This window comes from Streptomyces sp. LUP30, assembly GCF_001746365.1.
Lineage (GTDB): Bacteria > Actinomycetota > Actinomycetes > Streptomycetales > Streptomycetaceae > Streptomyces.
Map to the genome: position 1 here is coordinate 169351 of NZ_MJAJ01000005.1, position 57671 is coordinate 227021.

Here is a 57671-nt window from a genome sequence, read left to right on the forward strand (position 1 = left end):
CGGGTAGGGCACGTGGGCCTGGCCGCCGTAGTGGAACTCGGCCTCGTCGCGGGGCCCGCACCACGGGCAGGGGATGAGCAGCATGGTTCGGCTCCCTAGTGGGCCACCGCGGCCGCGCCGTGCTCGTCGACGAGCGCGCCGGTGGTGAAACGATCGAGCGAGAAGGGGGCGTTGAGGGGGTGGGGGGTGTCGTGGGCGATCGTGTGGGCGTAGACCCAGCCGACGCCCGGGGTGGCCTTGAAACCGCCCGTGCCCCAGCCGCAGTTGAGGTAGAGGTTGTCGACGGGGCTGAGCCCGACGATCGGCGAGGCGTCCGGGCTGACGTCGACGATGCCGCCCCAGGTGCGCAGGACGTGGGCACGGGCGAAGACCGGGAAGAGCTCCAGGGCGGCCGACATCTGCTCCTCGATGATGTGGAACGCGCCGCGTTGGGTGTAGGAGTTGTAGGAGTCGATGCCCGCGCCCATCACCAGCTCGCCCTTGTGCGCCTGGCTGACGTACACATGGACGGCGTTGGACATCACCACCGTGGGATGCACCGGTTCCAGCAGTTCGGACACCAGCGCCTGCAACGGGTGGCTCTGCAGAGGGAGTTCGATGCCGGCCATGGCCGCGAGGACCGAGGTGTGCCCGGCCGAGCAGAGCGCCACCTTGCCCGCCGCGATCGGGCCGAGGCTCGTCTGGACGCCGACCACCCGGCCGCCGACCACGTCGACTCCCGTGACCTCGCAGTTCTGGATGATGTCGATGCCCGCGGCGTCGGCGGAGCGTGCCAGGCCCCAGGCCACGTGGTCGTGTTTGGCGATGCCGGCCCGGGGTTGGTAGGTGCCGCCGAGGACCGGGTAGCGCACGTCCGGGGAGGTGTTGACGATCGGGCAGACCTCCCGCACCTGCTCGGCGTCGAGCCATTCCGCGTCCACGCCGTTCAGACGGTTCGCCTCCACGCGGCGGACGCTGTCGCGGACGTCCTGGAGGCTGTGGGCGAGGTTCAGCACGCCTCGCTGGGAGAAGAGGATGGGGTAGTCGAGCTCCTCCGCCAGGCCCTCCCACAGTTTGAGCGCGTGCTCGTAGATGCCGGCGCTCTCGTCCCACAGGTAGTTGGAGCGGATGATCGTGGTGTTGCGGGCCATGTTGCCGCCCGCCAGCCAGCCCTTCTCCAGCACCGCCACGTCGGTGATGCCGTGGTTCTTCGCCAGGTAGTGGGCGGTGGCCAGGCCGTGTCCGCCGCCGCCCACCACGATCACGTCGTAGCTGCGCCTGGGCTCGGGGGTGCGCCAGAGCCAGTCGGGGTGTTCGGGGAGGTCTGCGCCGGGGGTGCGGGGGCTCATCGGGCGTCTCCGGCTTCTGCCGCGGCCTGTGAGCGGCGGCGCGGTTCGGCGCGGAGCGCGGCGTGGACCTCGGGGTCCCGCTCCACCAGGGGCGTGTTCGGCGCGTTCATACGGCGTTCGCGTTCCTCTCGGCGGCCTCTGCGGCAGGGTCGGGCGGCGTCGCCCGGGTCTTGGGTCCCGCTCCTGCGGCGCCCGGTTGCAAGCGCTCAGCCACGGAGCCGGGACATCGTCGGGTCGAACAACGGCTCCTCGGCGACGACCGCCTCGACGCGCCGGTCGAAGTAACCGATGTGCAAGGTGGCGCCCGGGACGGCGAGTTCGGCCGGGAGCCAGGCATAGGCGATGCCCTTGCCGATCGTGTGGCCGTAGGCCGCGCTGGTGACGTAGCCGACGGCGCGCTCGCCGTCGTACACCGGTTCCTTGCCCATCACCACGGACCGGGGGTCCTCGATGGTGAGGCAGGTCAGTTTCCGCCGCACGTCGGCCTTGCGGCGCTCCAGGGCGGCCTTTCCGATGAAGTCGTCCTTGTCGAGCTTGACGGCGAAGCCGACGCCGGCCTCGTAAGGGTCGTGCTCGTAGGTCATGTCGGCGCCGAAGGAGCGGTAACCCTTCTCCAGCCGGAGGCTGTTGAAGGCGCCGCGGCCGGCGAGGATCCCGCCGAGCGGCCGGGCCGCCCGCCACAGCGTGTCCCACAGTTTCCGGCCCTGGTCGGCGGTGGTGTAGAGCTCCCAGCCCAGTTCGCCGACGTAGGACAGCCGCATGGCGGTGACGGGCACCGAGCCGACGTAGGTGCGCCTGGCCCGGAAGTACTTCAGGCCCGCGTCGGAGAAGTCGTCGTCGGTCAGGGGCTGCAGAACCTTGCGGGCGAGCGGGCCCCACAGGCCGATGCAGCAGGTGCCGGGGGTGATGTCGCGCACCTGGACCGAGCCGTCGGCCGGGAGGTGACGGGCGAACCAGTCGAGGTCCAGGTTGCCGTTGGCGCCGACCTGGAAGAGGTCGCGGGCCAGCCGGGCGACGGTGATGTCGCTGCGGATGCGGCCGTCGTGGTCCAGGAGCAGCGTGTAGGTCACCGAGCCGACGGACTTGGCGACCTTGCCGGTGACCAGCCGCTCCAGGAAGGCGGCGGCGCCGGGTCCGGCGACCTCGAGCCGTTTGAGGGCCGTCATGTCGTACATCGCGACGGTCTCGCGGGTGACCTGCGCCTCGGCCGCGACGATGGGCGACCAGTACCGCGCCGCCCAGTCGTCGGGGAGGGCGAGGGAACGGCCCTCCACGAGGGGGGCGTTGGCCTCGTACCACTGCGGGCGCTCCCAGCCGTTCGCCTCCAGGAAGACGGCGCCGTGTTCCTGCTGGCGGGTGTGGAAGGGGCTGGTGCGGATCGGGCGCGGGTCGCCGGAGGGCTGGAGGGGGTGGAGGATGTCGTAGACCTCGACGAAGTTCTGGCAGTCGCGGGCCAGGACGTACTCCGGGGAGAGCTGATGCGGCTCGAAGCGGTTGACGTCGCACTCGTGCAGGTCGAAGGACGAGCAGAAGCCGTCGACGAGCCACTCGGCCATCGCCCGGCCGACGCCCGCGGAGTGGGTCACCCATACCGCCTCGGCGACCCAGAAGCCCTTGACGTCGGGGGACTCGCCGAGGAGCGGGAAATTGTCGGTGGTGAAGGAGAACAGACCGTTGATGCCCTCCTCGATCTTCGCCTCCTTCGTCGCGGGCAGCAGGGACCGCGTCTCGGTCCAGGCGTCCTCGAAGTCGTCCGCCGTGAACGTCATGACCGAGGGCATGGCCTCGGCCTCGTCGAAGGAGAGGATGTCGTCGGCGGAGATCGGCATGGGCCGGTGGCCGTAGTAGCCGATGCCGATGCCGTCGAAGCGGTCGCGGTAGTAGAGGTCGCCGTCCTGGTGGCGCAGTATCGGGCGGACGGCCTCCTCGGTCTGGCCGGCCAGTGCCGGGACCGGGCCGGTCCAGGCGAGCTGGTGGGCGAGCGGCGTGAGCGGGAGGTTCATGCCGACCATGCGGGCGATTTTCGGGCCCCAGATGCCGGCGCAGCACACCACGATGTCGGCGGGGATCTCGCCCTGTTCGGTGAGGACTCCGGTCACCTCGCCGCCAGCCTGCCGGACGTCGAGCACCTCGTGGCGGGACAGGAAGGTCACGCCTCGCTCGGTGGCCCGGCGGATCTGCGCCTCGACGGCGAGGACGGCCTTGGCGAGGCCGTCGGTGGGGACGAGGAGGCCGCCCAGGACCCGGTCGCGGTTGACGAGCGGGTGCTGTGCGACGCACTCGTCGACGGTGAGCAGGCGGGCCTCGACGCCCCAGGCGGTGATCCAGCCGTGGCGTCGGTGCAGTTCGGTGAGGCGCTCGGGGGTGGTGGCCACTTCCAGGCCGCCGACCTGGAGGAAACAGGGCTCGCCGTCGACGTCGAGGGAGCAGAGCTTCTCGACCGTGTAGCGGGCCAGCTCGGTCATGGTCTTGGAGGAGTTCGTCTGGAAGACCAGGCCCGGGGCGTGCGACGAGGATCCCCCGGTGGCGGGCAGCGGGCCCTGGTCGACCACGGTCACTTCGGTCCAGCCTCGTGCGGAGATCTCGTCGGCGAGGGCTGCTCCCACGACGCCCGCTCCGATGATCACCACTCGGGGTCCCGCCATCGCCGCACCTCCGAATCACACCGGCTCAGCCGGTTCAGTTGCTGTCTGCGCAACATGCTTCAGGTTGCGCAACTCAATGTGCCCGTCGCGGGGAGGGGGTGTCAAGGGGTCCGTGACGTCGGGGAACGCGCCGGCCCGCAGCCGCGCGGACGGGCCGGACACGACGATGCCCGGCGGGCGGTGCGCACAGGTGCGCACCGCCCGCCGGGCTGGGCCGGCCGTCCGGAAACCGGTGAGGCAGGGGTTACTTGGGGCAGGCGACGTTCTGGTCGTCGTTCGTCCAGTGGAAGTTCTTCACCAGGCCGTAGGCCGGACTGCCGGACTTGGCGAACTTCGCGCTGACGATCTTGTCCAGGTCGTAGACGGGATAGTCACAGGCGACCTTCGCCGCGTCGGCGTCACAACCCGCCTTGTACGCGGGCAGGTTCACCTTCACCAGCGGCACCTCGGACAGGAACCACTGCGGCTCGTAGAAGTAGCCGATCACCCATTCCTTGTTCTTCTCGGCCTTGCGGTAGGCCTGGATGAGCGCCGTCTCGCTGCCCGCGTACACCACCTTGAAGTCGAGCTTGAGGTTCTTCACCAGGGCCTCGTCGTTGGTGACGTAGGACGGGTCGCCGTCCAGGAGCTGGCCCTTGCCGCCCGACTCGGAGGTCTTGAAGTTCGCCGCGTACTTGTCGAGGTTCTTCCAGTCCGCGATGTCCGGATGGGCCTTCGCCAGCCACGGCGGCACGTACCAGCCGATAATGCCCTTGTTGCCGGTCGAACCGGCCGACACGGCCGTCTTCTGCCCGGCGATGTACTTCTTCTTCAGGTCGTCGTGGCCCCAGTTCTCCAGGACGGCGTCCACCTCACCCGTCCCGAACCCCTGCCAGGCGATCTCCTCCTTGAGGTCCTTCTTGGTGACCTTGCAGCCGAGGTCGTGCTGCGCGACGTACGCGACGACCGCCGCGTCCGCCTCGTAGCCCACCCACGGGTTGACGGCGAGGTTGAAGGCGCCGCACTTGCCGGAGCCGCTCGAACTGCCCGCACCCGAGGAGTCGCTCCCGACCTTCGCCCCTCCGCACGCGGTGAGGGTGAGGCCGAGGACAGCCACGCCGGCCGCGCCGGCTCGCCAGTGTCTTGCCATGTGTCGTGCTCCTTAAGCGCTCGCGCGGCGCGCGGCTGCCTGAGTGATCCGGTCGAACATGACTCCGAGCAGTACGATGGCGAGCCCTGCCGCCAGCCCCTTGCCGTACAGCTCACCCTGCGAGAACCCGGCCACGACGTCGTAGCCGAGGGCGCCTGCCCCCACCAGGCCGCCCACCACAACCATCGACAGCACGTAGATCAGGCCCTGGTTGGTGGCGAGCGTCAGGGCGCTGCGTGCCATCGGCAGCTGAACCTTGGTGATGATCTGCCAGGTGTTGCACCCGGCAGCGGTGGCCGCCTCGACGGTGGTCTCGGGCACGGCCCGCACACCATCCGCGATGATCTTGATGGCGACCGGCGCCGCGTAGACGACGGCGGCGACGATCGCGGTGAAGCGCGTCGCGCCGAACAGCGCGAGGAACGGCACCAGATAGACGAACGGCGGCATGACCTGCGCCGCGTCCAGGCTGGGTCGCAGCATCCGGTCCACGAGCGGGCTGCGCCCCATCCAGACCCCGAAGACCATGCCCAGCGCCATCACCAGCACCGTCGCCACGAGGGTCGACGCCAGCGTCGTCATGGCGTCCGACCACAGCCCCGTGCCGACCAGCAGACCCACGCACACGGCCGTGGTGACCCCGGCCCTCCAGCCGCCGAGCACCACGCCGAGCGCGATCAGCACTCCGCCGACCAGCCACCAGGGAGAGTCGGTGAGCAGCGACTGGAAAGGGTTGAGCAGACCGTTGGTGAGAGCGTCGCGGAAGGCGTTGGTGAGGCCCGACAGGTTGTCCTGCGCCCACGTCGTCACGTCGTCCGCCGCGCCGGCGATGCCGCTGCCCGCGCTGCCCTCGCCGGGGAACTCGGCCGCCCACAGGTAGGTGTGCGACAGATAGACCAGGACCGCCGTCACGACCGCGCCCGCGCCCAGGAGCGGCCTGCGCCATGCGAGGAAGCGGTTCTTCGAACGCCGGGCGGCCTCCGCGCGGGCGCTGGCCGCCGTCGTGACCCGGTCGAGGACGATCGCCATCACGACGATGGCCAGGCCGGCGTTGAAGGCCGTGCCGACATCGAGCGACTGCAGCGCCTGCACCACCGTCTTGCCGAGGCCGGGCGCGTCGATCAGGGCGGCGATGGTCACCATGGCGAGGGCCGCCATGATCGACTGGTTGACGCCCATCACCACGGTCCGCTTCGACATCGGCAGCAGCACTTTCACCAGGGCCTGCCGGCGCGTCGCACCCAGCGAGTCGGCCGCCTCGGCGGTGGTCTCGGGCACGGAGCGGATGGCGTGTGCGGTGATGCGGATCGCCGGCGGGGCCGCGTAGATCACGGTGGCGACCGTGGCGGAGGCCCCGCCGATGAGGAAGAACAGGGTCAGCGGGGCCAGGTAGACGAAGGTCGGCATCGTCTGCATCAGGTCCAGCAACGGTGTCACGACCCGGTTGAACCGGTCGGACAAGCCCGCCCACACGCCCAGCGGGATCGCGAACAGCAGTGCCACGAACACCGCGGAGAGGGTGAGGGCCAGGGTGTCCATGCTCTCCTGCCACAGTCCCTGCAGCCCGAAGAAGGTGAACCCGGCCACCGCCAGCAGCGCCACCCGCCAGTTGCCCACGGCCCACGAGACGTACCCGGCGATGCCGACGACGCCGAGCCAGCCGATCTGCGGAACGGGGCGGCCGGCGGACGGCTGGGAGATCAGGTCCTGGACGAAGGTGACCAGGTTGTCGATGACCAGCCGGATCTCGTTGAAGAAGTAGAGGAAGAGCGGGTTGGAGTTGCGGTTCGCGCCGATGGAGTCGTTGACGTCGTTGAACCAGCGGTGCAGACCGGTGAGGTCGGCCGCGGCCAGGGACAGGGTCTGCTTTCCGCGCAGGACGGCGAAGAGCACCAGCCAGCCGACCAGGATCGCGGCCACGGCGGCGGACCGGCCGGCCCGGCGCCGGCCCGCGACGGGCGCGGACTGCGGTGCGGCCGCGGCGGGGTCCGCCTTCTCGGGCTTCTCCATGGCGACGGTCATCACATGCCGCCTTCCCGTCCGGCGACCACCGCGAGGATCTCCTCGTCGCCGACGATGCCGAGCAGCTTGCCGTTCTCGACGACCTTGACCGGCCTGTCGGCCGCCAGCACCGCCCGGGTGGCCTCGCGCACCACGACGTCCGGGCCCAGCTCGGGGCCGTCCAGGGCGTCGCCGTCCGCGGGCGGGCGCATGATCCACCGCAGGGTGAGGACGTCGCCGCGCGGCACGTCCTTCACGAACTCGCGGACGTAGTCGTCGGCCGGCGCGCCCACCAGTTCGTCGCCGGTGCCGCACTGCACGGTTCTGCCGTCGCGCATGATGAGGATGCGGTCGCCCAGTTTCAGGGCCTCGGAGAGGTCGTGGGTGATGAACACCATCGTCTTGCCGACCTCGTGGTGCAGGCGGATGACCTCGTTCTGCATGTCGCGGCGGATCAGCGGGTCGAGCGCCGAGAAGGGCTCGTCGAAGAAGAGGACGTCGGGGTCGCCGGCCAGGGCCCGGGCGAGGCCGACGCGCTGCTGCATGCCGCCGGAGAGCTGGTCGGGGTAGGAGTTCTCGTAGCCGGCGAGGCCGACCAACTCCACGACCTCCAGGGCCCGTGCGGTGCGCTCCGCCCGGCTCATGCCCCGGATCTCCAGGCCGAAGGCCACGTTGTCGACCACCCGGCGGTGCGGCAGCAGCCCGAAGTGCTGGAAGACCATCGAGAACTTGCGGCGGCGCAGCTCGCGCAGGCGACGGGCGTCCGCCTCGCGGATGTCTCCGCCCTCGAAGACGACCTCGCCCGAGGTGGGCTCGATCAGCCGGGTCAGACATCGCACGAGGGTGGACTTGCCCGAGCCGGACAGACCCATCACGACGAACACCTCGCCGGGCGCGACGTCGAAGGTGACGTCCCGTACGGCGGCGGTGCAGCCGGTGCGGTCCATCAGCTCGCGGCGGGTGAGGCCGCAGAGCTCCTCGGAGCCCGGCACCCGGTCGGCCTTCGGCCCGAACACCTTCCACAGGTTGCGCACGGAGATGACCGGAGTGCCGTCCGCGTCCTCGGGCGTGCCGCGCCGCTGCGGCACCTCGGTCTGTGTGGGGGTCACGATCGACCTCATTTCGGCGTTCAGCCGCGGAACCAGCGCTGCGGCCGGGGTTGGATGTTCTGCCAGATGTGCTTGGGCTCTCGGTACTCGTCCAGGCCGGTCCGTCCCAGCTCCCGGCCCACGCCCGAGTGTCCGAAGCCACCCCATTCCGCCTGCGGCACATAGGGGTGGTAGTCGTTGATCCACACCGTGCCGTGCCGCAGCCGCCGGGCGACCCGCTGGGCCTTTCCGGCGTCCTGGGTCCAGACGGCTCCGGCGAGTCCGTACTCGGTGTCGTTGGCGATGCGTACGGCGTCGTCCTCGTCGGTGAAGCGCTCCACGGTGAGCACGGGCCCGAAGGACTCCTCGTGCACCACGCGCATGTCCTGCCGGCACTCGTCCAGGACGGTCGGCGGGTAGAAGTGGCCGTCGGCGAGGGCGGGGTCCGAGGGGCGTTCGCCGCCGCAGCGCAGCACGGCGCCCTCGGCGAGGCCGGCCGCGACGTACGCCTCGACCTTCTCGCGGTGCGAGGCGGAGATCAGCGCCCCGGTCTCGGCGTCGGGGTCGAAGGGGCCGCCGAGGCGGATCCGGCGGGCGCGGCGGACGACCTCGTCGACGAGCCGGTCGTGCAGACGGTCCTCGACGATCAGACGGGCGCCGGCCGAGCAGACCTGCCCGGAGTGCAGGAAGACGGCCGTGAGAGCGAAGTCCACGGCCGTCTCGAAGTCGGCGTCGGCGAAGATCACGTTGGGGTTCTTGCCGCCGAGCTCCAGTGCCACCTTCTTCACCGTCGCCGCGGCGGTGGCCATGATCCGTCTGCCGGTCTCCAGGCCGCCGGTGAAGGACACCATGTCGACGGCCGGGTGCTCGGCGAGGGGTGCGCCCGCCTCGGGCCCGGCGCCCAGGACGAGGTTGGCGACGCCGGCCGGGAGTCCGGCCTCCTCCAGTGCTCTCATCAGCAGGACGGCGGTGGAGGGGGTGAGTTCGCTGGGTTTGAGGACGACGGTGTTGCCGGCGAGGAGAGCCGGTGCGATCTTCCAACTCGCCTGCAGCAGCGGGTAGTTCCAGGGGGTGATCAGTCCGCAGACCCCAACGGGCTCGTAGACGACGCGGCTGACGGCGTCGTCACGGCCGGTGTCGACGACGCGGCCGGCGTCGACGCCGCCGATCCCGCCGTAGTAGCGCAGACAGGAGACGACGTCGGCGATGTCGTACTCGCTCTCGACCAGCCGTTTGCCGGTGTCCAGCGATTCGGCCCGGGCGAACTCCTTGGCGTCGCGCTCCACGACGTCGGCGGTGCGCAGCAGGAGCGCGCCCCGCTCCCGCTCAGGGGTCCGCGGCCAGGGGCCCTCGTCGAAGGCCCGGCGCGCCGCGGCGACGGCGGCCTCGGTGTCGGCGCGCGTCGCCTCCGACACGGTCGCCACATGGGCGCCGTCGGCGGGACACCGGATCTCCCGGCGGCCGCCGGCCACCGGGTCCCGCCATTCCCCATCCACATACAGGTCTGCCACGCGCCTTGCCCTTCAAACGAAATGCGTTGCGCATTGTGCATCCAATTGCTTGTGGTGGAACACCCTGGCGAATGTCCGGACACACGTCAAGAGGTTGGCTGATGACGATTTCGCCAGGCGGTCAGTTGTCCGGCCGCCCTTGACCGCGAGCGGCGCCGAGTCGACCATGTTGCGTATCGCTCACCATGTTGTGCATTACGCACCGACGGAGGCCGACGTGTCCCCAGAGTTCCCTCGCCCCGAATCCGGCCGTGAGTACGTCCTGACCCTCTCCTGTCCCGACCGGGCGGGCCTGGTCCACGCCGTCAGCGGATTCCTCGTCCGCAACTCCGGCAACATCCTGGAGAGCCAGCAGTTCGACGACCGGCTCCAGGACCGTTTCTTCATGAGGGTCCACTTCGACGTCTCCGATCCGAACGCGGATCTGGAGACCCTGCGTCACCGGTTCGGCCCCGTCGCCGAGGCCCATCGCCTTTCCTGGACGCTGCGGGACGCGGCCACCGCGACCCGCACGCTCATCATGGTCTCGCGGTTCGGCCATTGCCTGAACGATCTGCTCTTCCGGCAGCGCACCGGCTCGCTGAACATCGAGATCGCCGCGGTCGTCTCCAACCACCGCGACTTCGAGGCGCTGGCGGGCACCTACGGCGTCCCCTTCCACCACGTCCCGGTGACCCGGGACACCAAGGCCGAGGCCGAGGCGCGCCTGCTGGAGCTGGTGGACGAGCTGGACGTCGACCTGGTCGTGCTGGCCCGCTACATGCAGATCCTCTCCGACGACCTGTGCAAGCAGCTCGAGGGCCGCGCCATCAACATCCACCACTCCTTCCTGCCCAGTTTCAAGGGCGCCCGCCCCTACGAGCAGGCCTACGACCGCGGGGTGAAACTCGTCGGGGCGACCGCTCACTACGTGACGCCGGAGCTGGACGAGGGGCAGATCATCGAGCAGGACGTGGTGCGGGTGGACCACTCCCTCGACCCCGGGCAACTGGTCACGGTCGGACGGGACGTGGAGGCGCAGGTGCTCGCCCACGCGGTGAAGTGGCACAGCGAGAGCCGGGTCATGGTGGACGGCAACCGGACGGTGGTCTTCCGCTGAGCGTGTCGTATACGAGCGGGGGCGGGCCGGAGATCCGGTCCGCCCCCGCTCGTATACGACACGCACCCGGCGCGTGCACCGGTGACTGCTCAGCCGCCGAGCCGCTCCAGCAGCGCCCGCCGCCACCTCTCCGTCTCGGCGATCTGGTTGAAGGTGAACAGGTGCAGTCCCGCCACCCCCGCCGAGGGGGCGCTGAGCGCCGGCTCGGCCCGGGTGAGCAGCGGCTCGGGCGAGTACCCTCCCGGCGCGGCGAAGCGCAGGAACCACGACGGATGCCTGGTCAGGAAGCGCGCCGACTCCCCCACACCGATCTTCGTCGCCATCGACAGCAGCTTGGCCCGTTGCACCGGCCCCGCGACGCCGAGATGGACGGGCAGGACGACGTCCCGGCGCCTGATCCGGGCGATCCACTCCCCCAGCACCCGCGCGTCGAAGCAGAGGTTGCTCACGATGTACGTGGCGTGTTCGCGCTTGTCCCACATCGCCTGCACGGTGAGGTCGTCGTGGATGAGGGGATGACTCTCCGGGTATCCCGTGATGCCCACGCGGGCGAAGGGGCTGCCCAGTTCGCCCAGCCGGCGCAGTACCGGCAGGGCTCCGTCATAGGGACCGGCGGGCGGGTCGGCGTCGCCCGCGGGGACGAAGACGTCGTCCACGCCGGCCTCGCGCAGCCGGTCGACGACGTCCTTGAGATGGGCGTCGTCCCGCAGCAGCCGCGCGGGCACGTGCGGCACGACGCGGTGGCCGTGCCCCGCGAGCCGGGCGGTGAGGTCCAGGGTCGGCTCCAGACCCCTGACCGGCGACGCCGTCACGGTGACGACGACGTCACGCGGGACATGGGCGAGGACCTTGTCCTCGGTGGCCTTCGCGGGCAGCACCTCGTAGCGGACGCGGTCGAGCAGCGTGCGCAGTCCTGCGGCGGCCAACGTCTACCCGGCCTGTTCGCGGGCGTCGTGGTGGCGGTAGTACGCGGCCTTCGAGGCAGGGAGCGGCTCCTTGCCGAGGATCAGGTCGGCGGCCTTCTCCGCGATCATCATGACCGGCGCGTAGATGTTGCCGTTGGTGACATAGGGCATGACCGAGGCGTCCACCACCCGCAGGCCCTCCAGGCCGTGCACCCGCATGCTGTCCGGGTCGACGACGGCCATCGCGTCGGTGCCCATCTTGCAGGTGCACGACGGGTGCAGGGCGGTCTCTCCGTCCTTGGCGACCCAGGCGAGGATCTCCTCGTCCGTCGCGACGGACGGCCCCGGCGAGATCTCACCGCCGTTGTAGGGGGCGAGCGCGGGCTGGTTGAGGAGCCCGCGGGCCACCCGGACCGCCTCGACCCATTCGCGGCGGTCCTGTTCGGTGGAGAGGTAGTTGAACCGCAGCGCCGGGTGTTCGCGCGGGTCCCTGCTCCTGATCTTCACCGAGCCGATGGCGTCGGAGTACATGGGGCCGACGTGCACCTGGTAGCCGTGTCCGCCGGCGGGCACGGAGCCGTCGTAGCGGACCGCGACGGGCAGGAAGTGGAACATCAGGTTGGGGTAGGCCACGTCCTCGTTGCTGCGGCAGAAGCCGCCGGCCTCGAAGTGGTTCGTGGCGGCGGGGCCCTTGCGGAAGAGCCACTGCAGGCCGATGAAGGGGGCGCGCCACTTGGCCAGGTAGGGCTGCATGGAGACGGGCTGCTTGCAGGCGTACTGGATGTACACCTCCAGGTGGTCCTGCAGGTTCTCGCCGACGCCCGGGAGGTCATGGACGACGTCGATGCCGAGGGCGCTCAGCTCCTGCGCGTTGCCGACGCCCGAAAGCTGCAGCAACTGCGGGGAGTTGACGGCGCCGCCGCACAGGATGACCTCCTTGGCGCGCACCTGCTGGAGGGCGCCCCTGCCGCGCCGGTACTCGACGCCGACGGCCCTCTTCCCCTCGAACAGGACGCGGGTGACGAGGGCGCGCGTGCGCACGGTGAGGTTGGGACGCTTCATGGCGGGCTTGAGGTACGCCTTCGAGGCCGACAGCCGGCGTCCGCGGTGGACGTTTCGGTCGAACCTGGCGAATCCCTCTTGCCGGTAGCCGTTGACGTCGTCGGTCGGGGCGTGGCCCGCCTCCTCGGTGGCCTTGAGGAACGCGCCGAAGAGCGGGTTCGTCGCCGGGCCTCGTTCGAGGACGAGGGGGCCGTCGTGGCCGCGGAACTCGTCGTCGGCATCGGCGGCGAGGCAGTTCTCCATCCGCCGGAAGTAGGGCAGGCAGTGCGCGTAGTCCCAGTTCCGCATGCCGGGGTCGGCCGCCCAGCGTTCGTAGTCCATGGGGTTGCCGCGCTGGAAGATCATGCCGTTGATGCTGCTGGAGCCGCCCAGTACCTTGCCGCGTGCGTGGTAGATGCGCCGGCCGCCCATATGGGGCTCGGGCTCCGACTCGTACTTCCAGTCGTAGAACCGGCTGCCGATGGGATAGGTCAGCGCCGCGGGCATGTGGATGAAGACGTCCCACGGGTAGTCGGAGCGGCCGGCCTCCAGCACCAGCACCCGGTTCGCCGGATCCGCGGAGAGCCTGTTCGCCAGTGCACTGCCGGCCGAACCGCCGCCGACGATGACGAAGTCGTACTGCAGGGAAGCCATGGTGCCTCGTCTCGCTCGCGCCATAGATACGCGACGCATGCTAACGCCAGTACCGCTATACGCACCAGGTTGCGTGCCACGCAACTTGCGGTGGGCATGGTTTCGCATGCGTTACTTGCATCCGCGTTGTTTACTACGCGTATAGTTTCGTTGTGAGCAACCACAGCACAGACACCGAAACAACCAATTCGCAGGCCGGCGGAGTGCAGTCGGTAGACCGTGCCATCAGCGTCCTGGAGATCCTGGCCCAGCGGGGCGAGGCGGGCGTCAGCGAGGTGGCCGCCGAGATCGACGTTCACAAGTCCACCGCGTTCCGGCTGCTCGGAGCCCTGGAGGCGCGCGGCCTCGTCGAGCAGGCCGGCGAGCGCGGCAAGTACCGGCTCGGGTTCGGCATCGTACGCCTGGCCGGCGCTGTCACCGGGCGCATCGACATCACGCAGCAGGGCCGCCCGGTCTGCGAGCGGCTCGCCGAGGAGATCGGCGAGACGGTGAACATCGCCGTCATGCAGGAGCACTACGCGATCAACCTCTACGAGGTCCGCGGCCCCGGAGCCGTCACCGCGCACAACTGGGTCGGCGAGCTGACCCCGCTGCACGCCACGTCGAGCGGCAAGATCCTGCTGGCGCATCTGCCCGCTCAGGAACGCGCCGCACTGCTGTCCGAGGCCGGCCTGAAGAAGGTCACCCAGCGCACCATCACCGCGAAGGCGAAGCTGGAGCGGAACCTCGCCGACGCCCGCGAGCGCGGTTACGCCTGGACCCTGGAGGAGCTGGAGATCGGCCTGCACGCCATGGCCGCGCCGGTCCGCGACCGGGACGGCCGTGTCATCGCCGCGCTGAGCGCCTCCGGCCCCTCGTACCGGCTCACCGAGGAGCGCCTGCACGAGCTCTCGCCGGTCCTGCTGAAGGGCGCGGAGGAGATCAGCCACCGGATGGGCTTCCTGGGCTGACCGCCCGGTCGCTACCGCGGCCGCTGCCCGGCGCCCAGGCGCTCGTTCACCCAGTCGTGGAACGCGCCGATGTGGTGCTCGCTGGGCACCAGGACACCGCCCTTGGCGTACATCCGGGAGCTCATGCCGGGCTGTGTGCGCTCGCACGCCTCGAAGTCCTGGCGGTTGACCCGGTCGAAGAGCTCGACCGACCGGCTGACGTCCTTGCCGCTCTCCACGACGTGGGGAAGGTAGAGCCAGTCGCACTCGACGATCGTGCGGTCCACGGCCACGGGGTACATCCGGTGGAAGATCACGTGGTCGGGCACCAGGTTGACGAAGACCTGCGGCTTGACGGTGATCGCGTAGTACCGGCGGTCCTGGTCCTCGGACACCCCCGGAATGCGGTCGAGGCCCGCGGAGCCGTCGACGGTGAAGCCCTGGACCTCCTCGCCGAACTCGGCGCCGTGCCCGACGTAGTACTGGGCGGCGTAGCCGTCGGCGAACTCAGGGAGCACCTCGGTGAGTTCGGGGTGGATCGTCGCGCAGTGATAGCACTCCATGAAGTTCTCGATGATGAGCTTCCAGTTCGCCCTGACGTCGTAGACGATCCGCTTGCCGACCGAGAGGTTGTCGATGTCGTAGCGTGCGATCGACTCGACGTCGCCGAGGCGGCCGACCACCTCGCCGACGACGTCCTCGTCGAAGGAGGGCGGGTTCTCCGCGAGGCAGACCCATACGTACCCGAGCCATTCGCGTACGGCGACGCTCACCAGGCCGTACTCGGTGCGGCCGACGTCGGGCATCTTGGTGAGGTTGGGCGCGGCGATCAGCTTGCCGTTCAGGTCGTAGGTCCAGGCGTGGTACGGACACTGGAAGGCCCGCTTGACCTCGCCGGTCTCCTCGGTGCATATCTTGGCGCCACGATGGCGGCAGACGTTGAAGTAGGCGCGGATCGAGTCGTCCCGGGCGCGGGTCACGAGGAGGGACTCGCGGCCCACGTCGACGGTGCGGAAGGCCCCCGGCTTCGCCAGCTCGGAGGCGCGCGCGACGCAGAACCACATGGTTTCGAAAATGCGCTCCTGCTCCTGGGCGAAGATCGCCGGATCCGTGTAGGAGGAGCCGGGAAGGGTGGCGATCAGGCTGTCCGGCAGACTGGTCGAGGTCACGGTGCACTCCTCGGAAACGTCAGGGAGGGGAGACGCTGCGCGCCACGGGCTTGCGCAGCAGGACGGGGAGAACGCCTCAGGCGCGGGGAACTGCGCGACCGGTCACCGTGGCGCCTCGGCGCGACGACGACCCGTCGGGGTGCTCACAGCGGAGCGCCGATCTGCTTGCGCCAGCGGGCGAACAGTCGCGGCTGGTTCATCCCGAGCACGGCGACGGCTCGTCCGGCGCGCCGGTAGACGGCCAGCACGTCCCGGTCGCCCTCGGCGCCTTCCTCGATCGTCACGCTGTCGGCTTCCGCGGCGTGACCGGCGAACTGGATCTTCACGCCGTACTGGTCCGACCAGAAATACGGCGGCCTGGGCAGACCCGGTTCCACCGCGCCTCCGGCCAGCAGGGTGGCGACGGCGGCTTCGGGGCGTTCGCGCGCGCCGGTCCAGTGTTCGACGCGGCGGTGCGCCCCCACGCGGGGGTCGTACCAGTTGGCGCAGTCGCCGACCGCGACGACGCCGGCCAGGCTGGTGCGGCCGTCGGCGCCGCACTTGACGCCGTTGTCGAGCGCGATGCCCGACCCCCTGAGCCATTCGACGCACGGGGACGCGCCCACGCCGACGACGACGAGGTCGGCCGGTATCGAGCGGCCGTCCTCGAGCAGTACGGCGTCGACCCTGTTCTCCCCGCTGAGCCCCTTGACGCCGACACCGCACGACAGGCGCACGCCGTGGTCCGCGTGGAGGCCGGAGACCACGGCGCCCATGGCCCGGCCGAGCGGTCCGGCCAGGGGCGTCGGGGCCGCCTCGACGACCGTCACGTCGAGCCCGAGCGCGTACGCGGTGGAAGCGACCTCGGCGCCGATGAACCCGCCGCCGATAACGACCAGCCGTCCACCGCGGGCCAGTTCGTCCCGCAGGGCGCGGGCGTCGTCCAGGGTGCGCAGGGTGTGCACCCCGGCCAGGCCCTCGGCGCCGGGCAGCGTGCGCGCTGCCGCGCCGGTGGCGACGACGATGCCGTCGGCCCGGATCCGTCGTCCGTCGGCGAGCGCCAGCGCGCGTTCGGCTCGGTCGAGGCCGACGGCGCGGACGCCCAGCATCCACTGTGCCCGCAGGTCCTCGTCGTCCGACTCCAGTGTGAGGTCCGCTTCGCCCAGGGCGCCGGCCAGGAACTCCTTGGACAACGGCGGTCTGTCGTAGGGGCGGTGCGGTTCGTCGCCGACGACGACCAGCTGCCCGTCGTAGCCCTGCTTGCGCAGGGAGCGTGCCGCCGACAGGCCGGCCAGCGAGGCGCCGACCACGGCGACGGTCCTCACGCGGGACCTCCGGCGAGTCTGGCCGCGACGCAGGGCGGCAGGTTGGGCGCCGCCGTGGACACCCGGACGTAGATCATGCCGTCGTCGACGAGGACGGCGTGCGTGCGGACCGGGAGCTTGGCGGGCGGTGCGTCGACGGCCCCGGTCCGCAGGTCGAACTTCGAGGCATGCAGCGGGCATTCCACCTCGCAGCCCTCCAGCCAGCCGTCGGCGAGCGAGGCGTCCTGGTGGGTGCAGGTGTCGTCGATGGCGAAGATCTCGCCGTCGTCGGTATGGAACACCGAGACCGGCGGATCGATGTCGAGCCGGAGGGCCTCGCCTCGCGGGAGATCCGCGAGACGGCACGCGGGAATCATCATGACACCTCGGTGCGTATAGCGAAACGGATTGCGGTAAGCGCAACATCAGTCTGGAGGCGTCCCAGAACCCTTGTCAAGGCGTCCGAGGTCCTGCTTCGCCGGCCGTCGCAGGCCTGGCCGAACGCAGCTCGAAACGCCCGTACCACCTGCGGGAACAGGTGGTACGGGCGCCGCGACCGGAGCCCTGACGAGAGGTCAGAAACCGCGGTCGATCCACTCCTGGAGGTGCGGGCGCTCCGCGGCGATCGTGGTCGTCCCGCCGTGGCCGGTGTGCACCACCGTGTCGCCGGGCAGCGTCAACAGCCGGTCCCGGATGGAGCCGACGATGGTCGGGAAGTGGCTGTACGACCGCCCCGTCGCCCCCGGCCCGCCCGCGAAGAGCGTGTCGCCGCTGAAGAGGGCCGTCAGGGCCGGGGCGTACAGGCACACCGCGCCGGGAGCGTGACCTGGCGTGTGCAGCACGGTCAGCTCGACGCCCGCGACCGTCAGTGTCCGGCCGTCGACCAGTTCGCCGTCGGGCAGGCGACCGGGGTGGGTCAGCTTCCACAACGGCAGGTCGTCGGGATGCAGCAGGATCGGGGCGCCGGTGCGTGCGGCGAGCGCGGGAGCGGCGCCGATGTGGTCGTCGTGGGCGTGGGTGCACACGATCGCGCGCAGCGTCCGTCCACCGAGGGCCTCGGCGACGGCCTCGGCGTCGTGCGCGGCGTCGACGACCAAGGCCTCGGTGTCGTCCCCGATGATCCACACGTTGTTGTCGACGTCCCATACGCCGCCGTCGAGGGAGAACGTCCCCGAGGTGACGAGATGTCCGATGCGGGCGCCGGCCGTCACAGGATCACGACCGAGCGCAGGACGTCGCCGCCGTGCATCCGTTCGAAGGCCTTCTCGACCTCGTCGAGGGCGATGGTCTCGGTGACGAACGCGTCCAGGTCGAGGCGACCCTGGAGGTGGAGGTCCACGAGCATGGGAAAGTCGCGGGAGGGCAGGCAGTCCCCGTACCAGGAGGACTTCAGCGCTCCGCCCCGGCCGAAGACGTCGAGCAGTGGCAGTTCGAGTTTCATCTCCGGGGTCGGCACGCCGACCAGCACCACGGTGCCGGCGAGGTCGCGGGCGTAGAACGCCTGCCGGTACGTCTCGGGACGGCCGACCGCCTCGATCACCACGTCCGCGCCGAACCCGCCCGTCAGCTCCCGGATCGCCTCGACGGCGTCGGTGTCGCGCGAGTTGACGGTGTGGGTCGCGCCCACCTTCCTGGCGGTGACCAGCTTGCGGTCGTCGACGTCCACCGCGATGATCTTCGCCGCACCGGCCAGTCTCGCCCCCACCACGGCCGCGTCCCCGACGCCTCCGCAGCCGATGACGGCCACGCTGTCGCCGCGTTCGACGCCGCCGGTGTTGATCGCCGCGCCGATGCCCGCCATCACCCCGCAGCCCAGCAGTCCCGCGGCCGCCGCCGACGCGGCCGGGTCGACCTTGGTGCACTGGCCGGCCGCCACCAGGGTCTTCTCGGCGAAGGCGCCGATGCCGAGGGCCGGGGTGAGTTCGGAGCCGTCGAGAAGCGTCATCTTCTGCCGGGCGTTGTGCGTGTCGAAGCAGTACCAGGGGCGGCCGCGCAGACAGGCCCGGCACTGCCCGCAGACGGCACGCCAGTTGAGGATGACGAAGTCACCGGGCGCGACGTCCGTGACGCCCTCCCCCACCGCCTCCACGACGCCCGCCGCCTCATGGCCGAGAAGGAAGGGGAAGTCGTCGTTGATGCCGCCCTCGCGGTAGTGCAGATCGGTGTGGCAGACCCCGCACGCCTCGACCTTCACGAGCGCCTCGCCCGGCCCCGGGTCGGGCACGACGATGGTCTCCAGACTGACGGGGGCGCCCTTGCCCCGCGCGACGACAGCACGGACCTGGTGAGCCATGGCCACTCCTCGGCTGATACGAGATCGGGGGACGACAGGTGTTGCTCATAGCGGCACACACATCATGTGCCGCAACACAGCATCGTGGAGCGCCGAGCCGGGGTCAAGGATCGCGCGCGCGCCCGCCGGACCCGATCCCGCCGAATACGAACCGCCGTGCGCGCCACCCCGAACGGAACGGGAGCGGCGGCTTGGCTACGCTTGGCAGCGGATACTCATTTCGTGACGGAACCGGACAATCCCTAAGGAACCGAAGATGGGTCTCGGTGTCGGCCTTCCGGCCGTGAAGGGCAGGTCCCGCGCCCGTGCGTCCACGGCCGTCGCGATCGCCGCCGCCCTGACCCTGGCCGGCGCCTGCACCGCAGGCGGGGGTGGCGGAGGTGGCGGGAGCGGGGGTGGCGACAGCCCCACCGTCGGCCTGCTGCTCCCCGGCGGCGGCGCCTCCCGCTTCGGCCAGTTCGACAAGCCCCTCATCGAGAAGAAGCTCCGGGAACTGTGCCCGAGCTGCCCGAGGGCCTTCGCCGCCACCCCCGACCCGGCGATGCAGCGACAGCAGCTCGAATCCATGATCACCAGGGGGGTGGACGTCCTCATCATCGCCGCCGTCGACCCCCAGCTGCTCCGCCCTTCGGTGGAGGCCGCCCACCGGGCCGGCATCCCGGTCGTGGCCTACGACCGGCTCGCGCAGGGCCCGATCTCCGGCTACGTCACCTTCGACGGCGCGGAGGTCGGCAAACTGCAGGGAACCGCCCTGCTCAAGGCCATGGGTGCGAAGGTCCACGGCGGCCAGATCGTCATGATGAACGGCGCCACGTCCGACCCCAACGCCGGCTGGTTCAAGCGGGGGGCGCTCTCCGTCCTCTCGGGCAAGGTGAGGATCGGCAAGTCCTACGACACCGTCGGATGGCGGCCGGAGAACGCCTTCGTCGACATGCGGGCCGCCATCGCCGCCCTGGGCGCGGACCACATCGACGGGGTCCTGGCCGCCAACGACAGTCTCGCCGGCGCCGTGATCTCCGCGCTCAAGGCCACCGAGGTCAGACCGCTGCCCCCGGTCACCGGACAGGACGCCGACCTCGCCGCCGTGCGCCGCATCGTCGAGGGCGACCAGTACATGACCGTCTACAAGCCCTACAAGCCGGCGGCCGACGCCGCCGTGGAGATGGCCGTCGCCCTGGGGCGCGGCAAGTCGGTGACGTCCATCGCCACCGGGACCGTCGACAACGCCGCCACCAAGGACATCCCCGCCGTCCTGCTACCGGCGGTCCCGGTGACGGTCGGTGACATCAAGGACACTCTGGTGAAGGACGGTATGTATACCATCGCTCAGATCTGCCCCCCGAACCTACGGTCCGCCTGCGCCAAGGCCGGACTCACTCCGTGAGCGGGATGCCCGGACGCGGGAAGGAGGTGGCCCGGTGGCGGTTCAGCCCCTGCTGACGCTGCGCGGCGTGTCCAAGCGGTTCGCCGCCGTCCAGGCACTGATGGACATCGAACTGGAGATCGGCGGTGGCGAGGTGGTCGCCCTGATGGGTGACAACGCCGCGGGGAAGTCCACCCTGGTCAAGGTGATCTCGGGGGTCGGACCCGCCGACCGCGGCGTCATCGAATGGCAGGGCAGCGCCATCCAGATCAGACGCCCCCAGGACGCCCACGTCCTGGGCATCGCGACCGTCTACCAGGACCTCGCGATGTGCGACAACCTCGACGTCGTCGGCAACCTCTTCCTCGGCCGGGAGATCCACCGGCTCGGCGTCCTGGACGAGGTGGAGATGGAGCGCCGCACCCGCGAGCTGCTGCACACCCTGTCCATCCGGATCCCCGACGTGCGGGTGCCGGTCGCCTCCCTGTCCGGCGGCCAGCGCCAGGTCGTCGCGATCACCCGTTCGCTGCTCGGCGAGCCCAGGCTGCTCCTGCTCGACGAGCCCACCGCGTCCCTGGGCGTCGAGCAGACCGGCCAGCTCCTCGACCTCATCGAGGAGCTGCGCGACCGGGGCCTCGGAGTCCTCCTCATCAGCCACAACATGGGCGACATCAAGGCCGTCGCCGACCGGGTCGCCGTGCTGCGCCTGGGACGCAACAACGGCCTCTTCGACGTGAACACGACCTCCCAGGAACAGATCATCTCCTCCATCACCGGCGCGGCGGACAACTCCGTCGCCCAGCGCACCACCCACCCGGAAGAGACCTGGCCGTGAGGGGCGGAGGGTGGGGGCGGCGGCCACGGACGCGCGCCGCCGACACGCCGCCCACGGACGCCTCACGGTCCCACGCCTCACGACCCGACGCCTCACGACCCGACGGCTCACGGTCCGACGGCCGCCGGCGACGCGCGGAGCAGCTCGGCGCTTACGTCCGAACGGTGGGCCGCAGACTGCGCGAGGGCGACCTCGGTCCGGTCCCCGTCCTGCTCGCCCTCGCGGTCACCTGGGCGGTCTTCCAGGCCCTCAACCACAACTTCCTCTCACCGCGCAACCTCTCCGTCCTCAGCGTGGACATCGTCGGGACCGGCATCGTCGCCGTCGGCATCGTCTTCGTGCTGCTGATCGCCGAGATCGACCTGTCGGTGGGCTCGCTCGCCGGTCTGGCCGGCGCGGTGTTCGCGTCGCTGAACGTGAACCTCGGGATGCCGGAGTGGCTCGCCGTCATCGTCGCGGTGGCCTGCGGCGCCGCCGCCGGGGCGCTCCACGGGTTCTCGTTCGCCAGGATCGGCGTGCCGGCCTTCGTCGTCACCCTCGCGGGCCTGCTGGCCTGGAACGGCGTGATGCTCTACCTGCTGGGGACCGAGACCTCCATCAACTTCAGCGAGACCGGGCTGGTCGCCACGCTGACCAGCCGCTATTTCGACGCCCCCGTCGCCACCTACGGTCTCGCCGCGCTCGCCACGCTCGCGTACCTCCTCGTCACCAGCCGCGACCGCAGGCGGCGCGCGGCGGCCGGGATGCCGTACGGGCCGGTGAGCCGGATCTGGGTGCGCACCGCGCTCCTGGCGGTGACCACGTTCACCGCCGTCCACGTCCTGGGACGGTTCGAAGGCGTGCCGCTGGCCCTTCTGATCTTCCTCGCGGTCATCGTCGCCTCGGATCTCCTCCTCCGCCGCACGCCCTACGGCCGACGGGTCCTCGCGCTCGGCGGCGGCGCGGAGGCGGCCCGGCGGGCGGGCGTCGACGTGACGCGGGTGCGGATCGCGGTGTTCATGGTGTCGGGAACCCTGGCGGCGGTCGGCGGCCTGTTCGTGGCCTCACGGCTCACCTCGGCGAGCCAGGTCCCGGGCTCGGGAATGCTGCTGATCAACGCCATCGCCGCCGCCGTCATCGGCGGCACGAGCCTGTTCGGCGGACGCGGCTCGCCCTGGTCCGCGCTGCTGGGGGTGCTCATCATCCAGTCGATCGCCTCGGGCATGGCGCTGCTGGGCGTCGAACCCCCGATCCAGTTCATCGTCACCGGCGGGGTGCTGTACGTCGCGGTCGTCCTCGACTCGCTGGCCCGGCGGGCCGCGGTCGCGCGCGGACGTCCCTGACCCGTACGCCGAACCGAGATGCCGGGTCCCCCGGGCACACTTTTGGTTCCTCTCGAACTACCCTGAGGAACAGGGCCAGTTGCCCGCCCCTCCGGTGGCGTCCAGCGGTAGGGCTCGGCGGCCTTCGTGCGCCCGCAGCGGGCCTCCCCACCCGTACGGGTATCCTCTCGACTGTTGTCATTCGACAATAACGTTGGGAAATGCGGCGCGTACGGGTGGGAAGGTCGGGACCATGATGTCGTCGCACGCCGGGGACGCGGAGCTGCCGTCGGGTGCGCGGTGGGACGGCATCGCCGAGTGGGAGTGGTGGGAGCCGTCCGTCCTCCTGGTCGAGGACGACCCGGGCGACGCCTTGCTGGTGGAGGAGCTCGTCGCCGACAGCACGCTGAAGATGCGTCTGCGGTGGGTGCGCTCGATGGCGGAGGCCGCCGAGGTGTTCGCGACCGAGATACCCGACTGCGTGCTGCTCGACCTGCACCTGCCCGACGCCCAGGGCCTGGAGGCGGTGTCCCGCGTCAAGGCGCACGCCGACCAGGTGGCGATCGTGGTGCTCACCGGACTGGCCGAGGAGCTGACCGGGCTGGCGGCGGTCGCCGGCGGCGCGCAGGACTACCTGGTCAAGGGGCGGGTCGAGCCCGAGCTGTTCGGGCGGGCCGTGCGCTATGCGATCCAGCGCAAGCAGGGCGAGCAGGCCGCCGTGGCACTGCAGGCCAGTCAGATGCAGGCGCAGGAGAACGCCCGCCTGGAGCGCGGGCTGCTGCCCCGCCCCTTACTGCGCGGCGACGACGTCGAGGTCGTGGCCCGTTATCTTCCCGGGCGGGCGCAGGCACTGCTCGGCGGCGACTTCTACGACATCGTGCAGAGTCCCGACGGCACGATGCACGCGCTCGTCGGGGATGTCTCCGGGCACGGTCCGGACGAGGCCGCCCTGGGCGTCGCCCTGCGGATCGCCTGGCGCACCCTGGTGTTCTGCGGCGTCACCGGCGCCGAGCAGGTGGAACGGCTGGAGGAGATCCTGCTGGCGGAGCGCGCCCGCAGCGATGTCTTCGCGACGCTCGTCAGCCTCACCGCCGTGCCGGGAGAGGAACGCGCCCGGCTCGTGCGGGCCGGCCACCACGGCCTGCTGCTGCGCACCGGCCGCGGGATCGAGTGGGCGGAACCGCCCGGCGGTCCGGCCCTGGGCGTCGTACCCGGCGGAGCGCGCTGGCCGGTGTCGGAGCTGGAGGTGCCCGCGGGGGCGGGTGTGGTGCTCTTCACCGACGGCCTGTTCGAGGGGCACATCGGACGCGGCGCCGATCGACTCGGTGAGGCCGGACTGCTGGCCCTGGCCCGGGAGGGAGCCGGTCTGGCGCCCGAACCGTTCGTCGACCGGCTGATCGAGCAGGTCGGATCCCTGGCCGAGTCGCAGGGCGGCCTGGCCGACGACGTGGCCCTGGTCCACCTGAACTGGAACTGAACGAGTGGGGCGAGCGGTGTCGGAACGAAGGACGACGGACGTGACGGCCGCCAGGACCTGGACGGGGCGCCGGCTCACGGTGCAGAGGTGGTTCTACCTGGTCCTGGCGCTGATGATGCTGGTGGTGGCGGTCGGCACCGTGGTGGGTGCGAACATGCTGGACCGCACGGCACAGGTGAGCGACCAGCTCCTCCAGCGGATCCAGCCGGCGCAGACCGAGGCATACCGCCTCCAGGCGGCCCTGGTGAACCAGGAGACCGGGGTCCGGGGGTACGCGAGCGCTGCCGACCGGCAGTTCCTGGAGCCGTACACCAGGGGCAAGCGGGACGAGACGGGGGCGGCCGCCCGCCTGCGCGCCCTCGTCGGCGACCGCCCCGCGCTCCTCGCCGACCTGGAGGCGGTCGAGCAGAGCGCAGCGGACTGGCGGAGCGACTACGCCGAACCGCTCGCCGCCTCGGTCGTCCCGGGCCGGCCCCAGCCCGTCGACCAGCGCACCGCCGACCGCGGCAAGGAGTCCTTCGACCACCTCCGCGCCCTGTGGACGAACCAGAACGCGGACCTGGCCAGAGCCGTCCACGACGGCCGGGCCGAGCTGTCGCACGAGCGCAAGCTGCGCAACGCGGTCCTGATCGGCATGGTGGTCGTCTTCCTGCTCACGGGGCTCGCCCTCGCGGTCCTCGTCCGTATGCTCGTGACCCGCCCGCTGGAAGCGCTGCGCCGGGCGTCCCGGCAGGTGGCCGAAGGCGACTTCGACCATGTCATCCACGCGGACGGTCCGGTGGACCTGGCCGCGGTGGCGGCGGACGTCGAGGGCATGCGCCAGCAGATCGTCGCCGAACTCGAAGCCTCCCGCCGCCAGCGGGACGCCCTGACCCGGCAGGCCGCCGACCTGGACGACCAGGCCGTCGAACTGCGGCGCTCCAACGCGGAGTTGGAGCAGTTCGCCTATGTCGCCTCGCACGACCTGCAGGAGCCGCTGCGCAAGGTCGCCTCGTTCTGCCAGCTCCTGGAGAAGCGGTACGGCGACAAGCTCGACGAACGGGGTCTGCAGTACATCGACTTCGCCGTCGACGGCGCCAAGCGCATGCAGATCCTCATCAACGACCTGCTCACCTTCTCCCGGGTCGGGCGCGTCAACGACGCCCAGTTGCCCGTCTCCCTCGACCATGCACTCGACAAGGCGCTGACCAACCTCACGGCCGCGGTCGAGGAGTCAGGAGCCCGCGTCGACCGGCCGGAACACCTGCCCGAGGTCGTCGGCGACCCGACGCTGCTCACCATGCTGTGGCAGAACCTGGCCGGCAACGCACTCAAGTTCCGCCACCCCGACCGCGCCCCGCACGTACGCGTCACCTGCGAGCCCGACCCCGAAACCCCGGACGCCTGGCGGCTGTCCGTCAGCGACAACGGCATCGGCATCCCGCCGCAGTTCGCGGAGAAGGTCTTCGTCATCTTCCAGCGGCTGCACGGCCGGGACGCCTACGGGGGCACCGGCATCGGCCTGGCCCTGTGCAAGAAGATCGTCGAGTACCACGGCGGCAGGATCTGGCTCGACACCGACCACACCGAGGGCACCCGCCTCTGCTTCACCCTCCCGTCCGCCGCCGGCGCGCACACCGAGAAGAAGGCCTGACATGACTCTCCCCTCCGCCACCCCCGTCGACGTCCTCCTCGTCGAGGACGACCCCGGCGACGAGCTGATGACGCGCGAGGCCTTCGAGGACAACAAGATCGGCAACACCCTGCACGTCGTGCGGGACGGCGAAGAGGCGCTCGACTTCCTCTACCGGCGCGCCGGGCACACGAACGCGCCTCGGCCCGACCTCATCCTCCTCGACCTCAACCTGCCCAAGTACGACGGCCGCCAGGTCCTGGAGACGATCAAGTCGGACCCGGACCTCTCGCACATCCCCGTGGTCGTCCTCACCACCTCGGCGGCCGAGGAGGACATCCTGCGCAGCTACCGGCTGCACGCCAACGCCTATGTCACCAAGCCCGTCGACCTCGACCAGTTCATCGCCGCGGTCCGCCAGATCGACGACTTCTTCGTCCAGGTCGTACGCCTGCCTCGCAGCGGCGCCTGAACCCGCGTTCCGGGGGCGAACACCTCGCCGCCCGGTTTCCCGGGATCCGGGGGAAATCGGAGAATTCAGGTAATTCGGGAAATTCGAGGAATTCGGGGAGCTTTCAGAACTCAGGGAATCCGGGGAGCTCGGGAATTCACGGCATTCCGGAACCGTGACGCGCGAGCGCGCGTGTTTCCGCCGGAAGCGCTCACGCCGCGACACCCGGGCACCTCGTGGACAGCCTCGGCCACCGGCTCGGCCGGGGAGTCCGGGGCATGCCGGGACGCGGTAACCAGGTACGGAGGCGTCGTCCCTTCTATGGTGGAAACGCACAGTGTCGCTCGGTACCCAGGCAGGCGGGCAGGACATGACGGAACCGCAGATCGACTATGCGGCGGTCTTCCGGGCCCTGCCCGGCATGGTGGCGCTGCTCACCCCGGATCTGGTGTACGCCGACGCCAACGACGACTTCCTCCGGCTGGCCGGGCGCACCCGTGAGCAGCTGCTGGGCCGCTACATCTTCGATGTGTTCCCCGAGAACCCGAACGACCCGGCCGCGGCCGGCATGCGGGAGACCCGGGACTCGATGCTGCGCGTGGTCGACACCGGCGAGCGCGACACGATGGCGCTGCTGCGCTACGACATCGAGGACCCCCAGCGGCCCGGCGTCTGGCAGGAGCACTACTGGAGTCCGGTGAACGCACCCGTGCACGGCTCGGACGGGCGGGTGGCTCTGGTGGTGCACCGGGTGGAGGAGGTCACCGAGCTCATCCACGCCCGCGGGGGTAAGGGTGGCGGCCCCCGGGGCCGTGTGCTGGAGGCCGAGCTGTACACCCGGGCCCGGGAACTGCAGGAGGTCAACGAACGCCTCCGCAGGGCGCACGCCCGCGAGCGCGAGGTCGCCCTGGCCCTGCAGGCGGCCATGCTGCCGGCGCCCGGTCCGACCGGGCCGCACGAGGCGGCCGTGCGCTACCGGCCCGCCGTCGGCGCGCTCAACGTGTGCGGTGACTGGTACGACCTGGTCGACCTGCCCGACGACAATCTGGCGGTCGCCGTCGGCGATGTCGTGGGCCACGGCCTCGCGGCCGCCTGCGCCATGGGTCAGCTGCGCAGCGCTCTGAGCGCCGCCTGCCGGGTCGCCGACGGCCCGGCCCAGGCTCTGGAAGCCCTCGGCCTGTACGCGCGCTTCGTCGAGGGCGCCGAGGCGACGACCGTCGTGACGACGTTCATCGACCGAAAGAGCCACACCATCACCTACAGCTGCGCCGGTCATCCGCCGCCCGCCCTGGTGCATCCCGACGGCGCCGTCACCTTCCTGGACCAGGCGACCGATCCCCCGCTCGCCGCCCGCCCCGAACACCTCCCCCGCCCGCAGGCCCACCTCACCTTCACCGAGGGCAGCAGACTCGTCCTGTACACCGACGGGCTCATCGAACGGCGTGGCGAGGACATCGACACCGGTCTGGCCCGCCTCTCCGACTCCCTGACCCGCCACCGGCACCGCGCTCCGGAGGCCCTGGCGGACGCGCTCCTGACCGATCTGCTGCCCTCCACCGGCACCACGGACGACACCGCCCTGATCGTCCTGCGGCTCTGACCGGCTCCGGAATCCGCCCGGCGGTATTCGGGCGGGCCGATGGGGAAATATCGAACGCATTATTCTCCGGGCCGAAAATCGGCATCGGGTGCGGAAGGGTCTCGGTTTCGCTTTCGACGAGCGGCGAGCGGCGAGCGGCGAGCGGCGAGACGGTTGGCGTACACGCATCCGTACACGCATGCGGACATGGGTTCGGACATGCCTGCGGACAGTGCGGGCAGGAGACGTTCGTCCCGCCCCCGACGTCTGAGGACCGCAGGTCATGACCACTGAACACGATCCCCTTCACCAGCCGGCCGCACCGGTCGTGACCGAACCGGCGCCCGACGTCCAACTCCAGATGCTGGTCCGGCTGATCGGGCAGGACCCGGAGGCCGCACTGCCCATCACACTCACCGTCGGGGGCGGTTTCCTCTCCGGAGACCTGATCTCGCACGAGGCCTGGACGGCGGAGTGGGCGCGCAGCCTGCGCAGCTTCGACGGGCCCGGCGCACAACTCCTGAAGCACTTCCCGGAAGAGGTGGACCAGGCCGTCGCCGACAGGCAGGGACGCACCGGCCCGCAACGGCTGCCCCAGTGGATCCATCTGCGCGATGCCACCGGCGCCGTCGGCACGGGCAGGCCCGTCGTCATGCCCCTGTGGCGCGGCCGGCTCGCGGACGTAGCGGGCTGGTCGCTGGGCAAGCCCGCCTGACGGGTGCGGCAGCCTTCGAACAGAGCGTCTGCCTGGACACTCGAGGAACCATTTACTCCAGTTGTCCGTACTATCTCTCCAGCAGTGCCGTATTCGGGGAACTGTCGCCGCATGAACGGTGGGCATCGGTCCGCCGGGGGCGACATCCCGCCGGGGCGGCAACTGGGGCAGGCCCGCCGTCTGCTGCCTCCCGTCGAGGAAAGGTCGTGTGTTTCATGTCCGAGAACGCCTCCGCCAACGAACTCACCTCTCAGTACACCGCTCAGGTGACCGCCGACCTCGAACGCAACACCAAGGAACAGGAACGCCTCAGCGCCGAAATCACCGCTCTGCAGCAGCAGTTGACGGCGCTGGAACGGGACCACGGCGTGCTGGTCAGCATCCAGCAGGCCATCGACTCGGCGCCGACGCCGCTGAGGACGGCCGAGCCCGTCGAAGCGGCCGAGCCCGCCGGGAGCGTCACGGTCCCCGCCCCCCGCAAGAAGTCCGCCGCCGCGTCGGGCACCCGTAAGCGTGCCCAGTCGAAGAAGGCCGCCTCGCAGCCCGCCCGTTCGGCGGAGAAGCCGGCCGCCCGCAAGCGCGCCGTCTCGAAGAAGGCAACTCCGGAGAAGGCCGTCCCGAAGAAGGACACCGCGAAAAAGGACACCGCGAAAAAGGACACCGCGCCCGGGGAAGCGACGAAGACGGCGCAGCCGACCCTGGTCGACCTGGTCCGCGGCCATCTCGCCCAGCAGAGCGAGCCCCGTTCGGCCGCCGAGATCGCCACGGCCCTGGGCGAGACGCACCCGGAGCGCACCGTCAAGGTCACCGTGGTCCGCACCACCCTGGAGGGTCTCGTCGCCAAAGCGCAGGCGCAGCGCACCAAGCAGGGGTCGTCCGTGTTCTACACCGCGGCCGACGCATCGGAGGCGGCGGCGCCCGCGCAGGCCGAGAAGGAGCCCGCCACAGCCGACGCATGACGTCCGCCCGGTGACGTCACTGCACGGAGCGGTACTGCAGGCGGGTGGCGAGGGGCCCGGTGACCACTCTGCCGGGTTCGAGCCGTCGCCGTACGCCGCCGGACCCCCGGCAGGCCTCGGTCCGTCACCGCGCGGCGCCGGCGCCACATGCAGCTGCAGCTCGTCGACGAGCCCTTCCCCGAAGGGCCGCTCGGCGTCGATGTCAGTGGTGCGCCCTACGATCCGGGCATGCGCGCTTCAGGAACGTTCACAGTCGCCGACTTCACGCCCGCCGCGGTGCCGAGCCCCCCGATCGAGACCGCGGCGCCGGTCGGGGTGGCCACCATGACCAAGTCGTATGAAGGCGAGGTCGCCGGCCGTTCGGCCACCTTGTTCACCGCCGCCTACGACCAGGCCACCGCCACGGGGACCTATGTCGCCATGGAGTCCTTCGAAGGAACCCTCCAGGGCCGGGCGGGCTCCTTCAACTTCGCGCACGCCGCGTCCACCGTGGGTGAGAGCCGGGAGAGCGAGTACTTCGTCGTCGTCCCGGGCAGCGGAACGGGCGAACTGACCGGGATCACGGGCGTCGGGGGCATCGCCGTCGACCCGGACGGCACGCACCGGATCTGGTTCGACTACCGGCTCGGTCACTGACCCGCCGCGTCGGTTCGGGCCCGGGGGGCCTTCGGTCGGCCCGACCGACCGCGGGCTCACCCCTGGCGCGGGCTCACCCCTGGCGCGGCGGTACCAGATCGCGTCGGTACCAGGTGCCCGGCTTACCTCCCACATCGGCCGGATCGGCCGGCCCGGTCGGGACGAACCCGGCCTTGACCAGCACCTTCCGGGACGCCGCGTTCTCGTCCGCCGCGGCGGCCCGCAGTGTGCGCAGGCCGTGCCGCGCCGGCGCCAGCCGGCACAGCTCCTCCACCGCCGCCGTCGCCACGCCCCGGCCGGCAGCATGCCGCGCGACCCGGTACCCGAGTGCGGCGTCGCCGTCCTCGAGGTCGTACAGGTTGAAGCGGCCCAGAACCGAGCCGTCCTCGGCCACCAGCACGTAGAAGGCGCAGATGCCGGCCGCTTGTTCGGCCAGCAGAGCGTGGTGGCGGTCGGCGTACCGGTCGAAGAACTCGTCGCCGCGATCACTGACCGAGGCGGCGAAGTAGGCGCGGTTGGCCAGCTCGAAGGCAAGGACGGCAGGGGCATGGTCGGCATGCAGCAGCGTCAGCTCGGGCACCCCTCCACGGTACCCGGCCGTCGCGCGTGGGCCGTCAGGGTCCGTGCCGGGGCCGGAGGTCGCGGGCATGACGGTGTCAGCGGTGGCCGAGCACATTGATCACCCGGCCGCCGGGGTCGCGGACGAAGAATCGCCGGACGCCCCACTCCTCGTCCTGCAGGGGATGCACGATCTCCGCGCCGCTGTCCCGCACGAGCGCGTAGGCGGCGTCCACGTCGTCCACCTCCACGCTCAGGTCCGGCGTGACGGGCGCGGTCCGGTCGGCCGTCATGAAGCTGATCTGCGCGGCCGGCGCGGAGGGCGGGGCGAGCGTCATGATCCAGCCGTGATTCATGACCTCCTCGAAACCGAGCAGGCCGTAGAACTCCCGGCTTTCCTGCACTGCGTCCGACCGGAGGACGGGCACGACACGGCGAACGGTCATCGAGGACTCCAAGCGGCAGTTGGTCCGTGGGACTCTCCATGAGTACTACGAGTCCTGCGCCGGGCGCGTCTCCGGGCGGAGACGGCGCGGCGAGGGCCAGCTCACAGTGCCCGGGAGGGAAAGGTCACAGCCATGCCCTCTCCTGTTCCTCTCCGTATCTGGCCTAGCATCCGAGCATGACGGTCCTGCCTGACGACGGGCTTGAGCTGGCCGGCGAGTTCCCTGACGCCACCCACGAGCAGTGGCAGCGCCTCATCGCGGGCGTGCTGCGCAAGTCGGGCAAGGACGTCGGGGACGCTCAAGCCGAGGAAGCCCTGTCCACCGCGCTGGAGGACGGGCTGCGCACCCGTCCCCTCTACACCGCGCACGATCGCGCGCCCGAGCCGGGCTACCCCGGGTTCGCTCCGTATGTGCGGGGCGGCAGGCCGGAGGGGAACACCGCCGGAGGGTGGGACGTACGGCAACGGCACGCGGCGGCCGACGGCGGCGCCGTGCTCGCGGACCTGGAGAACGGCGTCACCTCCCTCTGGCTGGTCGTCGGCGAAGGAGGCGTCCCCGCGACCTCGCTCGAACGGGTCCTCGACGGCGTCCTTCTCGACCTGGCGCCCGTCGTGCTCGACCCGGGTGCCGAAGTGGAGCCTGCCGCACGGGAGTTGCTGCGGCTGTACGCACAGCGCGGCGTCGCCGCGGATGCCGCGCGCGGCAACCTGGGCGCGGATCCGCTCGGCCATGAGGCCCGCACGGGTCGGGCGGTCGACTTCTCCCCGGCGGCCGCCCTCGCGCGGCGGTGCGCCGAGGAGTATCCGGGGCTGCGGGCGCTGACGGTGGACGCGCTGCCCTACCACGAGGCGGGCGGCTCGGCCGCGCAGGAGCTGGGCGCCTCACTGGCGACCGGTGTGGCGTATCTGCGGGAGCTGACCGCGGCCGGACTGAGCGTCGAACAGGCTTGCCGGCAGCTGGAGTTCCGGTATGCGGCGACCGCGGACCAGTTCCTGACGATCGCCAAGCTGCGGGCCGCGCGCCGGCTGTGGTCCCGGGTCGCCGAGGTGTGCGGGGCGCCGGGCGCCGGCGCACAGCTCCAGCACGCCGTGACCTCGTCGGTGATGATGTCGCGCCGCGACCCCTGGGTGAACATGCTGCGCACCACCATCGCCACGCTGGCGGCGGGGGCGGGCGGCGCGGACGCCGTCACCGTGCTGCCCTTCGACGACGCGCTCGGGCTGCCGGACGCGTTCGCGCGGCGCATCGCCCGCAACACCTCCACGATCCTCATCGAGGAGTCCCACCTGGCCCGGGTGATCGACCCGGCCGGCGGCTCCTGGTACGTGGAGCGGCTGACGGACGAACTGGCCCGCGCGGGCTGGGAGTTCTTCCAGGGGATCGAGCGCGACGGCGGCCAGGCCGCCGTGCTGCGGTCGGGCCGTCTGCGGCAGGCCCTGGCCGACACGTGGCAGGTCCGGAGCGGCAAGCTCGCCAAGCGGCGTGAACCCGTCACCGGCGTCAGCGAGTTCCCGTTCCTCGCCGAGAAGCCGGTGGTGCGCGAGAGCAAGCCCGAGCCGCGCTCCGGCGGGCTGCCGAGGGTGCGTCGCGACGAGGCCTACGAGGCGTTGCGGGCGCGCTCCGACGCCCATCTCGCGGCGACCGGCGCCCGGCCGCGGATCTACCTGGCGGCGATGGGCCCGGCCGCCGCGCACACCGCGCGGCTGACGTTCGCCGCCAACCTGTTCCAGGCCGGCGGCGTCGAGCCCGTCACCGAGGGCGCCTTCGAGGACAGCGGCGCCACCGAGGTGTGCCTGTGCTCCAGCGACGCGCTGTACGAGGAGCAGGCCGAGACGGAGGCCGAGCGGCTGCGGGCCGCCGGCGCCACGCATGTGTTCCTCGCCGGGCGTCCGGCGTCGTACTGCGGCGTCGACGCGTATGTGTTCGCGGGCTGTGACGCCGTCGCCGTGCTGTCCGCCACCCTCGACCGCATGGGAGTTGTGTCCTGATGGGTATCCCCGACTTCTCCGGGATCGAGCTGGGGACCCCGGCCGCCGAGGGCGGCGCCGACGAGTGGCGTACGGCCGTGAAGAAGGCGGCGGGCGGGGACGACCTGCTCTGGGAGACCCCGGAGGGCATCCGGGTCAAGCCGCTGTACACGGGGCAGGATCTGGAGGGCCTGGACTTCCTGGGCACCTATCCGGGCGTCGCGCCGTATCTGCGCGGCCCCTATCCGACGATGTACGTCAACCAGCCGTGGACCATCCGCCAGTACGCCGGCTTCTCCACCGCCGAGGAGTCCAACGCCTTCTACCGCCGTAACCTCGCCGCCGGTCAGAAGGGCCTGTCGGTCGCCTTCGACCTGCCGACGCACCGCGGCTACGACAGCGACCACCCGCGGGTGACCGGTGACGTCGGCATGGCGGGCGTGGCGATCGACTCGATCTACGACATGCGGCAGCTCTTCGACGGCATTCCGCTGGACAAGATGACCGTGTCGATGACGATGAACGGCGCCGTGCTGCCGGTGCTGGCGCTCTACATCGTCGCCGCCGAGGAACAGGGCGTGCCGCCCGAGAAGCTGGCCGGGACCATCCAGAACGACATCCTCAAGGAGTTCATGGTCCGCAACACCTACATCTATCCGCCGAAGCCGTCGATGCGGATCATCTCCGACATCTTCGCCTACACCTCGCAGCGGATGCCGCGCTACAACTCCATCTCCATCTCCGGCTACCACATCCAGGAGGCGGGCGCGACGGCCGACCTGGAGCTGGCGTACACCCTCGCCGACGGCGTGGAGTACATCCGCGCGGGCCGTGAAGCGGGCCTGGACGTCGACGCGTTCGCGCCGCGGCTGTCCTTCTTCTGGGCGATCGGCATGAACTTCTTCATGGAGATCGCCAAGCTGCGGGCGGCGCGGCTGCTCTGGGCGAAGCTGGTGAGGCAGTTCGATCCGCAGAACAGCAAGTCGCTGTCGCTGCGAACCCATTCGCAGACCTCCGGCTGGTCGCTGACCGCGCAGGACGTCTTCAACAACGTCACGCGCACCTGCGTCGAGGCGATGGCGGCGACCCAGGGCCACACCCAGTCGCTGCACACCAACGCCCTCGACGAGGCGCTGGCGCTGCCGACCGACTTCTCGGCGCGTATCGCCCGCAACACCCAGCTGCTCATCCAGCAGGAGTCCGGCACCACCCGCACCATCGACCCCTGGGGCGGCAGCGCGTACGTGGAGAAGCTGACGTACGACCTGGCCCGCCGGGCCTGGCAGCACATCCAGGAGGTCGAGCAGGCGGGCGGCATGGCCAAGGCCATCGACGCGGGCATCCCCAAGCTGCGCATCGAGGAGGCCGCCGCGCGCACGCAGGCCCGTATCGACTCCGGCCGTCAGCCGGTGATCGGCGTCAACAAGTACCGCGTGGACAGCGACGAGCAGATCGACGTCCTCAAGGTCGACAACTCCTCTGTGCGCACCCAGCAGATCGAGAAGCTGCGGCGGCTGCGCGAGGAGCGGGACGACGTCGCGTGCCGGGACGCGCTCGACGCACTCACCCGGGCCGCCGGGGGCGAGGGCAACCTGCTGGAGCTGGCCGTGAACGCGGCCCGGGCGAAGGCCACCGTCGGCGAGATCTCGGACGCCCTGGAGAAGGTGTACGGGCGCCACGCGAGCCAGATCCGTACGATCTCCGGCGTGTACCGCAACGAAGCAGGGGAGTCCCCGTCCGTGGACCGCACGCGCGAGCTGGTGTCCGCCTTCGAGGAGGCCGAGGGCCGGCGCCCGCGCATCCTGGTCGCCAAGATGGGGCAGGACGGGCACGACCGCGGCCAGAAGGTGATCGCGACCGCCTTCGCCGACCTCGGCTTCGACGTGGACGTCGGCCCGCTGTTCCAGACGCCGGGCGAGGTGGCCCGTCAGGCCGTCGAGGCCGACGTGCACATCGTCGGCGTGTCCTCGCTGGCCGCGGGACACCTCACCCTCGTGCCGGCGCTGCGCGAGGAGCTGGCCGGGGAAGGACGCGAGGACATCATGATCGTCGTCGGCGGTGTCATCCCGCCGCAGGACGTGCCCACGCTCCTGGAGATGGGCGCGGCGGCCGTCTTCCCGCCGGGCACGGTCATCCCGGACGCGGCCCACGACCTCGTCCGGCGACTGTCCGACGACCTCGGGCACGACCTCTGAAGCCCATGGCGATCGACCTCGAGACCTATGTGAAGGGCGTGCTCGACGGCAAGCGGGCGATGGTCGCCCGCGCGATCACCCTCGTGGAGTCCACGCGTCCCCAGCACCGTTCGCTGGCGCAGGAGTTGCTGACCGCGCTGCTGCCGTACAGCGGCCGGGCCCGGCGGATCGGCGTCAGCGGGGTGCCGGGCGTGGGCAAGTCGACGTTCATCGACGCCTTCGGCACGATGCTGACCTCGCTCGGGCATCGGGTGGCGGTGCTCGCGGTGGACCCGTCGTCGAGCCGCACGGGCGGTTCCATCCTCGGCGACAAGACCCGGATGGAGCGCCTGGCCGTCGACCCTGCAGCCTTCGTACGGCCCTCCCCCACCGCCGGCACCCTCGGCGGGGTCGCCAAGGCGACACGGGAGTCGATCGTGGTGATGGAGGCGGCCGGCTACGACGTCGTCCTGGTCGAGACGGTCGGCGTCGGTCAGTCGGAGACGGCGGTGGCCGACATGGTCGACTCGTTTCTCCTGCTCACCCTCGCGCGCACCGGCGACCAGCTGCAGGGCATCAAGAAGGGCGTCCTGGAGCTCGCCGACGTGATCGCCGTCAACAAGGCGGACGGCCCGCACGAGCGGGACGCGCGCGCCGCCGCACGGGAGTTGGCGGGCGCGCTGCGCCTGATGCACGGCAGGGACGCGGCATGGTCGCCGCCCGTGCTCAGCTGCAGCGCCCGGGAGTCATCGGGCCTGGACACCGTGTGGGAGCGCCTGGAGCAGCACCGCACGCTGCTGGACTCGACCGGGCGCCTCGCCGCCAAGCGGCGTGAGCAGCAGGTCGATTGGACCTGGACCATGGTCCGCGACGAACTCCTCGGCCGTCTGCACGCCGACCCCTCGGTGCGGGCCCTCGCACCGGACCTCGAACAGCGGGTCCGGGACGGGCAGCTCACGGCGACGCTGGCCGCCGAGCGCATCCTGGAGGCCTTCGGCACGCCCGGCGGCCTGCGTGCCGTCGAGGATCGAGGGTGAGGGCGGCGACGCCGTAGGGGTGCTCGACGCGGGTCGGCTCGGGCGAGCCCTGGACGGGTTCCCCTGCGCGGGTCCGATGAGTGCGGGCACGTGTCCCGTCCGTCCCTGCGAGCGCCCGCGCGAGGGAAGGCCACGGCACGATGGGAGGGACGGCCTGACGCCCCCTTTCCGAGGAGACGACCGACGACCATGGAATATCCCGACCTGACCTCGCTCCCCGCCGACGCTCGGAAGATCGCCGAGGAGCGGTCCGCCCTCAACGTCTACCGCATGGTGTTCCACTCGCCGGCCCTGGCTCCCGCCCTGGTGCAGCTGGGCGACGCGATCGCCCGGGGCGCCCTCCCGCATCCCCTGCGCGAACTCGCCGTTCTGCGCGTGGGACACGTCTACCGGGCGCCGTACGAGATCCACCACCACGAGAGGATCGGCCGGAGCCTCGGGCTCGACGAGGCCGGGATCGCCGCCGCGAGGACGGGTTCGACGCAGGGGCTGTCGGCGGAGCAGGCGGCGGTCCTCTCGTTGACCGACCGGCTGCTGGAGCAGCACCGCCTCACCGAGGCCGACCGGGCGCGGGCACTGTCGTTCCTCACCGTCGAGCAGTTCTCCGACCTGGTCCTCACGGTCGGCTTCTACCAGTTGGTCTGCACGTTCCTCAACACCTTCGAGGTGACGACCGAGGGCGAGAGCGCCCCCGGCTGAACCCGGCGGGCGCTGCTCGCAGGCCCTGCTCGGGTCAGGAGGCGGACCGGGCGGGGCTCGTCGGGCCGTCGCGGCCGACGGTCAGCGGCGCGGGGCGGTAGGGGACGTAGGCCGCCCCGTCCAGGCCGAGCGCCGTGGCGGAGCGCTGAAGCGCGGCGGGGGTCGCGGCGTCGTCCCAACGGCCGGTGCGGACGCGGTGTTCGAGGGCGTGGAGGGCGGCCACGGTCTCGGCGGTCGTGAACGCGCAGTGGCCCTGCCGCTCGACGTACGCCTGTCGCAGAAGCGCTCCGTCGCCGGCGGCGCGCACGCGGGCGGCGAAGCGGTTCTCCTGCTCCACCGGGACCAGGTTGTCGGCGGTGGTGTGGACGTCGAGCAGCGGCACGTCGAGTCCCTGGCCCGCGGTGGAGGTCCGCCGCGCGGTGCGGACGGCGGCGGGGTCGGCGGTGATGACGGCGTCTTTCGTCAGTGTGCGCAGATCGGCGCGCAGATCCAGACCGGCCGCCCGGTAGAGGGCGCGGACCTGGGGGGCGTATACGGAGCCGTCGAGCAGGCGGGCGTAGTCCACGCCACGGTTCCAGGAGTTGTTTCCGCCGACCGACTGTTCCACGGCGTACCGGCCGCCTTCGACGAACGCCAGGATGCCCTGCGCGAACCACGCGTACTGCTGCTCCTGCCGGCCCGCCCAGTCGTCCGGCGCGGGCCGGTCCGCTCCGGGCGCCCAGGCGGGAAGGTTGAGGAAGGCCGCCGCCAACGCGATCCGGGCGCGGCCCCGCGGAGTGCTCTGGGCGTCGGTGACCGCCTTGGTGAGCCGGGCGGCGGTGGCGGAGGCGTCGGCTGCGGTGCCGAACCGCACGAGCGGCACGTCCTGTCCGGGCAGGAGGAGTCGGGCGATCGTGTACTCGGCGTCCAGCTGGTAGTTGTCCAGGTCGGTGCCGCCCGCCACCAGGCCGCACTGGCCGAGCGCCCCGTCGATGCGCCCGCCGCCGTCCCGGGCCAGCTGCGCGTTGACGAGGCCGCCCATGGACTGACCGACGGCCAGGGTGCGCCGGGGTGCGCCGATCTTCGCGGTGACGGCGTCGAGCGTGGCGAACTGGTCCCGTTCGGCGCTGTCCAGAGCCCACATGGAGCCATGGGGGTCGTACGACGAGCCGGCCATCGCATAGCCCTGGGCGAGCAATTCGGTGCGTACGGCGCCGGTGGGCGCGTTCGCTGCGACGGTGGGGCCGAAGCCGTGGCTGAACAGCAGCAGGGTGCCGTTCCAGTGGTCGGGGACGTCGGCGATCCAGGTGGCGCCGTCCGGGAGGGTGCCGGTCAGGCGTCCGGTGGCCGTCGCGTCGGCCTGAGCGGCGGGCGGGGGGAGGGTGACGAGGGCTGCGCAGGCGAGTGCGGCCAGTGCGACGCGCAGACGGGTACGGGAGGTGCGAGGACGACGGGTGCCGGCAGGCATGAGGGCGGCTCCTGGTGGGGGGTGGGGCGAGGGCCGGGACGGATGCTCAGTGCACTGAAGGAAGGTGCCGTGGAATTTAGGGCACTTTTCCTGCGGCCGTCAATGCGATGCACAACATCGAGCGGGCGGGTCGAGTGAGTCGTCGCCCCCGCGCTCGCCTCCCCGCGCTCATCTCCCCGCGCGCCCCTCCCCGTATCATCGGTGCCACTCTCGGCCTGCGGACTCGCGAACAGGTCGGGCGGAACAGAGGACTCGACGGACGGCCCGTGCCCGACGGCCTCCGGGGCGAGCGGTCGGGGAGGAATGCGCGGTGTCTCTGACGGACAAGGCCATCGAGCGGATTCGTGAGCTAATCCGCACCGGCGCCCTGCCACCGGGATCGAAACTCCCACCGGAACCGGACCTGGCCGCCCAGTTGGGCCTGTCCCGCAACCTCGCCCGCGAGGCCGTCAAGGCGCTGGCGGTGGCGCGGGTCCTGGAGGTCCGCCGGGGCGACGGCACCTACGTCACCAGTCTGCAGCCGAGCCTGCTGCTGGCGGGACTGGGCGGGGCGGTCGAGCTGCTGCAGGGCGACTCCGCGGCCCTGCAGGACCTCATGGAAGTACGCCGACTCCTCGAACCGGCCGCCACCGCACTGGCCGCCACCCGCATCTCCGACGACCAACTGGCCGAGGTCAAGAGCCACTTGGATGCCATGCGCGAGGCCCGCGACGACGTCGAACTGCTCAACGCGCACGACGCGGCCTTCCACCGCGCGGTCGTCGCGGCGACGGGCAACGAAAGCCTGCTGACCCTGCTGGAGGGCGTGTCCGGCCGCACGCTGCGGGCGCGGATATGGCGCGGCCTGGTCGACGACCAGGCGGCGGGCCGGACCCTCGCCGAGCACGAGGCGATCTACGCGGCGCTCACCACCCGCGACAGCGCCCTCAGCGAGGCCGCCGCGCTGATGCACGTCAGCAACACCGCGCAGGCGCTGAGGGAACACCTGCGCTCCCACCAGACCCTTCCGCCGGACGCCACCGACCGGAAATGACGAGGCGGTCGCGGCCCTTCCCGCAGCCGCACCGCGGCCGTCTCACCGAGGGCCCCCCGGGTCCTCGGAGCGGGCCGTCGGCCGGGCAGGGCTCCCCGGGTGGCCCGAGATCCGGCCCCCTGCGAGATCTCGGGTCGCGCGGCGCCCGAGCGGCAGGACACCGGCCGTTCCGGACCAGGGTCCGGCCGTTCCGGGCCCGGGCCCGGCCGTTCCGGGCCCGGCCGCCCCGCCGATGTCAGCGCTTGCCGATGAGGTCCGCCGGGAACGCGTCCGCGGCCGCGGCGAGTCGGGCGAACGTCGACGCGAGGGCCGTCAGGCGTGCCACGCCCTCCGCGCCGAGGTGCTCGTACGGAGCCAGGTCGAGACGGTCGGTCTCCTGCTCGACGTCTTCACGGAGGCCGACGCCGCGCTCGGTGAGTTCCCCGTCGCCGTCCAGGAGCCCGCGCTCCCGCAGGCGGTCGGCCGCCGCGTTCCAGTCGTCCTCGGTCCAGCCGCGCGTGGCCAGCACCCACTTCGGCGCCATGCCCCGGCCCGTGGAGGTGTGGGTCACCATCGCCTCCAGCCCGTCGAGGCCCGCGGACGTCAGCACGGCCAGATGTCCGTCGCCCCGGTGCTCGCGCAGCAGGGTCGCGGCGTGCCAGTACGCGAGGTGCGGCTCGTCGGGAACGGGCAGGTCGGCGTGGGCCGAGTACAGCGGCCGGGCGCCGCGCCCGCAGGCCTCGGCGGCGCGCAACGCCAGCTGCGCCGCCTCCGCCATCTCCGCCGACGCCACGGCCTCCTCCCCCAGCAGCCGTCGCAGCGTCGCGTCGACGGCGCGCAGACGGGCGGCGAGCACGTCGGCGGGGGCGGCGATCGACCACACCGCGGGTACGTGCCGGGCCACGAGTTCGTGCTTGTAGTTGAAGAAGGTCGCCGTCACCACGCCGGCTCCGACCGGCCCCAGCGCGGCCGCCCGCACGGCGAAGTTGACGGCCCGCGGACGGGTGATCCCCAGCGCGCCCAGTTCTCGCCCCAGGTCGGGCGAGAAGTAGTGCGTCGCGTGCAGGGAGTTGAGCGGGCCGTGACAGCGTCGACCGGCGCGCGGTTCGAGGGCGGAAGTAGTCATGCCCGGCAGAGTACCGACCGGTCGTTATGTCTCCGTTCCCGGGGCCCGCCGCTCGTTCGACGGCCGGCGCGTCCCGTCAGGGAGCGCGCCGCAGCCGAGGGGCGCGAACCGCGAGGGACTCCGCCGGAAGCCGCCGAAGGCGTGGGGCAGGCGGCCGGTGTCAGGCGCCGGCTGCGGGTGTGCCGGCGGGTCCGGTGCTGGCGCGCAGGGAGATGGGCGGTGCGAGGAGGTGGTGCCGGGGTGGGGCGTGGGGGTGGTCGAGCCGTTCGACGAGGAGGTCGACGGCCAGTCGGCCCATCTCCTCGGCGGGCACGTCCGCGGCGGTGAGCTGCGGGGTCACCGTCTCCGCCCACCGGCCGGCCACCACTCCGGTGACGGAGAAGTCGCGCGGCACATGACGGCCCGCGTGCGCGAGCCCCCGGTAGAGGCCGCCCAGCGCCGCCTCGTTCAGGGTGACCAGCGCCGTGGTGGCCGGGTCGTCGTGCAGGATCCGTTCCATGCACGCCTGACCGGAGGGGGCGTCGTCCCCGCAGCTGTACGTCCGCACGGTGAGCCCGCGCTCGGCCGCGGCCTTGGTGAAGCCGTCCAGCCCGCGGTGCGCGGACTCGTACCCGGCCCGCAGCAGGTGTTCGGGCCGGTTGACGAAGGCGATCCTGCGGTGCCCCATGTCAGCGAGATGGTTGACGCAGGCGGCCGCCAGCGCGGTGTGGTCCAGGCCGACCCACCAGTCACGGTCCGGGTCGGCGGTGCGTCCGATGCAGACGGCGGGGAAGTTCTCCTCGCTCAGGTGGTCGACGCGGTCGTCCTGGAGCCTGATCTCCATCAGGATCGCGCCGTCGACCCGCCGCTCGGCCAGCAGCCGCTGGAACGAGCGGTCGCTGTCCACACCGCTCGGGGAGAGCAGCACGTCGTAGTCGTAGGCCGCCGCGGCCTCCACCACGCTGCCGATGAAGTCGAGCTGCATGCCGGTGTAGTGGTTCCCGGCCGGCGGGAACACCAGACCGATGGTGCTGGTGCGCCCGTTGGCCAGAGCCCGCGCGCTGGCGTTGGGACGGTAGCCCAGCTCGTCGATCACCTGCTGGATCCGCCGGCGGGTGTCGTCGGAGACGGGCCGCTTGCCGCTCAGGGCGTACGACACGGTGCTCCGCGAGACACCGGCCCGCTTGGCGATCTCACCGATGTTCACGGAACTCCTTCATCGAACCGGTTCGGGTGCGGACCGGGCGTCGAACCGGTTCGCGACAAGGGAAGGTAGAAGCGACGCGAGCCGCTGTCAATGCCTTGTGTCGAGATTCGGCTTCCGGTCGTCAAATCCCTGACGCGAGTATTGCTGACGGCTTTTCGACGGTGCTAACTTCCGGCACGCCATCGTCGAACCGGTTCGACACCCCGAACGGATCACTCCCGGAGAACACCGTACGACGCACCACAGCAGCATCAGGGCCGGCGCCAAGACCGACCTCGCTCGCCTGCGGCAGCCGTCCTGACGCCTCGACACCCTCGGAGAGCCGCCCATGCATCCCCGTTCACCCCGTTCACGACGTTCGCCCCGCCTGCTGACCGGAACCGCCGTCCTGCTGACGACACTGGCCGCGAGCCTGCTGCCCGCCACCGCCTCGCACGCCGCCGACACGAGTGTCACCGTGGACTTCGCCACCGCCGGCGGGGCGCCCACCTACCATGCCTCGGGAACGATCTACGGGATGACTCCCGACGGTTCACTGCCGCAGGACCACTTCTTCAAGGACGTCAAGTGGCGTCTCATGCGGGCCGGCGGAGCCCAGCTCAACAACGGCGGCTACGGCACCAGCCTCGCCGGCTACCAGACCCGCTGGAACTCGACTCTGGCCCAGTACAAACGGACCGTCGCCCTCGGAGGCACGTTCGTCCTGCTGCCGCACGACCTGTGGGGCGCCGACGCCACCACCAGCCAGGGCTGGCCCGGCGACAACGGTGACTGGACGCTGTTCGACGCCTTCGTCACCCAGCTCCTCAACGACGTCCGCGCCAACGGCATGACCGTCCAGTGGGACCTGTGGAACGAGCCCGACGGAAGGAACTTCTGGGGACCCTCGCAGGCCCGGTACCTGCAGATGTGGTCGCGCTTCTACGCACGCGTGAGAGCCGCGTTCCCCCACCAGCTCATCGTCGGCCCCAGCATCGCCGGCCAGCCGAACTCCTCGAACACCTGGTGGACCACCTACCTGAACTACGTCAAGGCCAACGACGTCGCCCCGGACATCTACAGCTGGCACGACGAGCCGGGCGACCCGGTCACCGACGTCGGCCGCGCCGACTCCACCCTCGCCGCGGCCGGGTTGACCAACACCCGTCCCTACCAGATCAACGAGTACGCCACCTCGTCGATGCAGTCCCCGGGCGGCGGCGCCTGGTTCATCGGCCGCCTGGAGCGGGCCGGCGCGGACGGACTGCGCGGCAACTGGGCCTCGGGCACGAACCTCCACGACTACGAGGCCAACCTGCTCACCAAGAACAGCACCGGCCAGTACCTGCCGCTCGGTGAGTGGTTCGTGTACCGCTACTACGGCTCCCAGACCGGCAACATCGTCAACCTCGTTCCGGGCGCCGGCACCGACGGTCTGGCCACCAAGGACAACTCCGCCAAGAACGCCAAGATCCTGCTCGGCAGCAACGGCAACACCGGAGCCGTCACCGTCCACCTGACCGGGCTCGACACCACGTCGGTGGTGGGCAACAGCCGGGTCCGGGCGGTCGTCCAGCGCATTCCGTACGACAACGGCGCGGCGGTGGCCGGACCGGAGACGATCTCCGACACCACGCTCACCGTCAGCGGCAACGCCGCCACGCTGACCCTGCCCTGGTCGAACGCCAAGGACAGCTACACCGTGACCCTGCTGCCGCCGTCCGACACCACCGTCTCCACGGTCGCCGTGAGCCAGAACAGCGGGCAGTGCCTGGACGACACCGACCTCGCCACCACGGACGGCAAGCAGTACCAGCAGTACTACTGCGAGGGCGGTTACCAGCAGATGCTCGACCTCGAGCCGGTCGCCGGCCGGGTGAACGCCTACACCGTCGTCGACGAGTTCAGCGGCAAGTGCCTGGACGTGGCGGGCGCCTCCACCGCCGACGGAGCCGCCGTCGGCCAGTACACCTGCGACGGCGGCACCAACCAGATGTTCACCCTCGACCCCGTCACCGCGCTCGGCAACGGCCACGACTACCGGCTCGTCGCCGTGCACAGCGGAAAGTGCGTCGACGTGTCCCGGGTGTCGACCCAGCCGAGGGCCCTGGTCCACCAGTGGACGTGCGACCCCGCGAGCGCCCTGCCGACGAAGAGGAACCAGATCTGGCGCCTTCTGGGCAGGGCCTGACCCCTGTTGCCCCCTGCCTCCCGGCCCGGCCGGATGGCAGGGGGCGACCTCGCTCCTGACTACGACGACACGTGCGCCCCCGTGCTGGTGCTCGTGTCCGAGCTCGCGTCCGCGCCCGTTTCCGTGCCGGTGCCTGCGCCTGTGCCCGTGCCCGTGCCCGGCATGGTGACGACGATCTTGCCGAAGTGGCGGCCGCCTTCGAGGTGGCGCAACGCCTCCTGGATCCGTTCGCCCGGCAGGACGGAGTCGATCACGGGGGTGATGCCGTGTTCGTCGACGAAGGCGGCCAGTTCCTCGAGCATCTCCAGGGAGCCGGTCTCGATGCCGTGGACGGTGACGTTCCTGGTGACGAACCGGTAGACGTCGATGTTCGCCGCGCGCCCCGCGATCAGGCCGATGAAGCTGATGCTCCCGCCGACCTTGACAGCTTCCAGTGAACGGTTCAGGTTGTCGCCGCCGACGGTCTCGATGACATGGTCCACACCCTGGCCGCCGGTCATCCGCAGCACCTCGCTCACGAGGTCCGCGGTACGCCGGTAGTTGATCGTGCGCTCGACGCCGAGCGCGCGGAGCCTGTCGAGTTTCTCGTCGCTGCTGGAGGTGACGATCGGGGTGGCGCCCAGGGCGAGGGTCAACTGGGCCGCGAACAGGGCGACTCCGCCGGTGCCGTGGACGAGCACCGTCTCGCCCGGCCGGACCCGGCTGCGGCGGCCCACGGCGTGCCAGGCGGTCACTCCGGCGACGGGCAGCGTGGCCGCGTGCACGTCGTCGAGGCTCTGTGCGGTGCGCACCGCCTCGTCCTGCTCGACGAGGACGTATTCGGCGAGCATGCCGCGGTTGACCGGTCCGCCCACCGGTGACACATAGGTGTCCTCGGTGAGCGGACCCGACCGCCAACGGGGCAGGAATCCGGCCGAGACCCGATCGCCCGGTCGCCAGCGGGTCACCTCGGCGCCGATCGCGGCGACGGTGCCGACGCCGTCGGAGAGGGGCACCACGTCCCGCGTCGGGGACCAGTGGTCGACACCGCCCACGACCAGCAGGTCGCGGTAGTTGAGCGACACGGCCGAGATCTTCACCAGCACCTCGGTCGGACCGGGCACCGGGATCGGGACACGGACAGCGGTCAGCCGGTCGACGCCGTCGCCCCGGGTCGTCCACGCCGTCATCGGTTCCGGCGTCCGGGTCGTGGCGGCCGCGGCGACGTCCGCGGGTGTGAAGGCTTGTCCAGGCACGTGAGCGTCCACCGTTCGTTCGTATCGTCCAAGGTCGTCCGGCGCACCCCGCGCCGGCGTTCAGCCGTCCGTCACTCGGCGCCGCCGTCGACGTCGTCCGCGAGGAGCAGGGCGAGCAGCCCGGGGAAGCGCGCCTCGAACTCCTCGCGGCGCAGTCGGTTGACCCGCTTCGGGCCCTCGTCACGCTGTTCCACGAGGCCGGCGCCGCGCAGAACCGAGAAGTGGTGGCTGAGCGCCGCCTTGCCGACGGGCACGTCGAAGCTGCCGCAGCTGCGTGTCCAGTCGGCGGAGCCCGCCAGCTCGCGGATCAGTTTGATGCGCACGGGGTCGGAGACCGCGGACAGCGCCGTGAGCACGGACACCTCCTGGGGATCCGTGTGCACCGGCGCCGCGCGGTGAGATCCGCCCGCAGTCTGGTTGGGCATGACTCTCCCGTCGTCGCCTGCCTCCGGCCGTTCAACTCGCCGAAGGACCCGGCCGGTTGTCGAGTGTTCGATGGATATCATACAGTCCTGGTGTTCGCTTCCCATTGAACACTCATCGAAGGGTGCGGGTGATCCCGTCATGCGCGCAGTCGAGTTCCAGGAGTACGGCGGTCCCGAGGTGCTGCGACTCGTCGGGGCCGGGACACCCGAGCCCGGCCCCGGCCAGGTCACCGTCGACGCCGTCTACGTGGGCGTCAACTTCGCCGACCTCAAGGCACGCGCCGAGGGCTACCGGGTGCCGTCGCTGCCGTTCCGGCCCGGTCTGGAGGTCTCCGGCCGGATCCGGGCCGTCGGCGAGGGCGTCCAGGGGCTGCGGCCGGGGCAGGAGGTCGCCGCGCTGGTCGGCGGCGGCGCCTACGCGGAGGTGGTCGTCGCCGACGCCGTCACCGTCTTCCCCCTTCCCGCGGGCCTGGACCTGCGCACCGCGGCCACCCTGCCGACGGTGCTGCCGACCGCGCACGCCCTGCTCCACGAGGTCGGGCGGCTGCGGGCCGGGGAGAGCGTGCTGGTGCAGGGCGCAGCGGGCGGCGTCGGCACGGTGGCCGGGCAGTTGGCCAGGGCGGCGGGGGCCGGCGCGGTGTACGGGGTGGTGTCCTCGGCGGCCAAGACCGAGTACGCGCTCGAGCACGGCTACGACGAGGTGTTCACCGGCGACGACTTCGTCGCCGACGTCCGCCGTGCCACCGACGGCAGGGGGGTGGACCTGGTCCTCGACCCGGTGGGCGGCGACACCCTGCGTCGCGGCCTCGACGCGCTGGCCGTGTTCGGACGCCTGGTGTCGTTCGGCAATGCGAGCGGGGCCGGGCCGTGGCAGGTCGGACAGCCCGAGCTGTACGCACGGGGCCTTGCAGTCGGCGGCTTCTCCATCCTGACGCTCGCGCAGTCCGCGCCCGACGCGCTGCGCGCCCTCGCCGAGCGCTCCTTCCGCGCCGTCTCCGACGGAGTCGTGAGCCTGCCGGTCACCGCGGAGTTCGCGCTGGCGGACGCGGCCGAGGCGCACCGGCTCATGGGCGGTCGCACCTCGACGGGGAAGCTGCTGCTGCGCGTCGCCGACTGAGGGCAGCGGGCGCACGCGTCGGCGTGGTCGTGCCCGGCGCCGCCCGGCACGACCACGCGGCGGCCCGCGCTCAGAGGGTGCGCTGCATGCAGACCAGTCGCTCGCGCTCGTCCCATGACTCGGTGACGGTGAAGCCGAAGCGCTCGTACAGGGAGATGGCGCCGGTGCGCCATGCCCACACCGAGAGCCGCACCGTGCTCGCGCCGCCGGCCGCGGCGTACGCGAGGGCGGCGTGGAGCAGGTCGGAGGCGACGCCGCGGCCCCGGTGCGCCGGGTCCGTCCAGAGTCTCTTGATCTCCGAGCGGCCGTCGGCCGGTGCGGTCAGCACCAGACAGCCCACCGCGGCGTTCCCGTCGAGGGCCGTCAGCACCACGTCGTCGACGAACGCGGTCCGCGGGTCCGAGATCTCCGCACGGTAGCGGTCCGGCAGTGCCTCCACACCGGTGACGGCCTCGCCCTTCTCGGCCTCGGTCCGCAGGTGGTAGGCGGCCAGCAACCCGGCCAGCCCGTCCTCGGTGGAAGGGTCGTGGCCCGGCCAGCGGACGACGGCGACCTCGCCTCGATCGTTCATGCCGCCAGCATCACACGCCCCGCCCGGATCCTTCGCCCCGCCCGGATCCTTCGAAACGGTGCGGCTCGCCCGGACGTCACGATGTCACGTCGCTGCGTCACCCGTGCCGGTGATCCGCCGCCGGGTTGCGCCGGCGGCCGCCGGCCGGCCCGTCACCCTGGGAACATGCGCCGTCCCCTCGCCTTCGCCGCCGTTCTGGCGACCGTCCTCCTCGCCGGAGGCTGCGTGTCCCTCCCCGCCGGCACTCCGGCGCCGCCGCGCCTGGCCCCAGCAGCCGCCCGCACCCCCTCCCCCCTGCCGGCTCCCGTTCAGGCTCCCGCTCTCACCGCCCTCGTCAGCACGGCGCCGAGCGGGACGCCCCAGCAGCACGCCCGCCACCGGCGCGGCGCGGAGCGGCGGTTCAGCGGCCGCGGCGACGCCGGGAACCGGCCCCCGCACGCCCAGTCGCCGACCCGGCCGCGCGCCGGCTCGGCGGCGGCCCGTCCCGCGCGGCCCCGGTCCGTCGCGCCTCCGGGGCCGCGCCGTCACCACCACGAGCATCCGGCGCGCCCCGCCCGCCCGCGCGAGGCCGGGCCACGGCAGGCGCAGCCGCGGCCCACCTACGACCTGCGCACCGTGTGCGGCTGGTCCCGCCGGTCGCCCGTGCCGCCCTCCGTGCGGCAGCTCTGCGACGCGTACGTCGGCTGAGCCGCGGCCCGGAGATCGGGCGTCGCGGTCGAGCCGTGCCTCAGGCGCCCTTCCTCGCGACGAGTCGGACGGGGACCTCGGCGTACGTGTTGAGGATGGTGTTCTCCGCGATCACCGGCTGCCCGGTGAACTCGACGCGTTCGACGGAGTCGAGCAGTGCGTGGATGACGGCGTGCAGTTCCAGACGGGCGACGCCCTGACCGACGCAGTTGTGCGCGCCGTACCCGAATCCGAGGTGATCGAGCGGATTGCGGCGGAAGTCGAACTCGTCCGCACGCTCCCACTTGCGTTCGTCGCGGTTCGCGGAGGCGAAGAGGGCCCATATGCGCGCGCCCTGCGGGACGGTCACCCCGCCGAGCTCCGTGTCGCGCGCCGCGACGCGGGTGAGTCCGCGCACGGGGGTCTCGAACCTGAGCAGCTCGTTGACGGTCGAGGCGACCAGTGCGGGCTGGGCGCGCAGCGCGTCCCACTGGTCGGGGTGCTCGGCGAAGAGGACGAGCAGATGGCCGATCGCAGCGGCCGTGGTCTCCAGTGAGGGGCCGATGAAGTCGACGAGGAGGAGCGGGCACTTCTCCTCGGCGATGACCCCCTGGTCGGCCGCTTCGAGCATGGCGGCCCCGGGGCTTCCGGCCGCGAGTTCCCGGTTCGCGGCGAGCTCGTGGGCGAACGTGAACAGGCGTCTGGTCATCTCCATGTTGTGCGCGGTGCGTTCCGAGGCCGGACCCAGCAGGTCGTTGCCCACCTGCCCCCACGCGTAGAGGTGCTCACGATTGCGTTCGGGAAGCCCGAGGTAGTCGGGGATGACGAGCATCGGCAGCGCCTGGGCCAGCTCGGTGACGCCGTCGATCTCGCCCTTGGCGACGACTTCGGCGACGAGATCGCGCGCCTTCCGGCCGATCTCCTCACCTCGGGCCCGCAGGGGGCCGGGGCGCAGTCCCGCCCCGACGACCGAGCGCAGCACCTCGTGTTCCGGCGGATCACTGACCAGCGTCACGCCCCGCATGAGCTGGTTGACCCCGGGATCGAATCCCACGCCCTCGCCGGAGACGAAGGCGTCGTGGTCGGCGAGCGCGGCCTTCACCTCGTCGTAGCGCGTCACCGCGTACACGTCCGGGTCGCGCAGTCGGACGACGCCGCCCAGGTCCCGGAGGTGTCGGTACTGCTCGTAGCGCGTGCGCCGGTCCGAGGTCGCGAACATGTCGATCTCCGTCATGGGGGCGACGGCCACGGGTTCCTCCTAGAGCCACTGTCGGCGACGGCCGGTCTCGACCGTGGACACGCAGCACGCCTTCGCTTCCTCGTCCGAGCCGAACACCTCCTTCTGATCTTGCTCGGCGTGAGTGGCCGCAAAACCGGTGGCGGTGACCGACGGCGACTCGGGCGGGCCGACACCGCGGGACGTGCGCGTCCGGTGCTCACGCCCGGGGAATCAGGTCCTCGATCACGGCGAGGGGCAGCGACGGGTTGGCGGCCGCCGCTTCCGCCACGCGCTGGTCGGCGTCGTCGAGCAGTTCCACGACGACCGGGGCCGGGAGCGCCGGACGGCCGGCGGCGACGGGTCTCGCCCGGCCGTCCGCGAGACAGGCGAGAAGGGCGCGGGGCGACGCGCTCGGGTGCCGGGCGACCTCGCGGAACGCCTTCGGCACGGGTGGTTCGTGCCGGATCAGATGCTCCAGCAGCGCCGGGCTCGCGTCCGGGTTGGCCGCCACCCCGGCCAGGACCCGGACTCCGTGCCGGTCGACCATGGCGCGCAGGCGCGCTTCGGTGAGGCCCGGGTGCGAAGCGACGGACCTGACCACCTTCGCGTCGGGGTCGTCGGCCAGCCGGTCACGGATCTCCGGCGGCAGATCACGTCGGCGGGCCAGGAGCATGCGGGCGGGCGCGCTCGACGACCGGGCGAGCCGCCGCACCTCGGCCGCAGTCGCCGACGCGATCCGCGGGAGCAGGGCCGATCCGATCCTGGCGGAGCCGGCCAGCCGCGTCAGCACGTCCAGCGGCACTCGCGGGTTGTGCGCGAGCCCGCGACGCACGTCCGGGTCGCTGTCGCCGGCCAGGGAGCGCATCAGCGCGTCGTCGATCGCGGGATTCCCCGCGACGTCGGCCCGGATGCCGGGAGCGGGGTCCGCGGCCAGTGTCCGGTACACCCCCGCAGGCAGATCGGGGCGAGCGGCGAGCGCCCGGCGCAGGAGCATGGAGGGATGGTCCGCGAAGCCGACGACGGCCTCGGCGGGCGTCGCCGGGTTCTGCAGGGCAGCCTGTCGTATGTCGTGCACGGCCGACCCGTGGGACCCGTCGCAGGAGGCTCCCGGCGGCACCATGCAGTCGGGGCGCTGACACTGCCGCTCGTGCACGAACGGCGTCTCCTCCTGGTCGCAGACCTCGCAGCGGCGCGCGGGCGGCAGCCCGTGCCCGGTGAGGAGCGCCGCGAGCGCGTCCGGGGGCGTCGCCTCGTTGGCGGCCGCCGAGCGGCGCACCTGAGCGTGCGGATGCCTCGCCAGGCTGCCCGCGGTCACGTCGGACGTGGTCCACAGCGCGAGCTCCGCGACGACACCCACGTCCGGGTCCGCGGCCAGCGTCCTCACCACGTCGGCCGGGAGACCGGAGCAGGCGGCCAGTTTCTCCCGGTGCGCGGGGACCGGGTCCCGCGCGAGGATGCGCGCCCACTGCGGGCTGCCGGCGCCTTCGTCGAGCAGGGCGAGAGCGACGTCCGGCCGCGCGACGGGGTCGACGTCGGCGGCGGTCAGCCGTCCCTCGTACGCGAGGTGCACCCCGCACTGCGGCACGCGCGAGAACAGGTCGACCGCCTGTGCGTGGCTGAGGTCCGCCCGGTCGGCGAGACACCCTGCGACGTCGGCGTCCGCGACCGCGATCAGCCGGTCGACCAGCTCGTACGGCAACGCGGTGTTGGCGGCGAGACCGCACAGGACGTGATCCACACGGGGCATCATGCCCGGACCGTGGCTGAGCGGCTCAGATTTTCGACGCCCGGAGCAGCCGACGAACTCCCCGTCCCTGCGCACTCGTCGACGTGCTGACGCGTCGAGACGACGACTCCTGCGTCCGCCGGGCGTCCGTTGCCCTGCGCCGCCTCGTCCACCGTAGCGGCGACGCACCGGTGACGGCCGATGAGTTCCCGGCGGATCGACGGTCAGAGATCATGGCCGGGGCGCCGCGGCCGAGCGTGCGGGCGACGGCGCATCGGCCCCGTCCATCGAAGACCGGACACGAGACCCGAGGAATCCACGATGCGCACCTTGATCAGCACCGCTTTCATCTCGCTCGACGGCGTCGTGGAAGCCCCCGGCGGCGAGCCCGGCTACCGCAACGCAGGCTGGACCTTCAAGGACGTCGAGTTCCTCCCCGAGGCGTTCGAGATCAAGGGCCGCGAGCAGCAGGAAGCCACCGCGATGCTGCTGGGCCGGACCAGCTACGAGGCGTTCAGTCCGGTGTGGCCCGACATGCCGGAGTTCGCCGACTACAAGGTCATGCCGAAGTACGTCGTCTCCACCACCCTGCGCCAGAACGACCTGGTGGCCGACTGGGGTGAGACGACGATCCTGCGCTCGCTCGACGACGTCGCCGCCCTCAAGGAGAGCGAGGGCGGCCCGATCATCGTCCACGGCAGCGCCTCCCTGAACCAGGCACTGTCGGACGCCGGCCTGATCGACCGCTACCACCTGCTCGTCTTCCCCCTTCTGCTCGGCGCGGGCAAACGGCTCTTCAGCTCCACGGACAAGGACACCCAGAAGCTGAGGCTCGTCGAGCATCAGGCGTACGCCAACGGGCTCCAGAAGAACGTCTTCGACGTCCTGCGCTGACCGCCGCGTCGTCCGCACCGGGGCCGTCGGCGACTCCCGCGGCCCCCTGCTCCCCGACTCCCCGCGTGCGTGCGTGCGTGGGAAGGTGGGCAGGAGATGTCTCTCAGGGAGGGCGGACGGTGGAGGACGGTGTGGACTGGGGTCGGTTCGCCCAGCAGATGGCATCGATGGCGAGGGATCTCCTGGCCCAGGAGTCGGTCGGCGACACGCTGGAGCGGATCACCGCGTCGGCCACGGAGCTGGTCGACGGGTGTGACGCGGCCGGCATCCTCGTGCTGCACGCCCGCAAGGTGGAGACGCTCGCTCCGACGGACCAGCTGGTCGTCGACAGCGACCGGCTGCAGGAGCAGCTGGGGGAAGGGCCGTGCTTCGACGTCGTCCGGCACGCGCAGGGCCAGCAGGTTCACCGCATCGCGGACCTCACCGGCGAGCAGGGGCGCTGGCCCGCCTACGCCCCGAGGGCCCACGCGCTCGGGGTCGGCAGCATGATGGGTTTTCTGCTGTTCACCGACGACGAGGATCTCGGTGCGCTCAACCTGTACTCGCGCAAGGCGGGCGTGTTCACCGAGGCCAGCGAGCTGGCCGGCTGGCTGCTCGCCTCCCACGCCGCGGTCGCCTTCGCGAGCGCCCGTACCCATGCCCAGATGGAGCAGGCCGTCGCCACCCGGCACGTCATCGGCGAGGCCATGGGCATCCTCATCGGCAGCCATCACCTCTCCGAGGACCAGGCGTTCGACGTGCTGCGGCGCTATTCGCAGGAGAACAACGTCAAGCTCCGCGAGGTCGCCCGGCTGATCTGCGAGCAGGGCGGCCTCTCGTGACCCGTTCGTCGGCGGGGCGGCTCCTCCGGCACGCTGTCTGAACCAGAGAAGCCTGGACCGGGCCGGCCCCATGGGAACGCCGCTCGACCCGGCATGCTCACCAAGTCCCCTGTCCGGGCCGCCTCACACCCGATCCCCGGGCGGACCCGCGTCACGTCCCACGAGGCCGGGGCTGACGGGCGTCCCGGGCGGCGTCGGGGTGGAGTGGGCGTCGATCGCGGACCGCGCGTCGGGGTGGAGGGCGAAGACCTGGTCGAGTCCGACGATGCGCAGGATGCGCAGCGTGTTGTCGGGGACGCCCGCCAGGGCGACGTCGGCCCGAGCCGCCGCCGCATGGTTGCGGGCCGCGATCAGGGCGGTGATGCCGCTGGAGTCGCAGAACTGCAGCCGTGACAGGTCCAGGACCAGGCGCTGCCCAGGACGCAGGGCTGTCCTGGCGAGGTGCTCGCGCAGTTCGTGCGCCGTGCCGTGGTCGAGATCACCGACGATCTCGAGCACGGGGCCGGTGACCGCGTCGCGGGCGGCGATCTTCACTGTCGTCATCTCCGGTGATCCGTTGCCGGGCGGGACGGCGGAGGGGTGCCGGGGACCCCGACGGCGAGCAGCGCGGTGTCGTCGTCGACGCCGTCGCCGAGGCTCTCCAGCAGGGCCGTCAGCGCTTCGACCATCCCCTGGGGTGAGGCGCCCGCGTGGCCGGCGACGAAGTCGAGCAGGGCTCGGTCGCCGTACAGCTCCGCGCGGTCGGGTCCGGTGCGCGCCTCGGTCAGCCCGTCGGTGTACAGCAACAGCGTGTCACCGGGACCGAGTGTGGTGGTGGCGGGTGTGAAGGAGGCCTCGGGCAGTGCGCCGACGAGGAGCCCTCCGGGAGTGGGCAGGAAGTCCGTCCGGCCGTCGCCGCGGACGACGAGGGCGGGCGGATGACCGCCGGAGGCCAGAGCGACGGCGACGAGGCCGGTCACCGGGTCGGGCGTGAGGATCCCGAAGATCGCGGTGCAGTAGCGGGGATCCCCGCCGGTGTAGCGCTCGTGCAGCACCGTGTTCAGGGTGCTGAGCGCGGTGACCGGGTCGGGGTCGTGCAGCGCCGCGGCCCGCAGGGTGTACCGGGTCAGGGAGGTGACCGCCGCGGCTTTGGGCCCTTTGCCGCACACGTCGCCGAGGAAGAACGCCCAGCGGGCGCCGTCGAGGGCGAAGAGGTCGTAGAAGTCGCCGCCGAGCCGGTCCGGGGCGGCGGTGTGGTAGTACGTGGCCGTCTCCGCGCCCGGCACCGAGGGCAGGCTCGCGGGCAGCAGCGACTGCTGCAGCACGGCGAGGGCCTCCTGCAGCCGGGCGCGGTCGGCCTCGGCCTGCCGGTGCGCCCGCTCCGCTTCCTGCTTGCGGCGCAGCAGTTCCTCTTCGTAGGCGCGCCTGTCGGAGGCGTCGAAGACGGTCGTGCGGATCAGCAGCGGCCCGCCCTCGCTGCCTTGCTTGACGACGGAGGAGACCAGGACGGGCATCCGGCCGCCGCCGGCCTTCCGCATTTCGAGCGCGATGCCGCTGATCTCGCCCTTCATCTGGAGCAACGGCGCGAAGTGCGTCTCGTGGTACAGCTTGCCGCCGACGGTGAGCAGGTCGGCGAACCGCCTGTGGCCCACCACGTCCCGGCGCTCCAGGCCCAGCCAGCCCAGCAGCGTGGCGTTGATCTTGGCGATGGTGCCGTCCATGAGCGTCGACAGGTATCCGCACGGCGCCGACTCGTACAGGTCCTCGACGCTGTCCTCCAGCAGGGCGCTGAACGCCGCGTCGGTCGATGTGGCTTCCTGCGCCTCGGAGGGCTCCGGGGTGTCTCCGACGGGGCACATCACCGCAGGCCGGTCGGCACGGTGGTGGTCTTCAGGTCGTTCGGGGACATGTCCTGGTCGCGACCGAACCCGTGGCCCGGCGCCGCCGTCGGTCCGACCGGGCGGCCGGTGACCCGGATGTCGTTCCTGCGACGGATGTCCATGGCAACCATCCTGCCATCGGCGGCGAGCACCCCCGCACCCTGACCTGCCGCCCGGGCGACAGCGGCGTCGGCATGCCTCCGACGGGGGCGGAAGGCAGGAGGCAGGAAGCGGCGCTCGACCTCCCCAGGCATCACGCCGCTTCCTGCCGACCGGCTCCGCCTACCCCGCCGCACGCGCTCTACTCCTCCTTGATCCATGTTCGCCTCAGCTGCGCAGATGACGTTCCAGCCAGTCCGCGGCGCTGCGCCGGAACAGCCGCCGGTTGTCCGCACGCAGGAAGTCGTGGCCCTCGTCGCGCAGGGTGAGCAGTTCGGCGGCGACGCCCCGTTCGCGGGCCGCCCGTACGAACTGCCGGGACTCCTGCACGGGCACGTTGGTGTCGTGCTCGCCGTGCACGGCGAGCACCGGGACCCGCAGAGCGTCGACGCGGCTCATCGGCGACAGGGCGCGCAGGAGCTCGCGGTCGCGCTCGGGGTGGCCGTACTTGTGCGCCGCCGACTCCGCGAGCCAGGGTTCCGTGCCGGCGAAGAAGGTCAGGAGGTCCGACATGCCGCAGACGGCGACGCCGGTGCGGAACAGCTCGGGATGCCACACGAGTGAGGCGAACGTCAGATAGCCGCCGTAGGAGCGCCCCATGACGGCCAGCCGCGTCGGGTCGGCGGGGCCCGCCGTCACCGCGTGGGCCGCGCAGTCGGCCACGTCGTCCAGCGCGGCGAAGCGGCCGGCCCCCAGGTCGGCGTCGACGAACGACCGGCCGTGGCCGGAGGAGCCGCGCACGTCGGGGGCGAAGACGTCCAGGCCGCGCCCGGTGAGCTCGTGGTAGAGCGGATGGAAGACCGGGCGTTCCTGTTCCTCGGGACCGCCGTGCAGGTGGATCACGCAGGGCGCCGGCTCGCCCGCCGGGCGTCCGGGCGCGCGGTAGTACCAGCCGCTCAGCGGCAGCCCGTCGCGCGCCGTGAGCCGCAGGGGGACGGGCCGGACCGGCGGGCGGCCGGGCGGGACGGCGTCCTCGTCCTTCGACGACCAGGGGGTGCGCAGCAGGGACACGCCCTCGTGGGCCCACCACACGCCCGGCCGGCGCTGCGATCCGGACAGCGCCAGCAGCAGGCGCCCGGGGCCGGCCCCGGTGACGCGGGTGACGACCTCGTGGGGCAGGGGAACGGCCCGTGCCGGGCCCGTCGCGTCGGGGGCGGGGGGCCGGGCGGCGTGCCGGGCCGGGGCGGTCTCGACGAGTTCGAGCTCGCTCGCGCCCTGCGCGTTCCAGGCCAGGGCGGCGGTGCGGCCGTCGTGGGCCAGGGCCAGGAGTTCGAGGTCGCTGTCATGGCGTTCCGCGACCGCGGCCGTCCCGCACGGTGCGCCGTCGGCGTCGAGAGCCACCGCGAGGAGCGCCGCGTACTCCCGCTCGACGTTGCTGCGCAGCCACAGCGTCCGGCCGTCGGGGGAGAACCTGCCGATCCACGGGTCGCCGTCGGCGACCGGCAGGGCGAAGGTCGTGGCCGCGTCGTCCGTCCGTCGCACGACCGCCTCGCGCCGGCCGCGCGGCCCGCGGCGCAGCAGGACGAACCGTCCGTCACGGCTGAGGTCGCAGGCCCGCAGGGTGGCCGCGTGCGTCTCGGTGGTGAGCAGCGCGGGTGAGGCGTGGCCGTCGGGATCGATGAGGTACACCGACAGGCCGCCGTCGGAACGCACGGCCGTCCCCGTGGCCGTGACACCCGCCCGCGCCTGGCCCGGATCCCCTCCCCCGCCCCTTCCGATGCCCGCCCCGGCCCCTGTCGCGGCGTCGTACACGGCGCGGCCGAGGAGCGTCGCGTGACCTCCCCGGTCCGTCCAGCCGACGGACGGGAGGGTGCCCTCGGGACGGCCCTCGCCCGGGGCGGGCCCCGGCGCCGGGCGTCCCGAGCCGTCGTCGAAGGGGCGCGCGGCGGGGGCGGCCACCGTGACGGCGAGGGACGAGCCGTCGTGCGCCCAGCAGCCCAGGTAGGCGGTGCTGTCCGGGTCGGCGCCGGCCAGGACGCGCCGGCCGGTGCCGTCGGGACGCACGCACAGCACGCGGGAGTGCTCACCGCCGCCCGGTGCGGTGGTGTACGCGATCCAGCGGCCGTCCGGTGACCAGGACACCTCGGTGACCGGGTCCGGCGAGGAGTCGAGCAGCCGGACCTCACCGCCGTCGACCGGGCCGGCCCACAGCTGGGGCACGCCGCCCCGGTCGCAGATGAAGGCGGCCTCGGCGCCGTCGGCGCCTGCGGAGGGATACCAGCAGCCGTGTGACCGCAGCCGGCTCACGGCGTCCCGGGGGCCGGCCGCGTCGGGCAGCGGCACCGGGGCCGGCGCGGCGGCGCAGACGGCGCTCTGCGCGTCGGCGTCCGGGGAGGGGGCGTCCGCGGGCCGTGCGAAGGCCGGCCCGAACGTCACCGGGCGGAGGTCGCCGGGCGGCGCACCGTACGCCGTCCCACCGCCTCGGTCGTCGCTCACCTGATTCCGTGCGTCTGCAGCCATATCTCCAGCAAAGCCATCTGCCACAGGGCGTTCGCTCCGCGCTTGGTCCGGTGCTCGTCGGGCGCCGCGAGCAGTTCGGCGACGTACGACTCCTGGAACAGGCCGCGCTCCTTCGCCTCGGGCGCCTGCAGGGCCTCGCGCACCCGGTGCAGGACGGGACCGGCCATGTGGCGGATCGCCGGGACGGGGAAGTAGCCCTTGGGGCGGTCGACGACCTCGCGCGGCAGGAGCTTGCGTCCCGCCTCCTTGAGGACGCCCTTGCCGCCGTCGGCGAGTTTGAGTTCGGGCGGGCAGGCCGCTGCCAGCTCCACGAGCTCGTGGTCGAGGAACGGCACCCGGGCCTCCAGGCCCCAGGCCATGGTCATGTTGTCGACCCGCTTGACGGGGTCGTCGACGAGCATGACGTGCGTGTCCAGGCGCAGCGCGGCGTCCAGCGCGGTCTCGGCTCCCGGCGTCGCCATGTGCTCGCGGACGAAGCGACCCGAGACGTCCTCGGGGGGCAGCATGTGCGGCTGGAGGATGCGGGCGAAGTCGGCGTGCGGCCGGTCGAAGTAGGTCTCGGCGTACTGCTCGGGTTCGTCCTCGCGGGCGACCCCGGCCAGCTCCGGGTACCAGTGGTAGCCGGCGAACACCTCGTCGGCGCCCTGCCCGCTCTGCACGACCTTGACGTCCTTGGACACCTGCTCGGACAGCA

51 protein-coding genes (2 of these 51 only partly in view) are annotated in these 57671 nt (G+C 71.8%); 22 read left to right on the forward strand and 29 right to left on the reverse strand.

Annotation, left to right across the window (positions count from 1 at the left end; all coding sequences use genetic code 11):
- The 7 genes from BG482_RS06955 to BG482_RS06985 form a co-directional block, all read right to left on the reverse strand.
- Positions 1-84: the 5' portion of a sarcosine oxidase subunit delta family protein gene (locus BG482_RS06955; RefSeq protein ID WP_069767981.1), read on the reverse strand. The gene continues 3192 nt to the left of window position 1, outside the view; only the first 84 of its 3276 coding nucleotides appear in the window; it begins with the start codon at positions 82-84; the stop codon falls past the left edge of the window.
- Positions 85-95: 11 nt separating this feature from the next.
- Positions 96-1328 (reverse strand): sarcosine oxidase subunit beta family protein, encoded by a 1233-nt coding sequence (locus BG482_RS06960; RefSeq protein ID WP_069767982.1) that lies wholly within the window; start codon positions 1326-1328, stop codon positions 96-98.
- 206 nt (positions 1329-1534) lie between these two features.
- Positions 1535-3973: an FAD-dependent oxidoreductase gene (locus BG482_RS06965; protein ID WP_069767983.1), complete on the reverse strand. Its 2439-nt coding sequence runs from the start codon at positions 3971-3973 to the stop codon at positions 1535-1537.
- A gap of 244 nt (positions 3974-4217) precedes the next feature.
- Positions 4218-5102, reverse strand: coding sequence for a glycine betaine ABC transporter substrate-binding protein (locus BG482_RS06970; RefSeq protein WP_256096289.1), 885 nt, complete (start codon positions 5100-5102; stop codon positions 4218-4220).
- Positions 5103-5114: 12 nt separating this feature from the next.
- Positions 5115-7124 (reverse strand): proline/glycine betaine ABC transporter permease, encoded by a 2010-nt coding sequence (locus tag BG482_RS06975; protein WP_069767984.1) that lies wholly within the window; start codon positions 7122-7124, stop codon positions 5115-5117.
- The gene (locus tag BG482_RS06980) at positions 7124-8212 is read right to left on the reverse strand and encodes a glycine betaine/L-proline ABC transporter ATP-binding protein (protein ID WP_107450402.1); all 1089 of its coding nucleotides are present in this window, start codon (positions 8210-8212) and stop codon (positions 7124-7126) included. The genes BG482_RS06975 and BG482_RS06980 overlap by 1 nt, the downstream gene beginning before the upstream one ends.
- Before the next feature lie 20 nt (positions 8213-8232).
- Positions 8233-9702 carry an aldehyde dehydrogenase family protein gene (locus BG482_RS06985; protein ID WP_069767986.1) on the reverse strand — a complete coding sequence of 490 codons (1470 nt, stop codon included), beginning with the start codon at positions 9700-9702 and terminating at the stop codon, positions 8233-8235.
- Between the two features lie 217 nt (positions 9703-9919).
- Between BG482_RS06985 and purU the strand changes: the two genes are divergently transcribed.
- Positions 9920-10801: a formyltetrahydrofolate deformylase gene (purU, locus tag BG482_RS06990; RefSeq protein ID WP_069767987.1), complete on the forward strand. Its 882-nt coding sequence runs from the start codon at positions 9920-9922 to the stop codon at positions 10799-10801.
- 89 nt (positions 10802-10890) lie between these two features.
- Here purU and BG482_RS06995 read toward each other — a convergent pair whose 3' ends face one another.
- Both BG482_RS06995 and betA read right to left on the reverse strand, forming a co-directional pair.
- A complete protein-coding gene (locus BG482_RS06995) occupies positions 10891-11727 on the reverse strand; it encodes a 5,10-methylenetetrahydrofolate reductase (RefSeq protein WP_069767988.1) in 837 nt (278 codons plus the stop codon).
- Between the two features lie 3 nt (positions 11728-11730).
- Positions 11731-13401: a choline dehydrogenase gene (gene betA, locus BG482_RS07000; RefSeq protein WP_069767989.1), complete on the reverse strand. Its 1671-nt coding sequence runs from the start codon at positions 13399-13401 to the stop codon at positions 11731-11733.
- Positions 13402-13604: 203 nt separating this feature from the next.
- Between betA and BG482_RS07005 the strand changes: the two genes are divergently transcribed.
- Positions 13605-14351: an IclR family transcriptional regulator gene (locus BG482_RS07005; protein ID WP_069767990.1), complete on the forward strand. Its 747-nt coding sequence runs from the start codon at positions 13605-13607 to the stop codon at positions 14349-14351.
- An 11-nt stretch (positions 14352-14362) separates the two neighbouring features.
- Here the strand turns inward: BG482_RS07005 and BG482_RS07010 are convergent, their stop codons facing one another.
- The 5 genes from BG482_RS07010 to BG482_RS07030 all read right to left on the reverse strand — a co-directional run bounded on the left by BG482_RS07010 (position 14363) and on the right by BG482_RS07030 (position 19075).
- Positions 14363-15499, reverse strand: a complete 1137-nt coding sequence (locus tag BG482_RS07010) for an aromatic ring-hydroxylating dioxygenase subunit alpha (RefSeq protein WP_069767991.1) — start codon at positions 15497-15499, stop codon at positions 14363-14365.
- Positions 15500-15642: 143 nt separating this feature from the next.
- Positions 15643-16803 (reverse strand): NAD(P)/FAD-dependent oxidoreductase, encoded by a 1161-nt coding sequence (locus BG482_RS07015; RefSeq protein ID WP_069767992.1) that lies wholly within the window; start codon positions 16801-16803, stop codon positions 15643-15645.
- Positions 16800-17162 (reverse strand): bifunctional 3-phenylpropionate/cinnamic acid dioxygenase ferredoxin subunit, encoded by a 363-nt coding sequence (locus tag BG482_RS07020; protein WP_069767993.1) that lies wholly within the window; start codon positions 17160-17162, stop codon positions 16800-16802. The genes BG482_RS07015 and BG482_RS07020 overlap by 4 nt, the downstream gene beginning before the upstream one ends.
- A gap of 195 nt (positions 17163-17357) precedes the next feature.
- Complete coding sequence (locus tag BG482_RS07025; RefSeq protein ID WP_069767994.1) at positions 17358-17993, reverse strand: MBL fold metallo-hydrolase; 636 nt, start codon at positions 17991-17993, stop codon at positions 17358-17360.
- The gene (locus tag BG482_RS07030; RefSeq protein WP_069767995.1) at positions 17990-19075 is read right to left on the reverse strand and encodes an S-(hydroxymethyl)mycothiol dehydrogenase; all 1086 of its coding nucleotides are present in this window, start codon (positions 19073-19075) and stop codon (positions 17990-17992) included. The genes BG482_RS07025 and BG482_RS07030 overlap by 4 nt, the downstream gene beginning before the upstream one ends.
- Positions 19076-19331: 256 nt before the next feature.
- On the opposite strand from BG482_RS07030, the gene BG482_RS07035 reads away from it, so the two are divergent.
- The 10 genes from BG482_RS07035 (at position 19332) to BG482_RS07080 (ending at position 30003) form a co-directional block, all read left to right on the forward strand.
- Positions 19332-20459: a sugar ABC transporter substrate-binding protein gene (locus tag BG482_RS07035; protein WP_069767996.1), complete on the forward strand. Its 1128-nt coding sequence runs from the start codon at positions 19332-19334 to the stop codon at positions 20457-20459.
- Positions 20460-20493: 34 nt separating this feature from the next.
- Positions 20494-21273, forward strand: a complete 780-nt coding sequence (locus BG482_RS07040) for an ATP-binding cassette domain-containing protein (protein ID WP_176741320.1) — start codon at positions 20494-20496, stop codon at positions 21271-21273.
- A gap of 164 nt (positions 21274-21437) precedes the next feature.
- A complete protein-coding gene (locus tag BG482_RS07045; protein WP_069767997.1) occupies positions 21438-22595 on the forward strand; it encodes a sugar ABC transporter permease in 1158 nt (385 codons plus the stop codon).
- A 232-nt stretch (positions 22596-22827) separates the two neighbouring features.
- Positions 22828-24051: a PP2C family protein-serine/threonine phosphatase gene (locus tag BG482_RS07050; protein ID WP_079141642.1), complete on the forward strand. Its 1224-nt coding sequence runs from the start codon at positions 22828-22830 to the stop codon at positions 24049-24051.
- Positions 24052-24163: 112 nt separating this feature from the next.
- Positions 24164-25684, forward strand: coding sequence for a CHASE3 domain-containing protein (locus tag BG482_RS07055; RefSeq protein WP_069768054.1), 1521 nt, complete (start codon positions 24164-24166; stop codon positions 25682-25684).
- A gap of 1 nt (position 25685) precedes the next feature.
- Positions 25686-26135, forward strand: a complete 450-nt coding sequence (locus BG482_RS07060; RefSeq protein ID WP_069767998.1) for a response regulator — start codon at positions 25686-25688, stop codon at positions 26133-26135.
- A 349-nt stretch (positions 26136-26484) separates the two neighbouring features.
- The gene (locus BG482_RS07065; protein ID WP_069767999.1) at positions 26485-27714 is read left to right on the forward strand and encodes a PP2C family protein-serine/threonine phosphatase; all 1230 of its coding nucleotides are present in this window, start codon (positions 26485-26487) and stop codon (positions 27712-27714) included.
- A 262-nt stretch (positions 27715-27976) separates the two neighbouring features.
- On the forward strand, positions 27977-28408 hold the full coding sequence (locus BG482_RS07070) for a hypothetical protein (RefSeq protein WP_069768000.1): 432 nt from the start codon (positions 27977-27979) through the stop codon (positions 28406-28408).
- A 215-nt stretch (positions 28409-28623) separates the two neighbouring features.
- Positions 28624-29367, forward strand: coding sequence for a hypothetical protein (locus BG482_RS07075; protein WP_069768055.1), 744 nt, complete (start codon positions 28624-28626; stop codon positions 29365-29367).
- 228 nt (positions 29368-29595) lie between these two features.
- Positions 29596-30003, forward strand: coding sequence for a DUF3224 domain-containing protein (locus BG482_RS07080; RefSeq protein ID WP_069768056.1), 408 nt, complete (start codon positions 29596-29598; stop codon positions 30001-30003).
- Positions 30004-30076: 73 nt separating this feature from the next.
- On the opposite strand, the gene BG482_RS07085 is transcribed toward BG482_RS07080, so the two are convergent.
- Together BG482_RS07085 and BG482_RS07090 are read right to left on the reverse strand one after the other, a co-directional pair.
- Positions 30077-30583, reverse strand: a complete 507-nt coding sequence (locus BG482_RS07085) for a GNAT family N-acetyltransferase (protein ID WP_069768057.1) — start codon at positions 30581-30583, stop codon at positions 30077-30079.
- 76 nt (positions 30584-30659) lie between these two features.
- Positions 30660-31007: a VOC family protein gene (locus tag BG482_RS07090; protein ID WP_069768001.1), complete on the reverse strand. Its 348-nt coding sequence runs from the start codon at positions 31005-31007 to the stop codon at positions 30660-30662.
- A gap of 176 nt (positions 31008-31183) precedes the next feature.
- Here BG482_RS07090 and BG482_RS07095 point away from each other — a divergent pair, with 176 nt between their 5' ends.
- From BG482_RS07095 to BG482_RS07110, 4 genes are all read left to right on the forward strand, one after another.
- Positions 31184-32995: a methylmalonyl-CoA mutase family protein gene (locus BG482_RS07095; RefSeq protein ID WP_069768002.1), complete on the forward strand. Its 1812-nt coding sequence runs from the start codon at positions 31184-31186 to the stop codon at positions 32993-32995.
- On the forward strand, positions 32995-35169 hold the full coding sequence (scpA, locus tag BG482_RS07100) for a methylmalonyl-CoA mutase (protein ID WP_069768003.1): 2175 nt from the start codon (positions 32995-32997) through the stop codon (positions 35167-35169). The genes BG482_RS07095 and scpA overlap by 1 nt, the downstream gene beginning before the upstream one ends.
- A gap of 5 nt (positions 35170-35174) precedes the next feature.
- Positions 35175-36185 carry a methylmalonyl Co-A mutase-associated GTPase MeaB gene (gene meaB, locus BG482_RS07105; protein ID WP_069768004.1) on the forward strand — a complete coding sequence of 337 codons (1011 nt, stop codon included), beginning with the start codon at positions 35175-35177 and terminating at the stop codon, positions 36183-36185.
- 189 nt (positions 36186-36374) lie between these two features.
- Positions 36375-36884, forward strand: a complete 510-nt coding sequence (locus BG482_RS07110; RefSeq protein WP_069768005.1) for a carboxymuconolactone decarboxylase family protein — start codon at positions 36375-36377, stop codon at positions 36882-36884.
- Positions 36885-36918: 34 nt separating this feature from the next.
- Here BG482_RS07110 and BG482_RS07115 read toward each other — a convergent pair whose 3' ends face one another.
- Entirely contained in the window at positions 36919-38331 is a 1413-nt protein-coding gene (locus tag BG482_RS07115) for an alpha/beta hydrolase (protein WP_107450403.1), read from the reverse strand.
- A 310-nt stretch (positions 38332-38641) separates the two neighbouring features.
- Here BG482_RS07115 and BG482_RS07120 point away from each other — a divergent pair, with 310 nt between their 5' ends.
- Positions 38642-39364 (forward strand): FadR/GntR family transcriptional regulator, encoded by a 723-nt coding sequence (locus BG482_RS07120; protein WP_069768006.1) that lies wholly within the window; start codon positions 38642-38644, stop codon positions 39362-39364.
- Between the two features lie 235 nt (positions 39365-39599).
- Here the strand turns inward: BG482_RS07120 and BG482_RS07125 are convergent, their stop codons facing one another.
- Complete coding sequence (locus BG482_RS07125) at positions 39600-40469, reverse strand: hypothetical protein (RefSeq protein WP_069768007.1); 870 nt, start codon at positions 40467-40469, stop codon at positions 39600-39602.
- A gap of 160 nt (positions 40470-40629) precedes the next feature.
- A complete protein-coding gene (locus BG482_RS07130; RefSeq protein WP_069768008.1) occupies positions 40630-41655 on the reverse strand; it encodes a LacI family DNA-binding transcriptional regulator in 1026 nt (341 codons plus the stop codon).
- A 328-nt stretch (positions 41656-41983) separates the two neighbouring features.
- Between BG482_RS07130 and BG482_RS07135 the strand changes: the two genes are divergently transcribed.
- Complete coding sequence (locus tag BG482_RS07135) at positions 41984-43825, forward strand: RICIN domain-containing protein (RefSeq protein WP_069768009.1); 1842 nt, start codon at positions 41984-41986, stop codon at positions 43823-43825.
- A gap of 59 nt (positions 43826-43884) precedes the next feature.
- Here the strand turns inward: BG482_RS07135 and BG482_RS07140 are convergent, their stop codons facing one another.
- Entirely contained in the window at positions 43885-45060 is a 1176-nt protein-coding gene (locus BG482_RS07140) for an NAD(P)-dependent alcohol dehydrogenase (protein WP_141746549.1), read from the reverse strand.
- Between the two features lie 71 nt (positions 45061-45131).
- On the reverse strand, positions 45132-45485 hold the full coding sequence (locus BG482_RS07145) for a helix-turn-helix transcriptional regulator (RefSeq protein ID WP_069768011.1): 354 nt from the start codon (positions 45483-45485) through the stop codon (positions 45132-45134).
- A 139-nt stretch (positions 45486-45624) separates the two neighbouring features.
- Between BG482_RS07145 and BG482_RS07150 the strand changes: the two genes are divergently transcribed.
- Entirely contained in the window at positions 45625-46602 is a 978-nt protein-coding gene (locus BG482_RS07150) for a zinc-binding dehydrogenase (protein WP_069768012.1), read from the forward strand.
- Between the two features lie 70 nt (positions 46603-46672).
- Here the strand turns inward: BG482_RS07150 and BG482_RS07155 are convergent, their stop codons facing one another.
- A complete protein-coding gene (locus BG482_RS07155) occupies positions 46673-47173 on the reverse strand; it encodes a GNAT family N-acetyltransferase (RefSeq protein WP_069768013.1) in 501 nt (166 codons plus the stop codon).
- 165 nt (positions 47174-47338) lie between these two features.
- Here BG482_RS07155 and BG482_RS07160 point away from each other — a divergent pair, with 165 nt between their 5' ends.
- The gene (locus BG482_RS07160; RefSeq protein ID WP_069768014.1) at positions 47339-47860 is read left to right on the forward strand and encodes a hypothetical protein; all 522 of its coding nucleotides are present in this window, start codon (positions 47339-47341) and stop codon (positions 47858-47860) included.
- A 40-nt stretch (positions 47861-47900) separates the two neighbouring features.
- On the opposite strand, the gene BG482_RS07165 is transcribed toward BG482_RS07160, so the two are convergent.
- Positions 47901-49088: a cytochrome P450 gene (locus tag BG482_RS07165; RefSeq protein ID WP_079141643.1), complete on the reverse strand. Its 1188-nt coding sequence runs from the start codon at positions 49086-49088 to the stop codon at positions 47901-47903.
- A 187-nt stretch (positions 49089-49275) separates the two neighbouring features.
- Positions 49276-50796, reverse strand: a complete 1521-nt coding sequence (locus BG482_RS07170; protein ID WP_069768015.1) for a hypothetical protein — start codon at positions 50794-50796, stop codon at positions 49276-49278.
- Between the two features lie 309 nt (positions 50797-51105).
- Here BG482_RS07170 and BG482_RS07175 point away from each other — a divergent pair, with 309 nt between their 5' ends.
- Both BG482_RS07175 and BG482_RS07180 read left to right on the forward strand, forming a co-directional pair.
- The gene (locus BG482_RS07175; RefSeq protein ID WP_069768016.1) at positions 51106-51678 is read left to right on the forward strand and encodes a dihydrofolate reductase family protein; all 573 of its coding nucleotides are present in this window, start codon (positions 51106-51108) and stop codon (positions 51676-51678) included.
- Positions 51679-51836: 158 nt separating this feature from the next.
- Positions 51837-52499, forward strand: a complete 663-nt coding sequence (locus BG482_RS07180; RefSeq protein ID WP_069768060.1) for a GAF and ANTAR domain-containing protein — start codon at positions 51837-51839, stop codon at positions 52497-52499.
- Between the two features lie 123 nt (positions 52500-52622).
- Here BG482_RS07180 and BG482_RS07185 read toward each other — a convergent pair whose 3' ends face one another.
- The 5 genes from BG482_RS07185 to BG482_RS07200 all read right to left on the reverse strand — a co-directional run.
- Positions 52623-53042, reverse strand: coding sequence for an STAS domain-containing protein (locus tag BG482_RS07185; RefSeq protein WP_079141644.1), 420 nt, complete (start codon positions 53040-53042; stop codon positions 52623-52625).
- The gene (locus BG482_RS07190; protein WP_069768018.1) at positions 53039-54337 is read right to left on the reverse strand and encodes a PP2C family protein-serine/threonine phosphatase; all 1299 of its coding nucleotides are present in this window, start codon (positions 54335-54337) and stop codon (positions 53039-53041) included. The genes BG482_RS07185 and BG482_RS07190 overlap by 4 nt, the downstream gene beginning before the upstream one ends.
- On the reverse strand, positions 54337-54480 hold the full coding sequence (locus BG482_RS43800) for a hypothetical protein (RefSeq protein WP_176741321.1): 144 nt from the start codon (positions 54478-54480) through the stop codon (positions 54337-54339). Before BG482_RS43800 ends, BG482_RS07190 begins: the two co-directional genes overlap by 1 nt.
- Positions 54481-54685: 205 nt before the next feature.
- A complete protein-coding gene (locus tag BG482_RS07195) occupies positions 54686-56953 on the reverse strand; it encodes a S9 family peptidase (protein WP_069768019.1) in 2268 nt (755 codons plus the stop codon).
- A protein-coding gene (locus tag BG482_RS07200; RefSeq protein ID WP_069768020.1) for an N-acetylglutaminylglutamine amidotransferase crosses the window boundary here: on the reverse strand, positions 56950-57671 show its 3' portion. Its footprint extends 1063 nt past the window's final position; only the last 722 of its 1785 coding nucleotides appear in the window; its start codon lies off the right edge, out of view; it ends in the stop codon at positions 56950-56952. The genes BG482_RS07195 and BG482_RS07200 overlap by 4 nt, the downstream gene beginning before the upstream one ends.

Bases quoted from the DNA above. Each gene is read 5' to 3' on its own strand.
- BG482_RS06960 (WP_069767982.1), bottom strand. From the start codon at position 1,328: ATGAGCCCCCGCACCCCCGGCGCAGACCTCCCCGAACACCCCGACTGG.
- BG482_RS06965 (WP_069767983.1), bottom strand. From the start codon at position 3,973: ATGGCGGGACCCCGAGTGGTGATCATCGGAGCGGGCGTCGTGGGAGCA.
- BG482_RS06970 (WP_256096289.1), bottom strand. From the start codon at position 5,102: ATGGCAAGACACTGGCGAGCCGGCGCGGCCGGCGTGGCTGTCCTCGGC.
- BG482_RS06975 (WP_069767984.1), bottom strand. From the start codon at position 7,124: ATGACCGTCGCCATGGAGAAGCCCGAGAAGGCGGACCCCGCCGCGGCC.
- betA (WP_069767989.1), bottom strand. From the start codon at position 13,401: ATGGCTTCCCTGCAGTACGACTTCGTCATCGTCGGCGGCGGTTCGGCC.
- BG482_RS07020 (WP_069767993.1), bottom strand. From the start codon at position 17,162: ATGATGATTCCCGCGTGCCGTCTCGCGGATCTCCCGCGAGGCGAGGCC.
- BG482_RS07030 (WP_069767995.1), bottom strand. From the start codon at position 19,075: ATGGCTCACCAGGTCCGTGCTGTCGTCGCGCGGGGCAAGGGCGCCCCC.
- BG482_RS07035 (WP_069767996.1), top strand. From the start codon at position 19,332: ATGGGTCTCGGTGTCGGCCTTCCGGCCGTGAAGGGCAGGTCCCGCGCC.
- BG482_RS07050 (WP_079141642.1), top strand. From the start codon at position 22,828: ATGATGTCGTCGCACGCCGGGGACGCGGAGCTGCCGTCGGGTGCGCGG.
- BG482_RS07055 (WP_069768054.1), top strand. From the start codon at position 24,164: ATGATGCTGGTGGTGGCGGTCGGCACCGTGGTGGGTGCGAACATGCTG.
- BG482_RS07060 (WP_069767998.1), top strand. From the start codon at position 25,686: ATGACTCTCCCCTCCGCCACCCCCGTCGACGTCCTCCTCGTCGAGGAC.
- BG482_RS07065 (WP_069767999.1), top strand. From the start codon at position 26,485: ATGACGGAACCGCAGATCGACTATGCGGCGGTCTTCCGGGCCCTGCCC.
- BG482_RS07070 (WP_069768000.1), top strand. From the start codon at position 27,977: ATGACCACTGAACACGATCCCCTTCACCAGCCGGCCGCACCGGTCGTG.
- BG482_RS07075 (WP_069768055.1), top strand. From the start codon at position 28,624: ATGTCCGAGAACGCCTCCGCCAACGAACTCACCTCTCAGTACACCGCT.
- BG482_RS07080 (WP_069768056.1), top strand. From the start codon at position 29,596: ATGCGCGCTTCAGGAACGTTCACAGTCGCCGACTTCACGCCCGCCGCG.
- BG482_RS07090 (WP_069768001.1), bottom strand. From the start codon at position 31,007: ATGACCGTTCGCCGTGTCGTGCCCGTCCTCCGGTCGGACGCAGTGCAG.
- BG482_RS07095 (WP_069768002.1), top strand. From the start codon at position 31,184: ATGACGGTCCTGCCTGACGACGGGCTTGAGCTGGCCGGCGAGTTCCCT.
- scpA (WP_069768003.1), top strand. From the start codon at position 32,995: ATGGGTATCCCCGACTTCTCCGGGATCGAGCTGGGGACCCCGGCCGCC.
- meaB (WP_069768004.1), top strand. From the start codon at position 35,175: ATGGCGATCGACCTCGAGACCTATGTGAAGGGCGTGCTCGACGGCAAG.
- BG482_RS07110 (WP_069768005.1), top strand. From the start codon at position 36,375: ATGGAATATCCCGACCTGACCTCGCTCCCCGCCGACGCTCGGAAGATC.
- BG482_RS07115 (WP_107450403.1), bottom strand. From the start codon at position 38,331: ATGCCTGCCGGCACCCGTCGTCCTCGCACCTCCCGTACCCGTCTGCGC.
- BG482_RS07125 (WP_069768007.1), bottom strand. From the start codon at position 40,469: ATGACTACTTCCGCCCTCGAACCGCGCGCCGGTCGACGCTGTCACGGC.
- BG482_RS07135 (WP_069768009.1), top strand. From the start codon at position 41,984: ATGCATCCCCGTTCACCCCGTTCACGACGTTCGCCCCGCCTGCTGACC.
- BG482_RS07145 (WP_069768011.1), bottom strand. From the start codon at position 45,485: ATGCCCAACCAGACTGCGGGCGGATCTCACCGCGCGGCGCCGGTGCAC.
- BG482_RS07150 (WP_069768012.1), top strand. From the start codon at position 45,625: ATGCGCGCAGTCGAGTTCCAGGAGTACGGCGGTCCCGAGGTGCTGCGA.
- BG482_RS07155 (WP_069768013.1), bottom strand. From the start codon at position 47,173: ATGAACGATCGAGGCGAGGTCGCCGTCGTCCGCTGGCCGGGCCACGAC.
- BG482_RS07160 (WP_069768014.1), top strand. From the start codon at position 47,339: ATGCGCCGTCCCCTCGCCTTCGCCGCCGTTCTGGCGACCGTCCTCCTC.
- BG482_RS07175 (WP_069768016.1), top strand. From the start codon at position 51,106: ATGCGCACCTTGATCAGCACCGCTTTCATCTCGCTCGACGGCGTCGTG.
- BG482_RS07180 (WP_069768060.1), top strand. From the start codon at position 51,837: ATGGCATCGATGGCGAGGGATCTCCTGGCCCAGGAGTCGGTCGGCGAC.
- BG482_RS07185 (WP_079141644.1), bottom strand. From the start codon at position 53,042: ATGACGACAGTGAAGATCGCCGCCCGCGACGCGGTCACCGGCCCCGTG.
- BG482_RS07190 (WP_069768018.1), bottom strand. From the start codon at position 54,337: ATGTGCCCCGTCGGAGACACCCCGGAGCCCTCCGAGGCGCAGGAAGCC.
- BG482_RS43800 (WP_176741321.1), bottom strand. From the start codon at position 54,480: ATGGACATCCGTCGCAGGAACGACATCCGGGTCACCGGCCGCCCGGTC.